This is a genomic window from Arthrobacter sp. zg.Y820 (assembly GCF_030125555.1).
Taxonomy (GTDB): domain Bacteria; phylum Actinomycetota; class Actinomycetes; order Actinomycetales; family Micrococcaceae; genus Arthrobacter_B.
The window spans coordinates 55,926-113,019 of record NZ_JASKLX010000014.1 but is presented as its reverse complement, the minus strand read 5'-3'; the positions used below and the strand labels follow the sequence as shown (position 1 = coordinate 113,019).

General features: G+C 65.8%; 50 protein-coding genes (1 of these 50 running past the window's edge). 29 read left to right on the top strand and 21 right to left on the bottom strand.

All coding sequences use genetic code 11. From position 1 onward, the window contains the following. Positions 1-379: 379 nt before the first annotated feature. From QNN99_RS16005 to QNN99_RS15995, 3 genes are read right to left on the bottom strand one after another with little or no spacing between them, the layout of a single operon-like run. Positions 380-1,372 carry a phosphatidate cytidylyltransferase gene (locus QNN99_RS16005; protein WP_229967932.1) on the bottom strand — a complete coding sequence of 331 codons (993 nt, stop codon included), beginning with the start codon at positions 1,370-1,372 and terminating at the stop codon, positions 380-382. After that, positions 1,369-2,109, bottom strand: a complete 741-nt coding sequence (locus tag QNN99_RS16000) for a lysophospholipid acyltransferase family protein (protein WP_229967930.1) — start codon at positions 2,107-2,109, stop codon at positions 1,369-1,371. The genes QNN99_RS16005 and QNN99_RS16000 overlap by 4 nt, the downstream gene beginning before the upstream one ends. Further along, the gene (locus tag QNN99_RS15995) at positions 2,106-2,801 is read right to left on the bottom strand and encodes a CDP-alcohol phosphatidyltransferase family protein (protein ID WP_229967928.1); all 696 of its coding nucleotides are present in this window, start codon (positions 2,799-2,801) and stop codon (positions 2,106-2,108) included. Before QNN99_RS15995 ends, QNN99_RS16000 begins: the two co-directional genes overlap by 4 nt. Positions 2,802-2,900: 99 nt before the next feature. Here QNN99_RS15995 and QNN99_RS15990 point away from each other — a divergent pair, with 99 nt between their 5' ends. Further along, positions 2,901-3,497 carry a hypothetical protein gene (locus QNN99_RS15990; RefSeq protein WP_229967926.1) on the top strand — a complete coding sequence of 199 codons (597 nt, stop codon included), beginning with the start codon at positions 2,901-2,903 and terminating at the stop codon, positions 3,495-3,497. Positions 3,498-3,546: 49 nt separating this feature from the next. Here QNN99_RS15990 and QNN99_RS15985 read toward each other — a convergent pair whose 3' ends face one another. After that, positions 3,547-3,975 carry a hypothetical protein gene (locus tag QNN99_RS15985; RefSeq protein ID WP_229967924.1) on the bottom strand — a complete coding sequence of 143 codons (429 nt, stop codon included), beginning with the start codon at positions 3,973-3,975 and terminating at the stop codon, positions 3,547-3,549. 421 nt (positions 3,976-4,396) lie between these two features. Between QNN99_RS15985 and QNN99_RS15980 the strand changes: the two genes are divergently transcribed. Then, on the top strand, positions 4,397-4,672 hold the full coding sequence (locus QNN99_RS15980; RefSeq protein WP_229967922.1) for a hypothetical protein: 276 nt from the start codon (positions 4,397-4,399) through the stop codon (positions 4,670-4,672). An 85-nt stretch (positions 4,673-4,757) separates the two neighbouring features. Here QNN99_RS15980 and QNN99_RS15975 read toward each other — a convergent pair whose 3' ends face one another. Both QNN99_RS15975 and QNN99_RS15970 read right to left on the bottom strand, forming a co-directional pair. After that, positions 4,758-5,192, bottom strand: coding sequence for a DsrE family protein (locus QNN99_RS15975; RefSeq protein ID WP_229967920.1), 435 nt, complete (start codon positions 5,190-5,192; stop codon positions 4,758-4,760). A 75-nt stretch (positions 5,193-5,267) separates the two neighbouring features. After that, positions 5,268-6,146, bottom strand: coding sequence for a patatin-like phospholipase family protein (locus QNN99_RS15970; RefSeq protein ID WP_229967918.1), 879 nt, complete (start codon positions 6,144-6,146; stop codon positions 5,268-5,270). Between the two features lie 61 nt (positions 6,147-6,207). Here QNN99_RS15970 and QNN99_RS15965 point away from each other — a divergent pair, with 61 nt between their 5' ends. Together QNN99_RS15965 and QNN99_RS15960 are read left to right on the top strand one after the other, a co-directional pair. Continuing rightward, on the top strand, positions 6,208-6,663 hold the full coding sequence (locus tag QNN99_RS15965) for a 23S rRNA (pseudouridine(1915)-N(3))-methyltransferase RlmH (protein WP_229967916.1): 456 nt from the start codon (positions 6,208-6,210) through the stop codon (positions 6,661-6,663). A gap of 135 nt (positions 6,664-6,798) precedes the next feature. Beyond that, on the top strand, positions 6,799-7,560 hold the full coding sequence (locus QNN99_RS15960; protein WP_229967914.1) for a YcnI family protein: 762 nt from the start codon (positions 6,799-6,801) through the stop codon (positions 7,558-7,560). A gap of 11 nt (positions 7,561-7,571) precedes the next feature. Here the strand turns inward: QNN99_RS15960 and QNN99_RS15955 are convergent, their stop codons facing one another. After that, the gene (locus QNN99_RS15955; protein ID WP_229968007.1) at positions 7,572-7,937 is read right to left on the bottom strand and encodes a hypothetical protein; all 366 of its coding nucleotides are present in this window, start codon (positions 7,935-7,937) and stop codon (positions 7,572-7,574) included. Here QNN99_RS15955 and QNN99_RS15950 point away from each other — a divergent pair. The 8 genes from QNN99_RS15950 (at position 7,915) to QNN99_RS15915 (ending at position 20,660) form a co-directional block, all read left to right on the top strand. After that, positions 7,915-8,331 (top strand): DUF4232 domain-containing protein, encoded by a 417-nt coding sequence (locus QNN99_RS15950; RefSeq protein ID WP_229968005.1) that lies wholly within the window; start codon positions 7,915-7,917, stop codon positions 8,329-8,331. The genes QNN99_RS15955 and QNN99_RS15950 overlap by 23 nt on opposite strands. A 390-nt stretch (positions 8,332-8,721) precedes the next feature. Continuing rightward, the gene (locus tag QNN99_RS15945; protein WP_229967912.1) at positions 8,722-10,389 is read left to right on the top strand and encodes an HNH endonuclease signature motif containing protein; all 1,668 of its coding nucleotides are present in this window, start codon (positions 8,722-8,724) and stop codon (positions 10,387-10,389) included. Between the two features lie 107 nt (positions 10,390-10,496). Next, positions 10,497-15,560: an Lhr family ATP-dependent helicase gene (locus QNN99_RS15940; RefSeq protein WP_229967910.1), complete on the top strand. Its 5,064-nt coding sequence runs from the start codon at positions 10,497-10,499 to the stop codon at positions 15,558-15,560. A gap of 62 nt (positions 15,561-15,622) precedes the next feature. Further along, complete coding sequence (locus QNN99_RS15935; protein WP_229967908.1) at positions 15,623-16,534, top strand: DNA-formamidopyrimidine glycosylase family protein; 912 nt, start codon at positions 15,623-15,625, stop codon at positions 16,532-16,534. A gap of 174 nt (positions 16,535-16,708) precedes the next feature. After that, positions 16,709-17,239, top strand: coding sequence for a MarR family winged helix-turn-helix transcriptional regulator (locus QNN99_RS15930; protein WP_229967907.1), 531 nt, complete (start codon positions 16,709-16,711; stop codon positions 17,237-17,239). A gap of 125 nt (positions 17,240-17,364) precedes the next feature. Then, positions 17,365-18,270 carry an RluA family pseudouridine synthase gene (locus QNN99_RS15925; protein WP_229967905.1) on the top strand — a complete coding sequence of 302 codons (906 nt, stop codon included), beginning with the start codon at positions 17,365-17,367 and terminating at the stop codon, positions 18,268-18,270. A 159-nt stretch (positions 18,271-18,429) separates the two neighbouring features. Next, positions 18,430-19,680 (top strand): TspO-related membrane protein, encoded by a 1,251-nt coding sequence (locus QNN99_RS15920; protein ID WP_229967903.1) that lies wholly within the window; start codon positions 18,430-18,432, stop codon positions 19,678-19,680. Positions 19,681-19,745: 65 nt separating this feature from the next. After that, positions 19,746-20,660: an NADP-dependent oxidoreductase gene (locus QNN99_RS15915; RefSeq protein ID WP_229967901.1), complete on the top strand. Its 915-nt coding sequence runs from the start codon at positions 19,746-19,748 to the stop codon at positions 20,658-20,660. A gap of 46 nt (positions 20,661-20,706) precedes the next feature. Here the strand turns inward: QNN99_RS15915 and QNN99_RS15910 are convergent, their stop codons facing one another. Together QNN99_RS15910 and QNN99_RS15905 are read right to left on the bottom strand one after the other, a co-directional pair. Beyond that, the gene (locus tag QNN99_RS15910; protein WP_229967899.1) at positions 20,707-21,012 is read right to left on the bottom strand and encodes a hypothetical protein; all 306 of its coding nucleotides are present in this window, start codon (positions 21,010-21,012) and stop codon (positions 20,707-20,709) included. Positions 21,013-21,060: 48 nt separating this feature from the next. Then, positions 21,061-21,534 carry a hypothetical protein gene (locus QNN99_RS15905; protein WP_229967897.1) on the bottom strand — a complete coding sequence of 158 codons (474 nt, stop codon included), beginning with the start codon at positions 21,532-21,534 and terminating at the stop codon, positions 21,061-21,063. Between the two features lie 333 nt (positions 21,535-21,867). Here QNN99_RS15905 and QNN99_RS15900 point away from each other — a divergent pair, with 333 nt between their 5' ends. Genes QNN99_RS15900 through QNN99_RS15885 form a run of 4 tightly spaced genes read left to right on the top strand, consistent with a single transcriptional unit; the run spans position 21,868 to position 27,369 of the window. Next, entirely contained in the window at positions 21,868-23,346 is a 1,479-nt protein-coding gene (locus QNN99_RS15900; RefSeq protein ID WP_229968003.1) for a pyridoxal phosphate-dependent decarboxylase family protein, read from the top strand. After that, positions 23,343-24,857: a lysine N(6)-hydroxylase/L-ornithine N(5)-oxygenase family protein gene (locus tag QNN99_RS15895; protein ID WP_229967895.1), complete on the top strand. Its 1,515-nt coding sequence runs from the start codon at positions 23,343-23,345 to the stop codon at positions 24,855-24,857. Before QNN99_RS15900 ends, QNN99_RS15895 begins: the two co-directional genes overlap by 4 nt. Further along, positions 24,854-25,435: a GNAT family N-acetyltransferase gene (locus QNN99_RS15890; protein ID WP_229967893.1), complete on the top strand. Its 582-nt coding sequence runs from the start codon at positions 24,854-24,856 to the stop codon at positions 25,433-25,435. The genes QNN99_RS15895 and QNN99_RS15890 overlap by 4 nt, the downstream gene beginning before the upstream one ends. Before the next feature lie 2 nt (positions 25,436-25,437). After that, the gene (locus QNN99_RS15885) at positions 25,438-27,369 is read left to right on the top strand and encodes an IucA/IucC family protein (protein WP_229968001.1); all 1,932 of its coding nucleotides are present in this window, start codon (positions 25,438-25,440) and stop codon (positions 27,367-27,369) included. Positions 27,370-27,438: 69 nt separating this feature from the next. On the opposite strand, the gene QNN99_RS15880 is transcribed toward QNN99_RS15885, so the two are convergent. Together QNN99_RS15880 and QNN99_RS15875 are read right to left on the bottom strand one after the other, a co-directional pair. Continuing rightward, positions 27,439-28,650 carry an acyl-CoA dehydrogenase family protein gene (locus QNN99_RS15880; RefSeq protein WP_229967891.1) on the bottom strand — a complete coding sequence of 404 codons (1,212 nt, stop codon included), beginning with the start codon at positions 28,648-28,650 and terminating at the stop codon, positions 27,439-27,441. A 172-nt stretch (positions 28,651-28,822) separates the two neighbouring features. After that, complete coding sequence (locus QNN99_RS15875; RefSeq protein WP_229967889.1) at positions 28,823-29,596, bottom strand: 3-hydroxyacyl-CoA dehydrogenase; 774 nt, start codon at positions 29,594-29,596, stop codon at positions 28,823-28,825. Positions 29,597-29,786: 190 nt separating this feature from the next. Between QNN99_RS15875 and QNN99_RS15870 the strand changes: the two genes are divergently transcribed. Continuing rightward, the gene (locus tag QNN99_RS15870; RefSeq protein WP_229967887.1) at positions 29,787-30,914 is read left to right on the top strand and encodes a glycoside hydrolase family 76 protein; all 1,128 of its coding nucleotides are present in this window, start codon (positions 29,787-29,789) and stop codon (positions 30,912-30,914) included. Between the two features lie 63 nt (positions 30,915-30,977). Here QNN99_RS15870 and QNN99_RS15865 read toward each other — a convergent pair whose 3' ends face one another. Beyond that, entirely contained in the window at positions 30,978-31,859 is an 882-nt protein-coding gene (locus QNN99_RS15865; protein WP_269439248.1) for a class II glutamine amidotransferase, read from the bottom strand. 114 nt (positions 31,860-31,973) lie between these two features. Next, on the bottom strand, positions 31,974-32,702 hold the full coding sequence (locus tag QNN99_RS15860; protein ID WP_229967885.1) for a YdeI/OmpD-associated family protein: 729 nt from the start codon (positions 32,700-32,702) through the stop codon (positions 31,974-31,976). Positions 32,703-32,817: 115 nt separating this feature from the next. On the opposite strand from QNN99_RS15860, the gene QNN99_RS15855 reads away from it, so the two are divergent. Then, on the top strand, positions 32,818-33,357 hold the full coding sequence (locus tag QNN99_RS15855; RefSeq protein ID WP_229967877.1) for an NUDIX hydrolase family protein: 540 nt from the start codon (positions 32,818-32,820) through the stop codon (positions 33,355-33,357). 60 nt (positions 33,358-33,417) lie between these two features. Continuing rightward, complete coding sequence (locus tag QNN99_RS15850) at positions 33,418-34,290, top strand: DUF6707 family protein (protein ID WP_229967875.1); 873 nt, start codon at positions 33,418-33,420, stop codon at positions 34,288-34,290. Here the strand turns inward: QNN99_RS15850 and QNN99_RS15845 are convergent. Continuing rightward, complete coding sequence (locus QNN99_RS15845; RefSeq protein ID WP_229967873.1) at positions 34,287-35,402, bottom strand: FUSC family protein; 1,116 nt, start codon at positions 35,400-35,402, stop codon at positions 34,287-34,289. The two genes, QNN99_RS15850 and QNN99_RS15845, sit on opposite strands and share 4 nt — an antisense overlap. Positions 35,403-35,589: 187 nt before the next feature. On the opposite strand from QNN99_RS15845, the gene tgt reads away from it, so the two are divergent. Further along, positions 35,590-36,864, top strand: coding sequence for a tRNA guanosine(34) transglycosylase Tgt (gene tgt / locus QNN99_RS15840; protein WP_229967871.1), 1,275 nt, complete (start codon positions 35,590-35,592; stop codon positions 36,862-36,864). Here tgt and QNN99_RS15835 read toward each other — a convergent pair. Next, a complete protein-coding gene (locus QNN99_RS15835) occupies positions 36,861-37,598 on the bottom strand; it encodes a queuosine precursor transporter (RefSeq protein WP_229967869.1) in 738 nt (245 codons plus the stop codon). The two genes, tgt and QNN99_RS15835, sit on opposite strands and share 4 nt — an antisense overlap. A gap of 213 nt (positions 37,599-37,811) precedes the next feature. On the opposite strand from QNN99_RS15835, the gene QNN99_RS15830 reads away from it, so the two are divergent. The 3 genes from QNN99_RS15830 (at position 37,812) to thiD (ending at position 39,889) form a co-directional block, all read left to right on the top strand. Continuing rightward, on the top strand, positions 37,812-38,492 hold the full coding sequence (locus QNN99_RS15830) for a TetR/AcrR family transcriptional regulator (protein WP_229967867.1): 681 nt from the start codon (positions 37,812-37,814) through the stop codon (positions 38,490-38,492). Continuing rightward, entirely contained in the window at positions 38,485-38,949 is a 465-nt protein-coding gene (locus tag QNN99_RS15825; protein ID WP_229967865.1) for a hypothetical protein, read from the top strand. The genes QNN99_RS15830 and QNN99_RS15825 overlap by 8 nt, the downstream gene beginning before the upstream one ends. A gap of 94 nt (positions 38,950-39,043) precedes the next feature. After that, positions 39,044-39,889: a bifunctional hydroxymethylpyrimidine kinase/phosphomethylpyrimidine kinase gene (thiD, locus tag QNN99_RS15820; protein WP_229967863.1), complete on the top strand. Its 846-nt coding sequence runs from the start codon at positions 39,044-39,046 to the stop codon at positions 39,887-39,889. A gap of 129 nt (positions 39,890-40,018) precedes the next feature. Here thiD and QNN99_RS15815 read toward each other — a convergent pair whose 3' ends face one another. Next, the gene (locus QNN99_RS15815; RefSeq protein ID WP_229967861.1) at positions 40,019-41,533 is read right to left on the bottom strand and encodes a polysaccharide pyruvyl transferase family protein; all 1,515 of its coding nucleotides are present in this window, start codon (positions 41,531-41,533) and stop codon (positions 40,019-40,021) included. Then, a complete protein-coding gene (locus QNN99_RS15810) occupies positions 41,530-42,513 on the bottom strand; it encodes a glycosyltransferase family 2 protein (RefSeq protein WP_284016121.1) in 984 nt (327 codons plus the stop codon). The genes QNN99_RS15815 and QNN99_RS15810 overlap by 4 nt, the downstream gene beginning before the upstream one ends. A gap of 309 nt (positions 42,514-42,822) precedes the next feature. Between QNN99_RS15810 and QNN99_RS15805 the strand changes: the two genes are divergently transcribed. Next, positions 42,823-46,716, top strand: coding sequence for a S8 family serine peptidase (locus QNN99_RS15805; RefSeq protein ID WP_229967856.1), 3,894 nt, complete (start codon positions 42,823-42,825; stop codon positions 46,714-46,716). Positions 46,717-47,043: 327 nt separating this feature from the next. Beyond that, entirely contained in the window at positions 47,044-48,039 is a 996-nt protein-coding gene (locus QNN99_RS15800) for a hypothetical protein (RefSeq protein ID WP_229967854.1), read from the top strand. 54 nt (positions 48,040-48,093) lie between these two features. On the opposite strand, the gene QNN99_RS15795 is transcribed toward QNN99_RS15800, so the two are convergent. Both QNN99_RS15795 and QNN99_RS15790 read right to left on the bottom strand, forming a co-directional pair. Next, on the bottom strand, positions 48,094-48,990 hold the full coding sequence (locus tag QNN99_RS15795; protein WP_229967852.1) for an Fpg/Nei family DNA glycosylase: 897 nt from the start codon (positions 48,988-48,990) through the stop codon (positions 48,094-48,096). Positions 48,991-49,021: 31 nt separating this feature from the next. Further along, positions 49,022-50,521 carry a helix-turn-helix domain-containing protein gene (locus QNN99_RS15790; protein WP_442860544.1) on the bottom strand — a complete coding sequence of 500 codons (1,500 nt, stop codon included), beginning with the start codon at positions 50,519-50,521 and terminating at the stop codon, positions 49,022-49,024. A gap of 148 nt (positions 50,522-50,669) precedes the next feature. Between QNN99_RS15790 and aceA the strand changes: the two genes are divergently transcribed. The 4 genes from aceA to QNN99_RS15770 all read left to right on the top strand — a co-directional run bounded on the left by aceA (position 50,670) and on the right by QNN99_RS15770 (position 56,115). Continuing rightward, the gene (aceA, locus tag QNN99_RS15785) at positions 50,670-51,983 is read left to right on the top strand and encodes an isocitrate lyase (protein WP_229967850.1); all 1,314 of its coding nucleotides are present in this window, start codon (positions 50,670-50,672) and stop codon (positions 51,981-51,983) included. 153 nt (positions 51,984-52,136) lie between these two features. Continuing rightward, complete coding sequence (aceB, locus tag QNN99_RS15780) at positions 52,137-53,768, top strand: malate synthase A (protein ID WP_229967848.1); 1,632 nt, start codon at positions 52,137-52,139, stop codon at positions 53,766-53,768. A 145-nt stretch (positions 53,769-53,913) separates the two neighbouring features. Continuing rightward, a complete protein-coding gene (locus QNN99_RS15775) occupies positions 53,914-55,389 on the top strand; it encodes an amino acid permease (protein ID WP_229967846.1) in 1,476 nt (491 codons plus the stop codon). A 12-nt stretch (positions 55,390-55,401) separates the two neighbouring features. After that, positions 55,402-56,115, top strand: coding sequence for a DsbA family oxidoreductase (locus QNN99_RS15770; protein WP_229967844.1), 714 nt, complete (start codon positions 55,402-55,404; stop codon positions 56,113-56,115). A gap of 57 nt (positions 56,116-56,172) precedes the next feature. Here the strand turns inward: QNN99_RS15770 and QNN99_RS15765 are convergent, their stop codons facing one another. Both QNN99_RS15765 and QNN99_RS15760 read right to left on the bottom strand, forming a co-directional pair. Further along, positions 56,173-56,856, bottom strand: a complete 684-nt coding sequence (locus tag QNN99_RS15765; protein ID WP_229967842.1) for a LytR C-terminal domain-containing protein — start codon at positions 56,854-56,856, stop codon at positions 56,173-56,175. Then, on the bottom strand, positions 56,849-57,094 hold the 3' portion of the coding sequence (locus QNN99_RS15760; RefSeq protein WP_104055710.1) for a type II toxin-antitoxin system VapB family antitoxin. It continues 54 nt past the right edge of the window; 246 of the gene's 300 nt are visible here — the last part of the coding sequence; its start codon lies off the right edge, out of view — the gene reads right to left on this strand; the stop codon is at positions 56,849-56,851. The genes QNN99_RS15765 and QNN99_RS15760 overlap by 8 nt, the downstream gene beginning before the upstream one ends.

Genomic DNA, 57,094 nt, shown 5'->3' with positions numbered 1-57,094 from the left:
CGATTACTAGCAGGTGCCAAAAATAGCATCACAAGGAAGCGGTTTCAAGGCTCGTCGCATTTAAGGGTGTAGGCGTGGTTGAAGCCGCTTGGTTTCAGGAGTGAACGGAGCCCGCCTGGAAGACAGTCGGTTGAAGAGGTTCGCCGAGGTGGGGAAGTTTGCCGCCCAACCCCTCGGCTTAGCGGACCCCGAAGCATTCCGGGCAGTAGCCAAGATTCTCGATTAGGCCTCTTCGCCAGCGGCTGGCAGGGTCACTGGGTTTCGGCGCAGCGAGCGCCTGTTGCTCAGGGATGATGGACAAGGGCCTCGGGCTACTGCGCTTCGATCCGGCCCGACGAGGCCGGGTGCGGGCGCACCGAACGCCCCGGGCCGCCCACCGTCAGGTGTAGAAGAATCGCACGGCGTGAAAGAAGACCGGTGCCGCAAAGCAGAGCGAGTCCAGGCGGTCCATGATGCCGCCGTGACCGGGGATGGTGGAGCCGAAGTCCTTGATGCCGCGGTCGCGCTTAATGGCAGACATCACCAGCCCTCCGGCGAAACCCATCACACAGGAGATGAAGGCCAGGAGCGCGGCCATCAACGGGGTGAACGGCGTGACCCACCACAGGGCAGCCCCCAGGGCGGTGGCCGAAAGCACTCCCCCGATGAACCCTTCCCACGTCTTGTTGGGACTCACGCTCGGCGCGATCGGGTGCTTCCCGAGCGTCTTGCCCCACACATACTGCAGCACATCGGAGCCCTGCACCACGATCAGCAGGAACAGCAGCAGATGCGCGCCGGTTGCCCCACCGGTCCCAGGCGCCGAGCCTTCGGCCGCATCCCGGCCTGCCTCCATGGCTAACGGAAGTTGCAGGAGCGCCGGGGCGTAACTGATGGCGTAGACGCATACCATCAGCGCCCACTGAATGGCCGCGGTTCGCTGCAGGAACCCGGTGGTCTGCCCGGCGAGTGCGTTGCGCGCCGGCAGGAAGAGGAAGGCGTACACCGGGATGAACACGCTGAACATGCCGTACCAGTGCTCCCACAAGAACCAGTAGTGCGCCGCGGGGATGATGAACACCAGCCACACGAGCACTTTGTGATCTCCGCGCCCGGTCGGCGAGATGGTGATGAACTCGCGCAGTGCCAGAAGTGACAGCAGCAGAAACAGCAAAATTGTCACCGTCTCGCCGGCTGCCAGGACAGCACCTATCAGTGCGACCATCAACCACCAGGCGTTGATGCGCTGCTTCAGGTTCACAATGGTGCTCGTGGGGCCCAATCGGCGGCCCAGAAGCCACGCGATCACGGTGGCTAAGGCTAGAACAACGACGACGCCGCCGAGGAGTTTCAGGGACGACGCGTCCAACAAACCCAGTTCCCAGTCGCTCACAGGTTGTCCTGCCGGTCCTGGCAACGAGGGGCCGGGACGCCGTCGTCCTGTCCGGGGATATCTGCAGATTGCGGGTCTGGATGCTCAGTCAGGCCTTCCACGAGAACCTGCCGGGCGCGGGCCAGGAAGGTCTGCCTGTCCTCATCGGGATCCAGATGGAGGGGCTCGCAGAAGATGACAGTCGAGAGGTGAGGCACCGGGATCACCTCACCTTTGGGGAGGATCCGTCCGAGGTTGGCGAGCGTCACGGGGACTACGGGTACCTCAGGGTGGAGACGCGCCAGTTTGTACAGTCCGCCGTGAAACTGGGCGATCGTTTCGCCGTCGCCGCGGGTGCCTTCAGGGAAGATAATCAGCGAATCACCGGCGGCCAGCACCTCGGCCATGCCCTCCACCTGGCCCTTGGGGCTGACCCCCGAGTCCGACGTGCGCTGCCGGCGGCTGCTGGAGCCGTGGCGTTCGACCAAATAGGCGTTGAAGATCTTTTCGGCAAAAGCCTTACGCACCCCGGAGCCCCAGTAGTCCTTGGCAGCCACCGGGCGGGCGCGTTGCTGAAGCTCTGCCGGCAGTGCGGCCCAAATGGTGAGGAAGTCCAGATGGCTCGAATGGTTCGCGTAATAGATGGCCTGCTCGGGTAAATCCAGTTCAGATTCTCCGGCTGCAGTCACCACGCGCACACCGGCGAAGGCGCTGATAAGTTTCGCGAGGCTGCGCCGGGACGCCCTGCCGACGTTCATGATGGCAAGTCCTTGCTGCGGGCATGCAGCGCAGCGCTGACACGGCGCAATCGGCGAGTACAGGTGAGCAGGGAGCCCAACGCGATGAGCGCCAGCGTGCCGAACAGCGCCCACCCTTCCGACCAGGGAAGCCATGGTTCGGCGATGGCCACCAGGACGCCGATCATCAGCAACCACATGCGGTGCGGTTTGGCCAAGGGCCCGTCAAAGAAGTATCCCGTGCCGAGGGCTGCTCCGAGGCAGCGGATGTAGGCAGTGAGGACGGCGAGTATCGCCGCAAGGAATCCCAGCGTCATCCCGAAATCGACTCGGTCGGCGGTCACCAGCCCGGCGGTGGCGATGCCTGCTGCCCCCAGGAACAGAACATCGGAGATCCGATCAGGCAATTCATTGTAGATATCACCCACCGGTGAGCTCATACCCTTTTCTACGGCCAGCATTCCGTCGAGCATGTTCAACAACAAACGCAGCGGTATACAGGCAGCAGCCGCGGCCAGAAGGACAGCACGAATTATGGCGTCGTCGGTATGCGCCGACCAGATCAGCGCAGCGGCGCCCACTGCGGCGAACACCACTGAACCGACCGAGATCTGATTGGGGGTGAGTTTCGCCGCCGCAAGCATATCTGCAGATTTTGCCGCCCACCGGCTGCCGCGCTGCGGAATTTCCCGCCTGTCCGTTCCGTGGCTCATATGGAATGTCCGTTCATTTGGCCCTTTGGTGCAACTCATACGCTAGTGCGAGCCGAGCGGCGGAAATGGCAGTAACCCGCGATCAATTACAGTGTAAGCATGAGGCGCAAATCACCCTTCAGGAACGCCCTGCGGGACCACGGAATCGCCGGCGCCTGGGGCTTCGCAGAAGCGACGTTCTTCTTTGTGGTCCCCGATGTGTGGACATCCTGGGTGGGGCTGCGCCGACCGAAACGCGCGCTCGGCACCACGGTCTCAGCCCTCGGCGGCGCACTGGCCGGAGGGGCAGCGACGTACTGGTGGGGCCTCAAGGTAGCCGCAAATACCTCGCGTAAGGCGTTGGTGAAAGTTCCGGCGGTCACGGATGCCATGATCAGCGAGGTGGAGCAGGAGATCGCCGAGTCCGGGGCCGCTTCTTTGCTGCGGGGCCCCACCCGCGGAGTTCCGTACAAGCTCTACGCGCGGGCTGCCGGGCTGCAGCGGACCTCGCTCGTGGCGTTCCTCGCCTGGAGTGTGCCCGGCCGGATGATCCGGTTCATGGTGGTGACGGTGGCAGTATCCGGGATTGCCGCTATGGTTCGCCGCAGGTTCCCTGGCGTCTCTGAACGGCGCATCTCGACCGTGTTCTGGATCTGCTGGGGTGCGTTCTACGCGGTATTCATTCCACTGGCGTCCCGTCGCGGGTCACATCCTTAGCCGCTGAACCCCCGACCCCGGGTGGTGCAGTCATTCCTTGCACTGAACGTCAGTAACCGAAGTCCGGCGTCGCGGCTTCGACGCGGACCGGCCAGCAGCCTGTGGCTTGGTGATAATCGATGGCCCGCAGTAATGGCTTCATGTCATAAGCATCGATATTCAGGCTGAGCTTGACGCCGTGAATGGATTTAACCGTCAAGAACCGCTGCCCTTTCAGCGTCTGCAAATGATAGTGCTGGATTTCGCTGTAGGGGATTTTGCGTTCCTTGCCGAGCACGCTGCGAAAAACCACTTCATAGGCGTAGGTGACCACGTAAAAGTTGCGGTACATCGCCACGAAGGCCATTCCGCCGGCAATTATTGCCACCGAAGCAATCCCAGCCCCCAGGGGGCCCTCGGGCGAGGCGAAGCCCACCAGACCCATGAGGAGACCCACGCAGACAAAGAGCCACCCGACAAATGCCACCACCTTGGGCATCCGGACCCGTTCCGGGTGCTCCCTGGACCGGTTGGGGTGCTTCCGTGCCCACCGGGCAACCGCTGCAATGGCAAGCGTCGTGACTGTCGTCAGAATAATTCGCAGGAGGAGCGCTGGAGACATTGGTGTTGGTCTGCCTATCGTGGCTGCATGCTGGACTCGGGTAAATGCTGGACTCGGGAAGCTTGGGCTTTGTGTTGGCGCAATAGATGACATTATCTCCGGCAATTCCGGCGCAGGAACGGCAGGGTGGAGTTCCGCCCCCGCCCAGCCCCGCTGCGCCGCGATGCCGGCCCACACCGATCCGCGGAGCACCGGACCGGATTGCGCCTAGAATCCTGTTCCCAGTATCGGCTCCGGGGCTTATTCTGGGCCGCAGACCGGCAACCACGGATTGCCGGCGCAAGCGACGGAGGCCGCAATGTCTGTGCGCATACTCAGAGCCGATGGACCCGCTGAAGAGCTCGACGACAACGAAGAGCTGAGGTACTGCTATCAGGTGACCCAGGGCGGAACTCTGGTCGTTCTTGAAGCGGTGGATGAGAACCGCTGGCTGGTTCGGAAGGAAATATCGGCCTGGCGATGGAACGAGGTATCCGGACGGAGATACATCGGGGACACCGGAATTGTGGGCGGGGTCGAAGGCGGAAAAGCTGAGGGGCGGCCCAAGACCAAGCTCCCGCCGCAGCGGGTCTAATCCGGTTTCAATTCGGCAGCGCGCGGCTCGCAACCGGGTCGCAGCCGGGTCGCAACCGCCGGCTCGCAACCGGGTCGCAGCCAAGTCACAGCCGGACGTAGGCCCAGCCTTCCCACTGTCTGCGGGCCAGATGTGCGACGGCGGCATCCACTGTTTCCACGCCGCGGTGCAGTTCATCTTTGTGGACGTCGGCACGGCTCATGCTGTTTTCACAGGCGAGGACGTGAATGTCGCCCGACAGGGCAGCATCCAGAACACTCGGGTCTCCGATCCCCAGCCGCAGCAGCCGAACTCCGAATCCTTGAACCACCACTTCGAGGGGCCGTTCGGACCCCAGGGCACTGCGGGCACGAACTGCGCTGCGCAGCAGCCCGGCCAGCCAGGTTCCGCTGTCCGGACCGGAGCCGTGGATTACCAGGCCCGGCAGTCCCGGGTTCGGCGGCCCCTGGTTCAGCGCCCCCTGGTTGGGCAGGGGAGCCTCCGGCCGGGAGTTCTGACTGTGCGCATCTTTTGGTTCCATCCGTCCAGTTTCCCCCTGCCCGCCGGCAGGTGACAGGGCGGACGCGGCCGGCCGCCGCCGTCGTCGGCGAAGTCCCTAGGAACCCCAGAAACGCTTAACCGCGTCAGCCAGGCTCCTCCCCTGTTCCTGTCCGGCCAGAGCCGCGGGACGTCGTGTGGACCGGAGCAGCATGTTGGTTCCGAAGGCCGCCAGGCTGGCGTCGTCGGCCTCGATCAGGAACGTGTCTGTGCGGCCCTCCAGGCTTGCCAGCACCTGGGGCAGCGTGGGCCCGAACGGACTCTCCGGAGCCTCCGGAGCGCAGGAAAGAACCAGAACCTTGCCGCAGTCGGCGGCCAGGTCCGCGTTGGTGGCGGAGCGCATGCCGCCATCCATATAAGGGGCGCCGGCGATGGTGACCGGCGGCCATGCGCCCGGAACACTGCAGCTGGCCGCCACGGCCAGGGCCAGTTCGGCACGGGACGAGGCGTCGAAAATCGTGAACGCGCCGTCGTCGGCGTTGACTGCCGTCACCTTCAGCGCCTTGGAAGGCCAGTCCTGAGACGGAAGCAGCGACCGAATGGTGCGCACCCAGGCTTCCTCGGAAAGCCCCTTGCCTGCGGTACGTGCTTCCTTGCCCAGCCTCGCTCTCGCCTCCTGTTCCCCTCCGGGTCCGCGGGCGGCGTCGGCCATCATGTTCAGAAACTGCTCAGTGCTGAAATGGGAAAGCTCCCCCTGCTCCATATCGGTTTCCGCCGGATCATCCTTCCGCAGCTGGGCTTCCAGCATGTGCCGCACGACGCCGAACCGCAGCACAGTCCCGACGACGGATCCAGCGGAAGTGCCGATCACCAGATCGGCGTCGTTCAGGTCGATGCCGTGCTCGAGCAGGGCAGTGAGGACCCCCATCTCCCAGGCGATGCCCGCCACTCCCCCGCCGCCAAGAACCACTGCACGCGTCTCATTCGTCTTTGTCATGCCGGCAGTCTAAACCTGAGCCGGTTTTCCGGGTTCCGGGGCGGGGGTATTCAATGGAGGCATGGCATTGCGCGTATTGATGGTTGGCCGGAAGCACGAAGACTGGGTCGTTGACGGTATCCGCCGCTATGAGAAGAGGCTGAAAAAACCCTTCGACCTGACCTGGGTCTCGATTCCTCATTCTGCCCGCGAGGGAGACGCCGCCCGCAAGGAGGAATCCGAACGTTTGCTGGCGAAGCTCGGCAGCGACTACGTCATTCTGCTTGATGAACGGGGCAAGGCAATTACCTCTCCGGCCTTGGCGAAAACGCTGCAGAAACCCCTGGACAACTCCCGCAATGTCACGCTGATCATTGGCGGCGCCTACGGCGTGGATGAGAGCGTGCATGCCCGCGCCGATTTCATCTGGTCGCTGTCCCCTTTGGTTTTCCCGCATCAGCTGGTGCGTCTGATTCTTGCCGAACAGATCTACCGGGCGCAGGAAATCGCCGGCGGACGCCCCTACCACCACGAGTAGCAGCCGGCACGGGAGAAGCGCCCTTCCCCGGTACAGTGGAAGCGCTGTCTTTACCCTTTTGACCCCCCAAACCCTTGGCTGCGGGCCTGGCCCCCGCACTGTTTCCGCGCTTTTGCGCCCGAAAGGTCCAACACCATGCGTCAGCGCTTCGTCCGTTCCCTGACTGCTGCCGGGGCCACCGCCGCCCTTATGGCTGCCGGCATTGGTACGGCATCCGCCCACGTCCACGTTCATCCGGATTCCACGGAGGCCGGCGAGTCTGCGCTGCTCACCTTTGAGACCTCCCACGGCTGCAAGGGTTCGCCGACGACGGCGATCACCGTCACCCTCCCGGATCAGATCACCGATGCAACCCCCACCGCCCATCCCGGGTGGAAGATCAGCAAGGTCACCGAGGACTTCGCCGAACCGCGGGTGCTGGACAACGGCACGAGCATCGCTTCACGGACGAGCCAAGTGGTCTTCACCGCGGTTGAACCCCTGCCCGACGGAGTCCGGGACACCTTCCAGCTGACCGTCAAGCTTCCGGATGCTGCGGGAGAAACACTGGCCTTCCCCGTGCTCCAGTCCTGCGCGGAGGGTGAAACGGATTGGGCCCAGCTTCCGGCAGAGGGCCAGTCCGACGCCGACCTCGAGTCGCCGGCTCCGATGCTCACCGTCTCCGGGGAATCCGGCGGATCCGGGGCGCATGGCGAATCCGGGGATTCTGGCGCTGAAGGCTCCTCGGGCGGTTCCCAGGGCGGCGAGGACAGCACCTCTGACGTCGACGACCGGGACGATGCCGTGGATGAGGACGATGTGGAAACTGCGGCAATCGCCGGCTTCGCAGGTCTGGGTGCCGGAGTTCTCGGACTGATCCTGGGGGCGGTGGCGCTGTTCCGCACGCGGAAAGCGTAACGTTTGCGGCGTCATTTGGCGTGCCGCTGGCGGGGCGAAATTGCTTCTGCCCACCGTTGCCGCGAGGGTGAGGCTATGAACATGCAGCCGTGGAAGTCCTCGTCAGTATCAGCGTTGGCCCTTGGTGCCATCTTGGCCCTCACCGGCTGTGGCTCCGGCGGGGAGGAGAGCGCGGCGTCTGTGTCGCCGTCGTCGTCCGCGCCCGCCAGCACCTCGCCGAGCGCCCCCGCCAGCGCCTCCACCGCCCCGAGCGCCCCGGAAAGCTCCGCCCCCGGCACTGCGGCGCCGACGGCGTCGTCGGCTGCTGCGGTTCCGGAATCCCCTGCCGGTCCCGGCTCGTGTGCCGCCGCTGATCTGGCGGGGTCAATCGAAGACACTATTGGGGGTGGAGCTGCCGGCAGTGTTTACCGCACGCTGGTGCTGACCAACATGTCTGAGGCAGCGTGCACTGCCGCGCCCGGTTATCCGGGTGTTTCCTACCTCGATGCAGCGGGTGAGCAAATCGGAGCAGCAGCTGTCCGGGCAGACGGATCTGCCGGCGGAGCTGTTGTCGGAGGTGCGCAGGTCCTGGAGCCGGGCCAGTCAGCTGTTGCGGAACTGCGCGAGACCCGCGCGGAAAACTACGGCGCAGATTGTGTGGCGCATCCGGCAACACAGCTGCTCGTATATCCGCCGGAGGATCTTGAATCGGTGAGCATCCAGCACGAGGTTGTCGCCTGCGAAAACCCCAATGTTGAGCTGCTGAGCGTCGGTCCTCTGCAGAAGCGGTAAGTTCAGGCGCGGGCTTGCGCTGGCAGAGGTTGGGCCGGGCGCCGGCTGGCGTTGGTTCTGCGCCGAAGGCGTCAGGCCCGCTGGGTTTTTTGATCGGATTGGCGTCAGGCCCACTGGGTTCGGGCGCGGGCTGGTTGGGCAGTGGCCGGAATGGCTCCTCTGCCCGCTGATGACTCCGTCCATTCCTCCACAGCTGCCTTCGCGAAGATACTTCTCCACAAATGAAAAGGTCTTCCAGACTGAACCCATCGATTCCGAAATAATTGGTTCATGGAGACAGTTGCCGGGATGAAAGCATCCGCCGAACCGAGATCAGCCGGTGCGGTTCCCCTTAACACTGCCTTCGGAGACGTTACGCAGGCAGCCGGCGTTGCCGAGACAGACCGAGCCTTGGGAGCAGTCGATGCCGCCTCCGCCGGCACATCTGCAGCCAGTAACTTCACCAGTGTCGGTGGCTTCCTTGCTTCCGTAGCGAAAGCCAGCGAGCACCTCGATGATCTTCGCCGCCATGCCCTACGGGCGACCGCGCTGATAAGCACCGGACAAGCAGCCGCCCTGGCTGCAGATGTTGAAGCGATGTCGCGCACGGTGGACTATCTGCAGATTGTTTGCGCCCAAGCCTTGGAGACACACCGGGTTACCGAAGCCTTCGGTGCCAACAGCCCGGTTATGCCCGCACCCGCCCCTGGCCAGCCCGCATGGAACAACACCTGGGCACAGCCGGCGGACTTCTGCGCGGAATCCGGTACGGAGCAGGCGGCCGGAAAAGTCCGCAGGGAGTTCCGCAGTACTGCCGACTACATGCGGTGCCGCCTCCGCATCAACCGCGCCGAAGCCCAAAGGCGCCTGAGGCTGGCTGCCAGTCTCTTGCCGTCGGTCAGCGCCAGCGGGCAACCTGTTCCAGCCGCTCTGCCGGCGCTCGCGGAAGCCACGGCCTGCGGCGTTATCTCCTCAGCCGGCGCCATGGTTGTCGCGAATGCCGTTGATGAGATCCGGCATCGCACGGAGGCCTCTGTCGCCTCAGCCATTGAGGCGGACCTCTCTGCCCTGGCTGCCCGCCAAGACGGAGACTTCCTTGTCCGGGCGGCCCGCCGATGGGTGCTGCTGGTTGACCAGGACGGCGCCGAACCCACGGACGAGGAATTGCGCCGCTTCCAAGGGGTATTTTCCGGACGGAAGAAGAACGGACTCAACCATCTGAATATCTACTGCACCGATGACCAGCACGAAACGCTGCTGACCGTGATGAATGCCGCTGCAGGGCCGCGGGCAGCGGATGGCTCTGCACCGGACCCAGCAATCGCCGGGTCTGCCGAACGCGGGGATGGAACACCACCTGACCCGGCCACTGCTTCCCGCTTGAACCGTAGTACCCGGCCGCAGCGCCTGCTCGGAGGGCTCGTGGACGCAGCGAAAGCTGCCCTCTCGACCGGCGGCGTCCCCGCCTCCGGAGGAACCCGGCCGCAGGTGCTGGTCACGATCGATTCGGCATCTCTGTTGCAGAAATTCGATTTCGGATCGGTACTCAAACCCATGGACGGCCCGGAGCCCGCCAGTCATTCAGTGCGGCCGGGAAACTTTGCGTTCTCCGGACCTGTTCCGGCAGCTGCCGTCCGAAAACTCGCTTGTGATGCTGACCTGTTGCCCGTCGTCCTGTCCGGTGAAGGCAGAATTCTGGACATTGGCCGGGCACAGCGGCTCTTCCCGCCGCACCTGCGAAAAGCCCTCCACGCCAGAGACGGGGGCTGTGCTTTTCCGGGCTGCACAATTCCCGGACCATGGACAGAAGCACACCATATTCGTTACTGGAATGTCGGCGGACCGACATCAGCAGACAACGGGGTACTGCTGTGCTCACATCACCACCACGAGGTGCATAAGGAGAACTGGCGCATCGAGGTGAAGTCGGGCGTGCCATGGTTCGTCCCGCCGTCGTACGTGGACCCGGATCGGATTCCCCTGCGGAACACCTTTTTCCGTGCTGACCCAGGCTCCGGCTCGGGCTCCATGCAACGGCGGATGGACACGGCCCGGATATCTCGAGGGCCGGCCCTCTAACTGCGGGATCAGGTAACTGCGGGGATCAGCCCTCCGGGATTCGGCCTCCAGCCAAACCTCGCGCCCATGGGTCAAAAGTGTCAGGGCCGTGCGGAACAATGGTTCTCATGACATCGGGAGCTTCGGTGCTGCAGAAGTTCACCCCCGCCACCAGGGAGTGGTTCGAGGGTGCTTTTGATGCGCCCACACCTGCGCAAACCGGAGCGTGGGAGGCCATCTCCGAGGGGTCGAATGCGCTGGTCGTTGCACCGACAGGTTCGGGAAAGACGCTGGCGGCATTTCTCTGGGCCCTGGACAGTTTCATTGCATCAGCCGCCGGAACCGCCGCCGCGGCTGATGCGACAGCAGTTACCGCTACAACAACGGCTCCAGCTCCAGACGGAAAGTCCGCGAAAGTACCCGGACGCAAAAGAACTGCTGAGCCCAAGCGCAAGACCAAGGTTCTGTACATCTCGCCGTTGAAGGCGCTTGGCGTCGACGTGGAACGGAACCTGCGCTCTCCCCTGATCGGCATCACCCAAACCGCCAAACGTCTGGGCCTGCCCACACCGGGCATCACCGTGGGAGTCCGTTCCGGAGACACCCCCCAGAACGAACGCAGGACCCTGCTGACCCGCCCGCCGGACATCCTCATCACCACTCCGGAATCCCTGTTCCTTATGCTGACATCACGGGCACGGGAAACGCTGGCGGAAGTGGAGACCGTCATCGTCGACGAGGTGCATGCCGTCGCCGGAACCAAGCGGGGCGCACATCTGGCGGTAACTCTCGCCCGGCTGGACGCAATGCTGGACAAACCGGTCCAGCGCATCGGACTGTCCGCGACGGTGGAACCCCACGAAACCGTCGCCCGCTTCCTGGGCGGAAATGCACCGGTCCACATCGTCGCACCGTCCTCCACGAAATCGTGGAACCTGACCGTGACTGTTCCGGTGGAAGACATGTCGGACCTGGGCGGGGCGCCTGCAGCCGAAGACACCGTTGAGGGAGGATACGCGCCGCAGGCCAGCATCTGGCCCCATGTCGAGGAAAAGATCGTGGACCTCGTCGAGGCCAACCGCTCCACCATCGTGTTCGCCAATTCCCGGCGGCTGGCCGAGCGGTTGACCGCAAGACTGAACGAAATTCACGCGTTCCGGAAGGAGGCGGCGGCACTGTCGGAAGCGGCGGCCGCTGCCACCGGGACCGACGGCATGACCGGGACCAACCGGAATGACGGCACCCGGAGCGCGGCACCATCCGCGACTCGTCCCCCCGCACAGCTGATGGCGCAGGCCGGAGTGTCCATCCGCTACCGCGACCCGGAACCCCAGACAGAGACGGATGAGAATAACCTCCTGCTGGCCCGCGCCCATCACGGCTCGGTTTCGAAAGACCAGCGCGCCCTGATCGAAGACGACCTCAAATCCGGACGACTGCGCTGCGTGGTGGCGACCAGCTCACTGGAACTGGGCATCGACATGGGTGCCGTGGACCTGGTGATCCAGGTCGAATCCCCACCTTCGGTGGCCAGCGGGCTGCAGCGTGTCGGCCGCGCAGGACACCAGGTGGGAGAAACATCCCAAGGCGTCATGTTTCCGAAGCACCGCGGAGACCTGCTCAATTCCGCTGTTGTTGCCGAACGCATGCTTGCCGGACAGATCGAGCCTCTGTCGATCCCCTCCAATCCCCTGGACATCCTCGCCCAGCAGACCGTGGCGGCAGCTGCTCTCGGGTCGATCGATGTGGAGGAATGGTTCGACGTCGTCCGCCGGTCCGCACCCTTCGCCGGGCTGCCGCGCTCGGCCTTCGATGCCACCCTGGATCTGCTGGCCGGACGGTATCCCTCCGACGAGTTCGCGGAACTGCGACCGCGCATTGTCTGGGACCGCACCGAAGGCACCATCACCGGACGCCCCGGAGCGCAGCGGCTGGCGGTGACCTCCGGCGGAACCATCCCGGACCGCGGCCTGTTCGGCGTTTATCTGGTCGGTGACTCCGAGGGCAAAAACAGCCGGCGCGTCGGAGAGCTCGACGAGGAAATGGTCTACGAATCCCGGGTCGGCGACATTTTCGCCCTGGGCGCCACGAGCTGGCGGATCGAGGACATCACCCATGATCGGGTGCTGGTCTCCCCCGCCTTCGGGCAGCCCGGAAAGCTGCCCTTCTGGCGCGGAGATTCCCTGGGCCGGCCGGTCGAGTTGGGCCGGGCCCTCGGCGCCTTCGTCCGGGAGATGTCCGGCAGCGACGATGCGAAAGCCCGGGAGCGCCTCGCCGCCGTCGGGCTCGATGAGTGGGCGGCCGGAAACCTCATCACCTACCTGCGTGATCAGCAGCAGGCCACCGACGTGGTGCCGAATGACCGGACGCTGGTGGTGGAGCGTTTCCACGACGAACTCGGAGACTGGCGGGTTGTCCTGCACAGCCCGTACGGAATGCCGGTCCATGCCCCTTGGGCTCTGGCTGTGGGGGCAAGACTGCATCAGCGGTACGGGCTGGACGGCTCGGCGATGGCGTCCGACGACGGCATCGTGCTGCGGGTGCCGCTCATGGAGGACGAACCTCCGGGGGCGGAACTGTTCCTCTTCGAGGCGGACGAACTCGAATCGATAGTCACGGCAGAGGTCGGCGGATCGGCCCTGTTCGCTTCACGGTTCCGTGAATGCGCCGCACGGGCACTGCTGCTGCCGCGGCAGAATCCCGGGAAGCGCAGTCCGCTGTGGCAGCAGCGGCAGCGGTCGGCACAGCTGCTGGACGTCGCGAAGAAGTACCCGACCTTTCCCATCGTGCTCGAAACGGTGCGTGAATGCCTGCAGGACGTCTATGACCTGCCCGCTTTGAAGGACATCGCCGCCGGAATCGAGCGGCGCGAAATCCGCTTGGTGGAAACCACCACCCCCTCGCCGTCGCCCTTTGCCCGGTCGCTGCTCTTCGGCTACATCGGCGCGTTCCTGTACGAGGGAGACTCGCCGCTGGCGGAACGCCGCGCTGCGGCCCTGTCGCTGGATCCGACGCTGCTCAACGAACTGCTCGGCCGGGCAGAACTGCGCGAGCTCCTCGATGCGCGCATCATCGCGCAGGTTGAGCGTGAGCTGCAGCGCCTGGCAGCAGACCGCCGTGTCCGGGGAATTGAAGGAGTCGCTGATCTGCTCCGGCTGCTGGGACCGCTCACGGTATCCGAAACGGCAGCCCGGCTGCAGCCACCGGCAGCCGACAGCAGTCCCGCACAGCATGATCCCGCCGCACAGAACGACGACGGCGCCACGTCAGCGGCGCTCACGACAGGGCCGGGACACGGGGCGTCAGCAAAGCAGGCCGTCCCGCAGGACCACAACACGCCAGCTGAGCACACGGAACCCGCCCACTCTGCCAATCCGGAGTATGCGTCCGAGCTCCTTGAGGAGCTGGTCCGTTCGAACCGTGCCCTCAAGGTGGGCGTCGCCGGACTGTCCCGCTATGCGGCGATCGAGGATGCGGCCCGACTGCGCGATGCCCTGGGCGTTCCGCTGCCCATGGGTGTTCCGCTGGCCTTCATTGAGCCCGTCGCCGATCCCCTGGGCGACCTCGTCGGCCGGTACGCCCGCACGCACGGGCCGTTCACCGCCGCGGAAGCCGCCGCGAGGCTGGGGCTGGGCGTCGCCGTCGTCACCGGAACGCTTCAGCGGCTCGCCGGCGAAGGCCGGGTGGTGGAAGGCGAGTTCCGGCCGGCGGAAACCTCCATTCTGGACGCCGCAGCGGGAGTCGACAGCACGCCGGGTGCGGTGCTCACCGTGCCCGGCATCCCCGCCGGAACCGAATGGTGCGACGCCGACGTGCTGCGCCGCCTGCGCCGCCGGTCGCTGGCCGCGCTGCGGTCGGAAGTGGAGCCGGTGGATCCGGCGACGTACGCCAGATTCCTGCCGGTGTGGCAAAACATCGGCTCTTCCCTGCGCGGGCTCGACGGCGTTGCCACCGTGATCGACCAGCTCTCCGGAGTGCCCATCCCGGCATCGGCATGGGAACCGCTCATTCTGGGCTCCCGGGTCCGGAACTACACTCCGTCAATGCTGGACGAACTCACTGCCACCGGAGAAGTCCTCTGGTCCGGAACCGGCGCACTGCCCGGCAACGACGGCTGGATTGCTCTGCACCTTGCCGAAAACGCACCCCTGACCCTGAATCCCGCAGATGATTTTGACCCCTCTGACCTGCAGCTGCAGCTGCTGAACCTCCTGTCCGGAGGCGGAGCCTATTTCTTCCGCCAATTGGTGGATGCCCTGGCGGCTCAGGGTTCGCAGTCCTCCGATGCCAATGTCATCGGTGCCCTGTGGGATTTGGTCTGGTCCGGGCGGATCACCAATGACACCTTCACTCCGGTCCGCTCCCTGCTCTCCGGCGGCAAGACGGCGCACAAACAGCGGGCCGCCACTCCGCGGGCCCGCACCGCGCGGCTGGGCAGGATCGGCCGCGCTCCCGGCGCGTCCCTCACCGGAGGGTCGATGCGCCTGGCCGCCGGCAGCCAGCCCGCTGCCCTGCGGAACGCACCGCAGCTGGTCGCCGGGCGCTGGAGCATGCTGCCTCCGGTCGAATCTGACACCACCATCCACGCGCATGCAACAGCCGAGCTGCTGATGGACCGCTATGGCATCCTCACCCGCGGTTCTGTCGCCAGCGAGGGAACACCCGGCGGCTTCGGCCTGCTGTACAAGGTGCTGGCACGACTTGAGGAGATGGGCCGCTGCCGGCGCGGATACTTCATCGAACAACTTGGAGCCGCGCAGTTTGCCGTTCCAGCCACTGTCGACCGGCTGCGGTCCTTTTCCGAGGACGCACAGCTGAGGAAGCCGGAACCGACGGCTGTGGCGCTGGCTGCCACGGATCCGGCGAATCCGTACGGCGCAGCGCTGCCCTGGCCCGCGCTCGACGGCGGACACCGGCCCGGCCGGAAAGCCGGTGCCCTGGTAGTGCTGGTGGACGGAGATTTGACCATCTATGCCGAACGCGGAGGGAAAACCCTGCTCTCCTTCACCGAGGATCCTGCTGCCCTTGAGCTCTCCGCCGAGGCTTTGGTGGGTATTATCCGCAGGGGTGCCGCGGAAAAGATGGCTATAGAGAAAGTCAACGGGGTGGACATCCTGGACACGGACGCTGCCCGTGCCCTCACGCACGCCGGTTTTTACACGACGCCGAAGGGGCTGCGCTACCGTGTCTGATTCACCGTCGGATTCACCGCGACCACTAACCGGCGCGGCCGGGCCCGGCCAGGGAGGAGACAGTGCCTGAAGGAGATACCGTCTGGCGGGCTGCCCGTGAGCTCAATACCGTCCTGGCAGGGCAGACCCTCACCCGGTGCGACATCCGCGTTCCCAAATTCGCGACCACCGATTTCTCCGGCCACACAGTTGCCGATGTCGTTTCCCGCGGCAAACACCTGCTGATCCGCTTGGACGGTTCAGGTGTGCCCGGTTCAGCTGTGGACGCTGCAGCGGCGCGGGTACCTGCAGGGCGGGCAGCTACGGGGCGGGCAACTGCGGGTTCTGCAGCTATGAATGCTGCGGACACCGGTTGGATCCTGCATTCCCACCTCAAGATGGAAGGGTTGTGGCACGTCTACAACCGCGGCGAGCGGTGGCGGCGGCCGGCGTTCAAGGCCCGCTGCATTTTGGAGACGTCGACTAAGCAGATTGTCGGCTTTGACCTCGGTTTCCTGCGGGTCCTTCCCCGCAGCGAAGAGGACGACGCCGTCGGGTACCTCGGGCCGGATCTGCTCGGTCCGGACTGGGATGCGTCCGAAGCCCTGCGGCGAATCCAATCGGTTCCCGAACGGCCCATCGGCCTGGCGCTGCTGGACCAGCGCAATCTGGCCGGGATCGGCAACGTCTACCGGTGTGAAATCTGTTTTCTGGCCGGAGTCCATCCGCTGACACCTGTGGGGGAGGTCCCCAATCTGCAGCGCATCATTGATCTGTCCAAGCGGCTGCTCGAAGCCAACAAGGCCCGCAGCCGCAGAATCACAACCGGCAACATGGGACGAGATCCGCTGTGGGTCTACAACCGCGAGACCCGCGGCTGCCTGCGGTGCGGAACGAAGGTTGCCCACGAACTGGTCGGAGACAATGCCTTGGAGTTGCGGGATCTGTATTACTGTCCGCATTGCCAACCCGTCTCCGGTACTCGGCCCGCCTAACTGTAACTCGCCGGTCCCCCACCGGTCCGTGGCCGACGGCCCGCCTACCCCCCCCCGCCTAGCCCCCGCCGGTCACCGGCCGGTCCGCGGCCGATCCGCGGCCGATCCGCGGCCGGTCCGCGGCCGATTCCCCGCAAACCGTACTCTGAGCCGGCACACCGTACTATGAGCCGTATGGACCCTTCCTCCCCTTCCGGAGTGACAGGCTTCTGGTATCCGACCCGGCCGGAACAGGAGCCCGCCCGGGCCGTGCTCAATACGCTGCGGGACTACCGCTCTGCGGAACAGGAAATGCGCCGGCGGACACGCGAAGAGCTGGGCATCAATGAGAAAGACATGCAGGCGCTCCGGCATTTGATGCGTGCCCACCAGCAGGGAGTCGCTCTTGGGCCAACGGACTTGAGCCGTCTGCTCTCCATCTCCACCGCGTCCACCACTGCTCTGATCGACCGCCTTGTCAGCAGCGGGCACATTGAGAGGCGGCTGCACCCCACCGATCGACGGGCGCTGGAACTCGTCCCGACTGAGAAGTCGGACACGGAAATGCGGGAGTTTCTTGGTCCGATGCACGAGCGCATGATGGCGGTAGCCGCCTCCCTGTCGCCGGAGGAAGCGGAGATCATTGCCGGGTTCCTCCAGCGGATAACCGACGCCCTGGACGAAAAAACCGTCATCTGCGCTGCACCCCACACCCCGCTTTCCTGAACCCTCCTGACTGACCCGCACCGGCCCGCTAACTGGCCGGTGCCCCGGATGGACGGTGAGCTGGCCTCCTGCGCCCGGTGCCGTCGTCGGCCGCCCCCTTCCGCACTCGGTAGTCTTGAAGGGTGATGTCATCTCCCCTTCCCGTGCGCAACGGCGTGAACGCGACCCGTCTGCGGCTGCCGGTTGAAGGCCCGTGGGAAACTGCGATGGACTACGTGCTCTCCCGCTTCGGCCACGTGGATCCGGACGGAATAGTGGACCGGTTCACCCGGGGCGAGGTCGTGGGCCTGGGCGGCATTCCCCTGACCCACCGCACCCCCCTGAACGAGCACACGTTCATCTGGTACTACCGGGAGTTGCCGCCCGAAAAACGGCTGCCGGTGGACATCAACATCCTGCACCAGGACGAGGACCTGTTGGTTGTCGACAAACCGCACTTCCTGCCGACTACGCCCGGCGGGATGTACGTGGCTGAATCGGCATTGGTCAGGCTTCGGGTGCAGCTGGACATTCCCGACCTCATTCCCATGCACCGGCTGGACCGGATGACTGCAGGCGTACTGCTCTTTTCGACAAATCCGAAAACCCGCGGAAAATACCAGACGCTGTTCGAAAAACGCCGCATCTCCAAGGAGTATGAGGCAGTAGCACCGGTGCGCACCGATCTGGAGCTGCCGCGGATCGTGCGCAGCCGCATGATCAAGTCACGCACTTATTTGCTGGCGCAGGAGGTGGAGGGCGAGCCGAATGCGGAAACGCGTGTCGAGCTCCTGGAAGCGCACGACGGCGTGGGCAGGTACCGATTGCAGCCCCACACCGGCAAAACGCACCAACTTCGCGTGCACATGGCCTCGCTGGGAATCGGCATCCTGAACGATTCCTTTTACCCGGAGCTGCTGCCCCAGGCGCAGGATGACTACTCTCGGCCCCTGCAGCTGCTCGCCCGCTCGGTGGAGTTTGTGGATCCGTTGACGAAGCGGCCGGTGCAGTACCAGAGCGGTCTTTCCTTGGCCTTCGCGCCGGGGGCCTAAGCGGCCCCGATCATCTCCAAAACGACCGGCCGCGGGGACCGCACCTGCAGCCTTTCGGCAGGTAAGGAATTTCTTCCCTGTTTAGGGTTGCCAATGGGTAGGCTGGATGCAAACGTCCAGGGCAGTGCCCGCGGACGCTCTCCCCAGGGAAGGACCCTGATGAATCCGCCGTCGAAGCCGTCCGCACCGCAGCCCGGCCCGGAGACGCAGCGCGGTCCGGTGGAGCAGCGTCGTCCGGATGCGCAGCACGGCCCGGAGGACCTGAACGCTCCGGATGCTCAGCACCGTCAGGATGCACAGTCCTTTCCCGATCCGCAGGGGGTTCCGGATCCGGCCCCTCCGCTGCGAGGCACCAGCGGAAAGACAGCTCCGAAACGGCTGGTGAAGCCAGCGGAGCCGGCACACCTGCCCAAACTGACGCCGCTGCCCAAACCGAAACGCGGACCCGCAGGAAGGCCGGCTGAACTGCAGCGCGGGGGAACGGCGCCGGATAGGTCCGAAGGCGTGTCTGATCCTGCGGCCACCGGCACGGTGAACCCGCCGCGGTCACCAAGGTCAGGCCGGGCTGCCATCCCGGTCCGGCTCATCCGCCGCGTCGCCGTGTCGGCAGCAACCGCAGGGGCGGTATGGTCCACGGCGTTCACAGTGAGTGCGGACAATGAATCGGCCGCCGCCCGCCTGCAGGGAGCCCTGGACCCGACGGGATCGCTGCTCGCTCCCGCAGCGATGGTGTGGTGGCTCTGGTTGCCGATAGTCGCAGGATGGCTTGCATACGCCGTCTACCAATGGCTTCCACGACAGCGCACCAATTCGCGGCACGATTGGTTTGGCTGGCTTGTCCTGGCAGCCGAATTAGTGGCGTTCGGCTGGCTGCTGGCCGTTTCGGCCGGAACGGCAGCAGGTGTGCTGGCGGTCGCGGTCGCCCAGGTAGCACTGGGGCTGCTGTGCATTCACCGGAGCAACAGCATTCCGCCGGCAACCCGGACGGAGGGGTGGTTGGCCGATGTCCCCCTCGGACTGTTTTTCGCCGCGGGCATCTTCTCGCTGACCACATCCGCTGCCCACATCCTGACCACCACGAACGCGGATCTGGCCGGCTGGGGCGGTGTCGCCTGGGCCCTGATCGGACTGGTGACGGTGACCATGGGCGTCATAGTGGTCTGCATGACGGATCGCGGTCACCTGGCCGTGGCGGTGGCCGCAGCCTGGGGGCTGTCCTGCGTGGCTTTGGAACGGCTGGCAGGCACGCCGGGATCGATGGTTATTGGTGCTGCGGCCGCAGGCTCCGCCTTCCTTGTATTGCTCTCGGCCGGATCCCGCCGCCATCAGGTGGACCATGAAAGACGGTGGAACGAACGTCACCCCCAGCAGGAACAGGAAGCCGAGCCGCCAGCGGAGGAAGAAGCGTAGGCCGTGGCCCGGAAGGAATACTCCGGCATCCGTGTTCGTTGCCGCCGGGTATGAAGATCATCGGCGTGGAAAAGTTTGGCGGCCCGGAGGCCCTGACCGTATTGGACGTTCCCGAGCCCCATGCCGGGCCGGGCGAAGTGCGCATCCGGGTCAAAGCAGCGGCAGTGAGTCCGACGGACACCGTCTTGCGCAGCGGAGGGCAGGGCAAGGGACACCTTGAATTCCCGGCGATTCCCGGCATGGACGCGGCAGGAATCATCGACGAATCGAACGACGCCGGCGGGTGGGAGATCGGCGACAAGGTCATGTCCATCGCCCTGCCACTGGGAGCGCACCGGGGAGCCTATGCGGAGTATTTGGTGGCGCCTGCCGATTCGCTGGCACGTATTCCGGCGGGTAGGGATTTCGCGGAGGCATCCACACTGCCCATGAACGGGCTGACGGCGGTGCAGACCCTCGAGAAACTGGGTCTGCAGCCGGGACAGTCACTCGCGGTGACTGGTGCGGCCGGAACCCTGGGGAACTACCTCGTGCAGCTGGCCAAGCAGGCGGGCTTGGTGGTTGTGGCCGACGCCGCCGAAAAGGACCGCACGCTGGTCTCCGATCTGGGACCGGACTACGTGGTGGAGCGCGGTGACGGCGTCGCGGAGCAGGTCCGTGAGCTGTTCCCGGACGGAGTCGACGCCGTCGCCGATGCCGCAGTGATGAATGAAAAGGCCGTCTCCGCGGTGAAGGACGGCGGCGGATTCGCCACTTATCGGTGGTGGCAGCAGGACCCGGGCCGCGGCATTACGGTGCATGCCATTGCCGTCCGGGACGAATACCATTCGGGCCAAAAGCTGGAGGCGCTCCGCCGCCTCGCTGAGGACGGCACACTGACCCTCCGGGTGGCTGATCGGCTGTCGGCGGACAAGGCTGCCGAGGCGCACCGCCGACTCGAAGCCGGCGGTGTCCGCGGCCGGTTGGTCCTGCTCTTCTAGCCCAGTCGGGCCTTCCAGCCCGGTCGGGTCTTGCAGCCGAGTCGGGTCAGAGCGAAACCCATCGGCCCCGCTGCCGCCGCAGGACACGCAACCGCTCTGCCTCGGCGACACCGTCCACGGCGTGACGCATATTGGCTGCAGCGCGCTTCGCCTGGGAGTTCTCCAACGACCATTCATTGTCGGGAACCATGAACCGCAGGGTGATGCGCGGTATGCCGCTGACGATATCGAGCTGGTTGGCTTCGACATGGTGGCTGGCGGCCACCGCGGCAACTGCCGTCTCCATCACCGCTTCAGGCCGGATGCCGGGCTTCAGCCCCGTGATGTTCAGCTGGGCTCGAAAAGAAGGCATAACCACAGGTTAGACGGTCCCTGCTATCTTCCCGGCCGGAGCAGCTCCTCAGAGTTCGCGGTTCTCCGGATCGAAGTCAGCGAGGGGATCCCCGCCAAGGTGCGCCGGGTCGTCGCTGCCGTCCTCTTCATCCGCAGAGGTGGGATCGTCGAAGTCGACGTCGAGGGCCGCTTCTCCAATGGTGGGGACCTCCGGAGGAACCTGGGAGTCCCCCTCCTCGAAGCGCTCTTCCGCGGTTTCGTCCCTCAGGGTCTGGTCCGACAGCGTGCCCGGTTCGTTCGCCAGCGGCTCTTCGTTCACCAAAGGGTCCTCCTGCCAACGGTCCGGATTGTCTTCCGCCGCCCCCGGATAGCTCAGGTCTTCGGGGTCAATGAACTCATCAGCGTTGCTCAGGTCATCAGCGTCCGCCAGATCGTCCAGCGGAACGTCGGCGACCTCGTCCGGAGTTACGACGTCGGCAAAATCGTCGGCCAGTGCGGGGTCGTTGCCCAGCTCGGGATCGGGAATGCTCTGCTCGTCCATCAACTCTGCCTTTCCGTCTGCGTGCGCCCGCCGTTCCCCCACGAATCGCAGCTGGGAGGTTCGGCAGACCTTTTTAGTAAGCCTACTGACATCCCGGTTCCAGCACCACCCGGACCGCTCCGGGGCAAAAAAGCCTCCTTGTTCCGCGCGTAATTTTAGCCATAAACCGCGGTATTTCGGGTCGAAATCCAATTACGTCACATTAGTTTGACGTAAAGGTCACCCTAAGTAAGGGTTGCCTGAGTTATCTACTCTAAAACCGAGGGAGTCGCAGTGACCTTGCTGCACCACACTGAAGAGCGCGCAGACCTGGCAGCGCAGGTCGAACTGGAAATGGCCGCCGCCAGCCACCTGTTCAACGCGCGGACCACCGGACGCTACACCGCCGACGTCGTTCAGGGCGTGAAGCTGGTGGCGGCGACGGTCGCTGGGACCACCAAACCGTTCACGGGAACCACTCCGGCACAATTGGCACCAACCGTGGACGGCATAGACCTGGAGTCACCGCTGTCGAACACCGCAGCAGCACTGCAGGAACTTGCCGGAGCCTATTTGCAGGACGCTGTGTACTTCCACGACACCAAGTACGCGGCGCATCTGAACTGCCCGGTGGTTATTCCGGCACTCGTGGGCGAGGCGATCCTGTCCGCCGTGAATTCCTCGCTGGACACATGGGACCAAAGTGCAGGCGCCACGCTGATCGAGCGGCGCCTGATCCGCTGGACAACTGAGCGGCTGGGACTCGGCCCCGCCGCAGACGGCGTCTTTACGAGCGGCGGCACCGCCTCAAACCTGCAGGGCCTGCTGATCGCCCGAAATTCCGCCGTATCCAAACTGCGGCTGGATCCGCGCCACGAGGGCCAGCGGCTTCCGGCACTGCTGGACGGCCTCCGTATTTTCACTTCAGAGGCCAGCCACTTCAGCATCTCCAAGTCCGCATCGCTTCTGGGACTGGGGTACGACGCCGTCGTGCCCGTTCCGTGCGACTCTTCCCGCCGGATGGATCCCGAGGCCCTGCGTGCGGCCCTGGAGACCAGCATCGGGCGCGGCGAAACTCCGATGGCCATAGTTGCCACCGCCGGCACCACCGACTTCGGCAGCATCGACCCGCTGTCCGCCACCGCGGCCCTGGCCCGCGAGCACGACACCTGGCTGCATGTGGACGCCGCCTACGGTGGCGGGCTCATCACCTCCCTGCGGCACCGGCACCTGCTGGAGGGCATCGATGCCGCCGATTCAGTCACCGTCGACTTCCACAAGACGTTCTTCCAGCCCGTTTCCTCCAGTGCGCTGTTGGTGCGCGACACCGCGATGCTCGGGCATGTCACGTTCCATGCGGATTACCTCAATCCGGAAAGCGCCGCCCGGGAACTGGTTCCGAACCAGGTCGACAAGAGCCTCCAGACCACTCGGCGGTTCGATGCGCTGAAACTCTGGCTCACCCTGCGGCTCATGGGTGCCGACGGCATCGGGCTCCTTCTCGACGCGGCCGTGGACCTGGCCGCCGACGTTTCCGGCATCCTGTCCGCCGATCCCGACTTCGACCTCGCGGCACCGGCACAGCTCAGCACCCTGGTGTTCCGCTACCTTCCCGCCGGCGTGGATGCCGACACCGCCGACGCCATGAACCAGCGCATCCGCAAGGACATTTTTGCCTCCGGCGAAGCAGTGGTTGCCGGAACCACGCTGGGCGGCCGCCACTACTTGAAATTCACCCTGCTTAACGCCGAAACCACGCTCGAGGATGTCAGCGAAATCCTTGCGCTGATCCGCACCGCCGGAGACAACTACCTGGCAGGAGCCGCCGCATGAACCCCCCTGCCCCCTTCGACTCTTCCCTCCCGGCACCGTCAGCTTCTCCGGCACCGTCAACTTTCCCGGCACCCTCAACTTCTCCGGCAGCCTCCGCGCCGCCGCAGGGGCACGTGTACGACGCCGTCGGCATCGGCGTCGGGCCTTTCAATCTGGGACTCGCCGCACTCACGGAGCCGATAGCCGATTTGGACCTGGTGTTCGTCGACCAGCGGCCCGGCTTCGACTGGCATCCGGGAATGATGCTGGACTCCGCACACCTGCAGGTCCCCTTCATGGCGGATCTGGTCACGCTGGCCGATCCGACGTCGCCCTATTCGTTCCTGAACTTCCTGAAGGAAACCGGACGGCTGTACCGCTTCTACATTCGGGAGAACTTCTATCCGCTCCGGGCCGAGTTCAACGCCTACTGCCAGTGGGTGGCCGATGCGCTGCCCAACGTGCACTTCGGCGAGCGCGTGGCCCGGGTGCGGTACGACGACGGTGTGTACGCGGTGCACACCGACGGTCCCGGCGGACCCCGGATCCGGCTCGGCCGCCGCCTGGTCCTGGGCACCGGAACATCCCCGCACATCCCGCCCGCAGCCCGCGGCATCACCGACGCCGGAGGCCTGGTGCTGCACAACGCCGACTATCTGGCACGGAAGGCCGAGCTGCAATCCCGCTCGAGCATCACGGTGGTCGGCAGCGGCCAGAGTGCCGCGGAGATTTACCTGGATCTGCTTCAGGATCTGCCGGCTCACGGCTACGAGCTGAACTGGGTGACCCGGTCGGGGCGCTTCTTCCCGCTGGAGTACACCAAGCTGACCCTGGAAATGACGTCCCCGGAGTATGTGGACTACTTCCACGCCCTTCCGGAAACCACCCGGGACACTCTGGTGGCCACCCAGAAGAACCTTTACAAGGGCATCGATTCCGAGCTGATCAACGAAATCTACGACACCCTGTATGCACTGAGCCTGAACGGAGAACCCCGGACGCGGCTGCTGACCCACATGGAGCTGCGCGCGGCCCGCTATCATCCGGAAACCGGCCGGCACACCCTGGAACTGCACCACGATGAACAGGACCGGGGGCACCTGCTGGAGACCGACGCCGTCGTCCTCGGCACCGGCTACTCCTACCGGGAACCGGAGTTCCTGGCCGGAATCGGCGAGCGCCTCAAGCGCGACGCCGCCGGCCGGTTCGATGTGGACCGCAACTACGGGATCGGCACCGCTGCGGGCGAGATCTTCGTCCAGAATGCCGAGCTGCATACCCACGGCTTCGTCACCCCCGACCTGGGGATGGCCGCCTACCGGAACTCGATCATCATTCGGGAGATGCTCGGTCGCGAGCACTACCCCGTGGAGCGCAGCATCGCCTTCCAGGAGTTTGGCGTGCCTGCCGGAGCGAGCTCCCCCGCAAGTTCCACTGCAGGCCCCCCAGCAGCGTCCCTTGCAGCCTCCCCTGCGGCCTCCCCCGCAGCCTCCCCCGTGCGGCAGCCCGACGGCGACCGGGTGTCGGCATGAACTTCACGATCGTTCCGGTGGATGCCGCCCGTGACGCACCCCTGCTGCACGACTGGATGGCCCGCGACTACGCCCGCTTCTGGGGCATGACCACTGCCTCGCGTGCGGAGGTGGAAGCCGAATACACCCGGATAGCCGAAGACCCGCATCACCATGCCTGGCTGGGACTGGAGGACGGCACACCGGCGTTCCTGATGGAATCGTACGCCCCGGCACACTCGCCGCTGGCCGGACTCTATGAAGTGCGGCCCGGAGACACCGGCATGCACCTCCTCGTGGGCCCGGCAAAACAGCCGCGGTCCGGATTCACCACGGCGGTGTTCCGCACCGTCCTGGATTTCCTCTTCGCCCAGGAGCGCACGCAACGCATTGTCGTGGAGCCGGACGTCCGCAACACCAAAATCGCCGCGCTGAATGCCCGGATGGGCTTCGTACCGGCCAAGACCATCTCCCTTCCGGACAAGGACGCCCTGCTCAGCTTCTGCACCCGCGGGGATTATGCCCGCAGCCGTCAGTCTGCCGACGCCGCCGTCCCCGCCGCACACCCCACCGACGCTGTTTCAGGAGTTGCCCCGTGACCATGATCTTTTCCAACACCACATCTGACGCCATCGACTTCCCCGCGGAAGCCCCCGCCGGTTCGACGACCGCACACCTGACACCCGAGCGGTGGGCCACGGCAAACCGGCACCTGATCCGCAAGGCGCTGGCGGAGTTCTCGCACGAGCGCATCCTCGCCCCGGAACCGGTCAGCCCGGCGGCAGACACCGCGGCCGCACCGGCGACGACACGGGCGTCGGCAGTCATGGCCGCAGGACCGGCACGGGCCACGGAGGCCGCCTACCGTCTGGTGTCCGACGACGGCGGTGCCGAGTACCGCTTTGCCGCCCGGCTGCTTGAACTTGACCACTGGTCGATTCCCGCCGCGAGCATCCAACGGTTTGCCGGAGGAACTGAAACGTCGCTGGACGCACTGGTTTTCATCACCGAGTTCTCCGCCACGCTGGGCATCAACGACCAGATGCTGCCCGTCTACCTCGAGGAAATCAGCAGCACGCTGGCCTCCCACGCCTTCAAGAATTACCCGGGTGCGCCGTCGTCGGACGCACTGGCCCGCGGAGCCACCAAGGGCTTGGATCCCGCCGCCGATTTCCAGGCGGTTGAGCGTTCCATGATCGAGGGACATCCCTGCTTTGTTGCCAACAACGGCCGGCTCGGCTTCGGATCGGACGATTACCTCGCCTACGCACCGGAAGCAGGAGCTCCCGTGCATCTGGAGTGGATCGCCGTCCGCCGCGACCGCTCCGTCTTCACCTCCCTCCCCGGCCTGGATTACCGGACCCATCTGGAGAACGAGCTGGGTGCCGCCGCCGTCGCCGGCTTTGACGCCCGGCTGGGGAGCCTCGGAGCCGATGCCGCCGATTACCTGTACATGCCCGTCCATCCGTGGCAGTGGACCAATAAGCTCACCGTGACCTTCGCGGCGGAAATTGCGCAGGGGCATCTGGTGCATCTGGGAACCGGCGACGACATGTATCAGGCGCAGCAGTCGATCCGGACGTTCTTCAACCGGGACCGGACGGACCGGTGCTACGTGAAAACGGCACTGTCCGTGGTGAACATGGGCTTTATGCGCGGCCTCTCCCCCGAATACATGCTGGCAACCCCGGCCATCAACGACTGGCTGGACGGCCTGGTCCGAAACGACAAAACCCTGCAGGCGGCCGGTTTCAGCATCCTGCGCGAGAATGCCGCAGTCGGCTACACGAACCGCTATTTCGAGGCCGGCTCCCCCAAGGGCTCGGCCTACCGCAAGATGCTCTCCGCCCTGTGGAGGGAGAGTCCTCTCGAACGGCTGGACAGCGGTGAGCAGCTGGCCACCATGGCCTCCCTGCTGCACACCGATGCCGGCGGCCGGCCGCTGGCCTCAGCGCTGATCGAGCAGTCCGGACTCGGCGCCCAGGCGTGGTTGGAGCAGTATCTCCGGGCCTACCTGGTGCCTCTGTTGCACTGCTTTTATGCCTATGAACTCGCCTTTATGCCGCACGGCGAGAACCTGATCATGGTGCTCCGGAACGGAGCAGTCCAGCGGATGATCATGAAGGACATCGCTGAGGAAATCGTGGTGATGGGCGACCGCACTCCCCTGCCGGAGGACTGCACCCGCGTGCGGATAGACATCCCGCAGGACGACAAGGTCCTCTCGATTTTCACCGATGTGTTCGACTGCATCTTCCGTTTCCTGGCGGCCCTGCTGGAGGAAGACGGGCAGCTGGAGACCGGCAAGTTCTGGGAAACCGTGGCATCGCTGGTCCTGGAGTACCAGGACGCGCATCCGGAACTGGCAGCCGAGTTCGCCACCCACGACCTCTTCGCCGAAGATTTTGTCCTCTCCTGCCTGAACCGGCTGCAGCTGCGCAACAACCAGCAAATGCTGGACCTGAGCGATCCCTCGGGCGGGCTGCAGTTTTCCGGCCGGCTGGACAACCCGCTGGCACGCTTCCGCCGCTGACCCGCCGGTGACCCCGGTGCCCGGATTTCCCAGGTGCACCGGGGTCTGCGGGGTCAGCGGTTCTGCGGGTCAGCGCAGCGCCGAGATCCCGGTGATGTCGCGGCCCACAATGAGGGAATTGATCTCGTACGAGCCCTCGTACGTATAAATGGCTTCGGCATCGGCGAAGACCTTGGCCATGCGGTAGTCCGTCACGATTCCGTTGCCGCCCAGGATGCTGCGGCCCAGCGCCACGGTTTCGCGCATCTTGCGGCTGGCATAGGACTTGGCCAGCGCCGCCTGCGCCATGCCGTCGGATTCGCTCCTGGCGGCGGTCCGGTTGCCCGCCGAAGGGTAGCCGCCGCGTTCCAGTTCGGCGACGCGGGCGAGCATGCCGGTGCTCGCCACAGTGTTGCCGAGCATCCGCACCAGCTGCTCGGTGACGAGCTGGAACGACGCCAGCGGCCGCCCGAATTGGTGCCGCTCCACGGCATAGGCCCGGGCAATATCGACGGCGGCCAGCTGGGTGCCCACCGCCTGCCAGCCCACCATGATGCGGGACCCGCGCAGCAGGTGCTTGATGTCCTCGAAGCTGTCGATGCCGGCCAGCCGGTCGGCTTCGCGGACACGGACGCCGGTCAGCGTGATGTCGGCATTCTGCACGGTGCGAAGGGCCGTCTTGTTTTCGATTCTGCTGCGGTGCACACCGGGCAGCGAGGCATCCAGCAGGAACCCGCGGATCTTTCCGGTCTCCGGTTCGCGGGCCCACAGCAGCATGTAGTCGCAGAAGGTGCCGTTGCCAATCCAGCGTTTGCTGCCGTTGAGAATCCAGGAATTCCCGTCCCGGACGGCGGTGGTCTCCATGCCTCCGGCGACGTCGGAACCGTGGGCCGGCTCGGTCAGGGCGAAGGCTCCGGTGATCCGCAGCGCCAGCGCGTCGGCCAGCAGGCGGTCCTTCTGGTCCTGGGAGCCGAAGGCATGCAGGGCCTCCACAAAGAGGTCGTGGTGGACCATGAAGAACGTTGCAATGGAGGTGTCCGTCCGGGTCATTTCAGCGATCACCAGCCCGGCAAACAGTGGGCTGTAGCCCTGCTGCACGGGAGTCGAGAGCTCCAGCGCCGCGAGTTTGGGCAGGAGCTCGGTCGGAAACCGGGCGTCCTGCCACCATTGGGCAGCATACGGGGCGACCTCCGCGGCGAGGAACGCCCGCAGTTCGGCGAGTTTCTCCTGTTCCCGGGCGCTCAGCAGGTCTTCGAAGGCATAAAAATCGGCGTTCGGAAGCGCTGAATCGGGCGGGGCCACGGAGGAGCCGGAAGGGGCGGAGGAGCCGGAAGGGGCGGAAGAGCCGGAAGGGGCGGAAGAGCCGGAAGGGGCGGAAGAGCCGGAAGGGGCGGAAGAGCCGGAAGGGGCGGAGGAGCCGGAAGGGGCGGAAGGACGTGGAAAAGTGGACGGAGCTGAAGAATCAAGAGCCAACTCAGCGCGGTCCCATCCGAATGGCGCCGTCCAGCCGGATTGTTTCGCCGTTGAGCATCTGGTTCTCGATGATGTGCGCGGCCAGGGCCGCGTATTCATCAGGCCGGCCCAGCCGGGAGGGATGCGGCACCTGGCTGCCCAGCGAGTCCTGGGCCTCCTGCGGCAGGCCCGCCATCATGGGGGTCTCGAAGATTCCGGGGGCGATCGTGACCACTCGGATCAGGTGTCTGGCCAGTTCCCGTGCCAGCGGCAGCGTCATGGCCGCCACGCCGCCCTTGGACGCGGCGTACGCCGGCTGCCCAATCTGTCCGTCGAAAGCAGCAACCGAGGCGGTGTTGATGATGACCCCGCGCTCCGGAGTGCCGCCCGTTTCCACCGGATCCGTCTCGGCCATGGCCTGCGCCGCAAGCCGGCACACATTGAACGTGCCGATCAGGTTCACCTGGATGACACGGGCAAAATCGTCCAGCGGCAGCACACCGTTGCGGCCCAGCACCTTGCCCGGAGTGGCGATGCCCGCACAGTTCACGGCCACGCGCAGCGGACCTGCATTCATGGCAGCTTCCACTGCCGCCGCCATCTGGCCGGCGTCGGTGACGTCTCCGGGAACAAAACGGGCGTTATCGCCCAGCTCGGCGGCGTAAGCCAGCCCGCCGGAGGACGGAAGGTCGACCAGGATTACTGACGCTCCGGCGTCGTACAGCCTGCGGGCCGTGGCCCGCCCCAGCCCGGAGGCACCTCCGGTAACGAGTGCCGATGCGCCAGAAATGTCCATGCGTTCTCCTGTGAAAGTTACTGCCCGCCCCTGCGGCGGCACATTGAGCCTACTGTGATCCGCCACACATCGCATCTTCAGCCGGGCGGCCCGGCGGCGCCGGTTGAACGCCGGCCCTCCGGCACCGCTTCCGCTCCGGGCTTGACCCCTCGGCTGTAACGGCGGCACCGACAGGTCTAGGGTGGTGCGCATGCTTCCCGAGGAACCACTGCACGAAATCCAGGCCCGCGCAGACGACGCCGCCGCTTCCGTCACGGCTGCCTACGCCCGGCCCCTGCTCCGCCTCCCGGGCACCACGCTGGCGTCCGTCGACAACCCCAGGCCCCGGCGCGTGCTGCCCGGGCCCTGGCACTACTGGTGGCAGGCGCACTACGTGGATGTGCTGGTCGATGCCGCCCTGCGCGGAGCTCCCGGCGCGGCTCGGCAGGCCCATGTGCTGGTGCGCACCATCCGGCTCCGGAACGGGCTGCGGGCCACCAATTGGTACTTCGACGACATGGCCTGGCTGGCGCTGGCCGTCCACCGACTGGATACGCTCGTGCCCGTCCGACCCGAGCGGAATCAGGACGACGACGGCGGTGCCTCAGCGGCGCACGGGCGCCAGCACCCGCGAATGCTGGCAGCACTCGGTGACGCCCTGCGGTCAGCCCACACCCTGGACTTTGGCGGCGGACTGTACTGGAACCGGCGACGCACCTTCAAGAACACTCCGGCAACGGCCCCGGCGGCGCTGCATTTCGCGCGAAGCGGTGAACGCGAGCGCGCCCAGTCGCTGATCGACTGGCTCAACACCGTTCTGCTCGATCCCGGCACCGGCCTGTACCTCGACGGCGTCAAGGCAGCGGACGGCAGCTCCGGGGAGACCGCTGTGGAACGGGCCGTCTACACCTACAACCAGGGCCCGGTCCTCGGTGCGCTGCTGGAGCTTGGCGGTCCGGCAAACCTCTCCCGCGCCGCAGAGCTGGTCGGAGCCATCAGCAATGAGCTGAGCCATGCGGGCACCGCCGTGCTGATTACGCACGGCACGGGAGACGCCGGCCTGTTCACCGGAATTCTCTGCCGTTACCTGGCTCTGGCAGCGCTCTCGCCAACCCTTCCCGAGGACCGGAGGGAGCAGGCCGCTGAACTGGTCACCGCAACGGCGCAGGCACTCTGGGCGGGACGGACCAAGCGGGGGCAGCGGACGGTTTTCTCCCCGCATCCGCTGGAACCGGCGGACCGGCATTATCCGGCCGGAACCGGCGTCGGCCTTTCCACCCAGCTTTCGGCCTGGATGATCCTGGAAGCGGCAGCCCGGGTCCGGCGCGGGCTCAGCTGACGCGCCGCGGGGCGCTCAGCCCAGCCCAGCTCAGCCAGCCCGCCCCGGGGACCCGGCCGGCTTTCAGGGGACGCTGCCGGCTTTCAGGGGACGCTGCGACGCTGCGGCCCGGTCGTTGAGATCGGCAAGTGTCAGCCGGTGGCGCGGAGACGGCGGCAGCGGATAACTGGTCTCGATCTGCAGCGAAGGCTTGATGTGGAGGAGTTCCCCGGAGTTCATTAATCGCCAGTTGGGGTTGTCGTCCATTTTTTCGGTGGCCAGCAGCACGGCAGGGCGCTGCTTGTCGCTCAGCTCCTGGCTCCGGACGCTGATCCGCTGGGTTGTCATGCCGCTGTGCGGGTCGTCAGCGGAAAGCTCCAGCACGTAAAGGGGGTGGGTGTCCGGGTAGCGCACCGCCCAAAGGTCCGCCGCGGTGGTCACAATGATGTTCAGCGCGAACAGCCGCAGGTTCTCGGCAACCCAGCTCAGGGCCGAGGCGATGGCGGCATCGACGTCGCCCCCGTTGCTGCGCGCCTCGGCCGTGATCAGCGCAAACACCCGTTCACTGTCCGTTTCGCCTTTCACCAGATCCATCACGCCCAGTTGCCGCAGCCGGACGTCGAGCCGGTCCAGGTCCTCGACCACTCCGTTGTGGGCCAGCAGGCGGTTGTCCTGTTCAAACGGATGGGTGTTTACCTTCAGCTCACCGCCGGTGCTGGCATAGCGTACGTGCGCGAGGAACGTGATGCTCTCCAGGTCCCGGGCTTCGGCGGCGAATTGCTTGTCCTCATAGGCCGCGATCGGAGCCTTTTCCACCACCGGCCGGCCCTCGCGGTCATAGGCTCCGATACCGAAGCCGTCAGCTTCCCGCCGGCTCTGCTGGGCCAGGCTGTCCGGCGCGGTCAGGAGCCAGAAGGTGGCTTTGACCGGATCTGCCCCGGCGTGCATAGCGAAGAGCCGACACATGGTGAACCTCCTGGATTCGCCGCTGCAAGACGGTCCCGCCGCGGGATTTCCCTCTGACCGTGCGTGATCGTTCCAGCCTCCCGCGGCGCTCAGGCAAAGGCAAGGGCCGGCCTGTCAGGGAGCCCTGCGCTGCGGATAAGGGGATTTGCCCTCCGCCAGCATCCGGACCAGTGACGCGATTTTGCGCTCCCGGGTGGCAGGGGTTTTGACTACGTTCATCCGAAAGAACAGGGCATACCGGTTTTGGGAAGTCAGGACCTCATACATGGCCTGCGCCGCGGGCACCTCGGCGATCGCGGCCAGCAGGTCCTCGGGAACCTCAGCGGCAGCCGATCCTGCGTAGGCCGTCTCCCACCGCCCGTTGGCTTTCGCCTGCTCGACGGCGGCACGGCCGGCCGGGCGCATCTTGCCTGCTTCTTCCAGCCGTTCCACGAATCCGACATTTCGCCGGCTCCAGATGCTGCGCGGCCGCCGCGGGGTGAACCGCTGGAAGTAGCTTTCCTCGTCGCGCCGATTGGCCTGCCCGTCTATCCAGCCGAAGCACAGGGCCTCCTGCAGGGCTCCGTCATAGGACAGCGCGGTGAGGCTTCCGCCCTTGCGACCCAGGACCAGCTGCACCCCCGGGGAGTCCGCATGGTGGGTCTCCAGCCAGCTGCGCCACGCTTCGGCGTGCGGCAGCAGCAGCTCGGGCAGCGGCGCCTTGGGCTGCTTGGGCTGCGGTGCCTTGGGCTGCTTGGGCGGCGTCGGTTGCTTGGCCTGCTTGGCCTGCGTCGGTTGCTTGGCCTGCTTGGCCTGCTTGGCCGCCGGGCCGGACGCCGTCGGCTCCTTCTGCGAGCTGCTCATGTGCACGAGGTTAAGCCCGAGGCACGCACTGCTGAAAGGGTCCGCCAGTTCAGCCGAGGGCCAAAGCGCCGCGCGTCGGCTCAGTGCCCCCGCCGGATTGCGATAGAACACTGCTATGAGTGTTCGTACCCCTGATCCTTATCCCGGCTGGCTTTCCGAAGAAGACCTGTATGAGGCGAGACAGCGTCTTCCCATGGTCTATGTGGAGGCCGTGCCGGTCCGCTGCGATCCTCTGGGCTACGTCACCGAGGTCGGCCTGCTGCTGCAGGCGACCGACGAGGGCAAGATGGTCAGGACCTTTGTTTCGGGTCGTGTCATGTACCGGGAAACCATCCGCGCGGCCCTGCTGCGGCACCTCGAAAAGGATCTGGGGCCGATGGCCTTCCCCCAGCTGCCGCCGGCCCTGACGCCGTTTGCCGTGGCCGAGTATTTCCCCTCGCCCTCGCAGTCCGGGCTGACCGATGAGCGCCAGCACGCCGTCGCGCTGGCCTACCTCATTCCCGTCACGGGTGAATGCGAACCCCGCCAGGATGCCCTGGAGCTGTCCTGGCTGACGCCCGAAGAGGCCCTGAGTCCGGAGATCTACGCCGAATTTGCCGGCGGCCGCGGGGACCTGCTGCGGCAGGCCCTGGCCTCGGCCAGCTGGGGACGCTGAGCGCGCGTTACCGCTTCTTTATATACTGGGGGCCGATTGCCCGACGCGAAGGAACCTGCCATGACCGAGAGCCAACCGGAATCTTACACATTCCGGGTCAATGCCGAGCTGCTTGCGCCCGGACAAATCCCGGTGCATGAAAGCACCTCGCTGGCTTCGGTCCGGGACAGCTCGGTGGAGAACGACGACTTCGGCGCACCCGCGCTCGTCCAGCTCGTCCTCGAGGACGGAATGAAACTCCGCCTTGCCTACGGATCCTCCGTGCGGGTCCGGGCTCCTGCCCCCTCGGGGTCCCCGGCCGATGCCGTGCGCATGGTGCCGGCGGATGAGGAGAACTATGCCGCCGTCGTCAGCGGCGCGGCTGCGGCGCATCCGGAGGACCACCACGTCCAGGAACTGGCCGCCCGGCTGGGCCGCGGCCTGAACGTGAAGTCCGGAAGCAACCTGCGGGATGTCCGGGATCTGGCGCACACGCTGTACGTGGACCTGGATGACTCCGAAAACGCGCTGCAGGTCTGCAACATCATCACCGGACTTCCGTTCGATGGAAACTTCGGCCGGTGGAACTGGATTCAGAACGCGCTGGCGCTGGCCGCCCACATCACGCACGAGGCCGGAGACGCCGAAACCTCCGCAGCCTATGCGCAGGCTGTCCGGGCCGGCGACGCCGCTGAGAGTGATCCGCTGAAGGCCAAGCTCGCAGCGGAGCTGCTGCAGCGCCAGTTGAATGAACCCAACCTGTACGACCGCGAAATCCACCGTTCGGCGGAGGCCGGTGACGGGCACAGCGAACGCGACTGGCGCGTGCTGCGGCTCGATGCCCTGCTGTACCTGCGGGCGCACGGCGGATCCCAGACGCTTTCGGAAAGCGAGCTGGAACGGCGAATCCGCAACGAACTGATCGCCGTGCGGGGCCTGAACCTGGATCTTTAGGAACGCCGGGCGCCGGGGTCCCGGACCCCGGCCGGCCCGGCACCGGCCGGCCCGGCACCGGCCGGCGCGGCAACGGACCGGGCTGCCGCCAGTCGGCGCCGGCCGAGACGCCGGTTGTGCACGTGGATGACCAGCACCATGGCCATGCCCACGGCTGCCCCGATGACTGTTTCCACGGCGCGGTCCTGAATCAGCAGCACCGCGTTGCTCGGGTGCGCCAGCTCGGTGCTGACCAGCGCCAGCGGAGTGATGACCACCTGCGCCAGGGCGTACTGGCGGGCAACGAGCAATTCCGCGCCGAACTGCAGCAGCGCGATGACCACCACCATCTGCCAGGGTTCAAGCCCCGGCAGCAGGATCAGCGCGGTCAACAGCAGACCGGCGAAGGTGCCCAGGATCCGGTGCAGCCCGCGGTACATGCGGTTGCGCACCGTCAGCCCCACCAGCGGCACGGTGGCCGCGACCATGGCCCAGTAGTTGTGGCCGATGCCCATGGCCGTGGCGATCGAGCCGGCAACGGCGGCGACAACGGCGTACTGCCCGGCGTCGGCGTAGATGGCCCGGCGCTGGAGCCAGGTGAAACGCGGCCGGTTCGGCTTCACCCAGGGCGTGCGGTACGCAGGCCGGAGCCAGCCGGAGAGCCCCAGCAGAAGCGAGAAGGCCACCGTTGCGCCAGCGGCCAGCAACGCCTGCCACAGCGGCGGCTGGCCCGGAACGGAGGAGATCGCAGCATAGGCAAAAATGTGGAACAGCGACCCCGCCGGACGAAGCCGCCAGAAGCCGGTGGCCAGGGTTCCCAGCCCGGCCACGGCAGTGGTCCCCAGGACGATCTCCCACGGGCCGGGATCCAGCCGGGAGGTCAGGGCGCCTGCAGTGATCACTGCCAGCATCAGGGCCGCGGCGCGCAGCTGGTGGCCGAAACGCTGGCGGTGCGGTTCGTTCCGCCCGTAGATTCCCGTGAAGGCGCCAAAGGTGGCGAAAATCGCCAGGTCAATCCGGCCGAGGCCCAGCAGCAGGAGCAGGGGCAGGCCCACGCCGAGCCCGCAGCGCACCGCCACTTGGTGGTCGTTGTTCGCGGGGGCGATCCGGAACATGTCGCGCAGGTGATTCACGGGCGGCTCAGCCTTTCACATGCCTTCGAGGCTGGGTGGGTGGGGGCGGCCGAAACCGCACCTTCCACCGTACTCCCGCGGCTAACCGCGTCCGGAAAAACGTGGCGCGCGTCCCAGCGTCCGGCGTCGTTCCGGCCGCTGCCGGGCAGCGCACCACCCGCGGCGGCCGGTAAGGCAAAATGGAGGGGTGTCCTCCTCAACATTTTCCTTCGCCCTCGGTAAGCGCCTGCGCGAAACCACTGCCCCTTCCGCTGAGCAGACGCAGGCCAACGGCGGTGAATTCCAGGGCCGCACCGGCACGATCACCACACCGCACGGGGAAATCGCCACACCGGCGTTCATCGCTGTAGGAACCAAGGCGACGGTCAAGGCCGTGCTGCCGGAGTCGATGGCGGATCTGGGCGCGCAGGCGCTGCTGGCCAACGCGTACCACCTGTACCTGCAGCCGGGCCCCGACGTCCTGGACGCCGCCGGCGGGCTGGGCAAGTTCATGAACTGGTCCGGACCCACCTTCACCGATTCCGGCGGCTTCCAGGTGATGAGCCTGGGCGCCGGCTTCAAGAAGGTCATCAACATGAACGCCGACGGCACCACCCACGCCACCGGTGCGGACGACGCCGTGGCGCCGGGCAAGGAGCGCCTCGCGCACATTGACGACGACGGCGTGTGGTTCAAGTCCCACCTCAACGGCGACAAGCACCGCTTCACCCCCGAGGTCTCCATGCAGGTCCAGCACCAGATCGGCGCTGACATCATGTTCGCCTTCGATGAGCTGACCACCCTGATGAACTCGCGCGCCTATCAGGAGATGTCCCTGGAGCGGACCCGCCTGTGGGCGCAGCGCTGCATCGACGAGCACCGCAGGCTCACCGAAGAACGGGTCGGCAAGCCGTACCAGGCACTGTTCGGGGTGCTGCAGGGCGCCCAGTACGAGGACCTGCGCCGGAAGGCCTCCCACGATTTGGGGGCCATGGACTTTGACGGGTTCGGCATCGGCGGCGCCCTGGAGAAGGAAAACCTCGGCACCATCGTGCGCTGGTGCACGGAGGAGCTGCCCGAGGACAAGCCCCGCCACCTGCTGGGCATCTCGGAACCGGACGACATCTTCACCGCGATCGAAAACGGGGCCGACACCTTCGACTGTGTCTCCCCCACCCGGGTGGCCCGGACCTCGGCGTTCTACACCCCGCACGGACGGTTCAACCTGTCCAACGCCCGCTTCAAGAAGGACTTCACACCGCTGGTGGAGGGCTGCGACTGCTATGCCTGCGCGCACTACACCAAGGCGTACATCCACCACCTGTTCCGGGCCAAGGAAATGGTGGCGTCCACTCTGGTGTCGATCCACAACGAGCGCTTTACGGTGAAACTGGTCGACGACGCCCGGCTGGCCATCGAGGACGGCTCCTTCTTCGATTTCAAGGCCGACACCCTCGGGAAGTACTACAGCACCAAGATCTAGCCGGCAGGCGCGGCCGCGTAAATCGCCGCATAGCTCGGTTCGCGCTTTTTGATGGCCTTGATGACGACTGCCGTGACCGGCACGAAGAGGAACTCGATGAGTGTCTTGTACACGAAGCCGAACAAGACGTAGTTGATGAAGCCGGCTGCGTCGGTTATTCCGATGACCGGCGCGGCCACGGCACAGAAAATCAGCGTGTCGGCGAACTCGCCCACGCCGGTGGAGGCCATCAGCCGGCCAATCAGTGCCCGTTCCCGGAACCGTTCCTTCATCTTGACCAGGACCCAGGAGTTGAGGGTCTGGCCGGCAAGGAAGCCGAGCAGGCTGGCCGCGACGATCTGCCAGACCGGACCCAGCGCCAGTTCCAGGGCCGCCTGTTTGGCTTGCCCGTACTCGTCGTCGAAGCCGGGCAGCGCAATGATGACGGCAAAACTGATCGCCGCTACGGCGGCCACCGCGAAACCCGTGAAGATGGCGCGCCGTGCTGCCTTGAAGCCGTACACCTCGCTGATGACGTCACCGAGGATGTAGGCCAGGGGAAAGAGGAAGAAGCCGCCGTCGGTCACGATGCTGAAGTCGCCGAAGATCGGCCCCAGCACCACGCCCTTGGTGGCCCCGATATTGGAAATGACGATCACCACGCACATGAGCGTCAAAATGATGTCGTAATGGGAGCTGCCGCGGGCCGCAAAGGACGGAGCGGATGCCGGAGCGATGCCGGTCGGGGTGTGCATGATGGGTCCGTTTCGTAGTGGTTCGCCGGAGCCTTCTCCGGCTGTATTAGCACTGTGCCCGCTGCACCGGGCTGCCCGTGGGGGCCGTCGTCAATTCTGCCACGTTCTGCTCGGCACTCTGCTCCGCACGTTTTTGAACGTGTTCAAAAACGTGGTGTACTGGCGGGCGGGCCGGCCACTGCGGGCTGACATCTGAAGAAACAGGGATCGATGATGGCCGCGACGGTCAAGAGCGAACAAACCCGGCGGTTACTGATCGATTCGGCGCTGCTGCTTTTTCGCACCCACGGTTACGCCAAGACCACCATGCGCAGCATCGCCGAGGCCGCCGACGTCTCGGTCGGCAACGCCTACTACTACTTCCGGTCCAAGGACGAGCTCGTGGCGGAACTGTACCGCTTCCTTCAGGATGAACACCGCAGCCGGGCGCTGCCGCTGCTGCGCGAAGGGCACAACCTGGGCGAGCATCTGCGGCTCATTCTGCTGGCCAATTTGGACATTATGGCTCCGTACCACGACTTTGGCGCCCATTTTCTGCGGACCGCCCTGCCGCCGTCGTCGGCCCTCGAGCCCCACGGCCGCCGGGGCTCCGCGGACGCCGGCATCGGCCGCGCGAAATCGATCGCCCTGTTCCGGCAGGCGGTCACGGCCTCGCGGCCGCAGCCGCCGCTGGCCATCCGGGATGACCTGCCCGAACTCCTGTGGCTGGTGCACATGGGCGTGACACTGTTCTGGATTTATGACCGCTCGCCCGGACAGCGGCGCTCCCGCCGACTCGCGCACAATGTCGCCCCGCTGGCCGCAAAGCTCGTCGTCCTCTCCCGCCTTCCCGTGGTCCGCAATATCGTGGAGGATGTAGTCCGCCTATTTCAGGGAGCCAGACGCGATGACTGACAGCGCCGACGACGTCGCACCACCTCCGCTGCTGGCCCCCACCGACGCCCCGCACCCCGAGCCGCGGGTGTTTCCGGGGCCGTTGGCTGCGGCGCTCGGCTATGTCGTTGCCTGCCTTGTGCTGGCATCCATCGCCACCGCCGCGGTGGGCTGGGGAACGGCGCGGGATTTTTGGGGCTATGTCTGGACCGTCGTCGTCGCCGCGTTTTACGCCGCCGGACTGGGGCTTTTCACTGCTCTTCCCGTGGCCGTTGTCCTGGCCTGGTCGCTGCGACGGGTCCTCAACCAGGGCCTTCACATCCTGGCGTTTTTCTTCGTGCCCACCGTGCTCGCCTGGCTGATCATCGGGCTGAGCGTGCATGCGGTTTTGGTGCCGCTGCTGATGGGTGCGGCCCTCGGCCTCTCGATGGCCGCAGGCCGGGCCGCGATCTGGCGTTTTTCCCGCGCCCGTCCGTGACCGGCCCCCGGCCCATCCGCACCCGCACTTTCCGGGAAACGCGGCAACAGAGCGCCGCTGGCACCGTTGAACGTTTTGGGTGGAAGATGGAGTCATGTCTGCTAACACACACTCCGCCGGGACCGCTGCTCCGGCCATCACCCTGACCATTGCCGGCTCCGAAGCCACCGGCGGTGCCGGCGCACAGGCTGACCTGAAAACGTTCCAGGAGCTTGGAACCTACGGGATCGCCGCCCTGACCTGCATCGTCTCGTTCGATCCGCAGGACAACTGGAACCACCGCTTTGTGCCCGTTGAGGCCCAGGTCATCAGCGACCAGCTCGAAGCCATCCAGTCCGCCTACGACCTGACGACCGTCAAGATCGGCATGCTGGGAACGCCGGCCACCATCGACACCGTCGCCAAGGCCCTCCAGAGCCAGGAGTGGACCAACCTCGTCCTGGACCCGGTCCTGATCTGCAAGGGCCAGGAGCCGGGCGCCGCTCTCGACACCGACCGGGCCCTCAAGGCACAGATCCTGCCGCTGGCAACCTTCGTCACCCCCAACCACTTCGAGTCGATGTCCCTGTCCGGCATGGACGCCATCGAAAGTGTGGAGGACTTGCAGGAAGCGGCGCGCCGGATCCACGAAGCCTCCGGCGCTGTCGTTCTCGCCAAGGGCGGAGTGCGGTTGGCCGGCGATGACGCCGTCGATGTTTTCTTCGACGGCGAGACCATGGAGGTGCTCCGCGCACCGAAGGTGGGCGACGTCGCCGTCAGCGGCGCCGGCTGCACCCTTGCCGCGGCGATCACCGCCGAGCTCGCCAAGGGCGCCACTCCGCTGGAAGCCGCCAAGACGGCCAAGGCCTTCGTCACCGAGGGCATCCGCAACCGGGTCTCCTCGCACACCCCGTTTGATGCCCTGTGGCAGGGCAACGCGGGCAGCGGACCTGCCCTCTAAGCGCTCTTCGCTCTAGGCGCTCTTCGCGGCGAACCCGGCAGGCTTGTGCCCGGCGGGTTCGCCTCGCGGAGGTTTAGCGGTGGAGGTTCTGGCGCAGGAGTTTAGCGGTGGAGGTTTAGCGGTGGAGGTTTAGCGGTGAAGCAGTTTCGCGCAGCCCCGGTGCAGGGAGAGCGCACTCCTGACCGTCTTCGAGGACAGGAGCCGCTGATGTTCGGTCTGCAGAGCCTCGAGCTCCCGGCCCTGCCGCTCCAGGTAGGACCGGAGCCGGTCCTCCTCCACGCCGGCCTGCCCTGCCAAACGCGACCCCGCGTAAAATCCGGTTGCGGCTTTTTCGGCTGAGGCCAGCCACGGACCACCGGCACGGAACCGCTGCGCGGGCGGCAGGTCGGCTGCGGAACGGGATGCCGGCGGCAGATCGGAGCCGGCGGACGACTGCGCCGCGAAAACCGCGGCGGCCGCGTCCCACCACAACCGAGCCGAGGCTTCGCGGGACGGCCGGGCCGCTGCCAGGTGGCCGGAGATTTCAGCGCGGCGCTGCCAGGTTTCCGTGAGCGCCGGACCCAGCAGCCCGTCTTCCAGTGCGGGAAGCGGCAGGACGAAGTCCGCCAAGCCCCAGTTGCCCATTGCCCCCGCCAGCCGGACTCCGCTGTAGGTGTCCACTGCCAGGCCGAGAACCGGAACCCCGGCCGAAAGCGCGAACACCGCAGGATGGTAGCGCGAAGTCAGGACGAGCGCGGCGCCTGCGGTGACCGCTGCCGCCTGCCGGGCCGTGAGGACCGGCAGCTGCCGCGACGGCGTGCTCATGGCTTCGGCGATGCGGGCATGCGATTCCCTGTCCCAGCCATGCTCCGCGCCGATACCCATGTGCGGAATAAACACCGCCGGCAATCCGGTCTGCCCGTGCAGGGCATCAAGCTGCGAAGCAATTCGCTCGGAAAAGTCGACTGAGGCACCCGAAAACGGCGAAACCGTGACGGCCACGTACCCGTGCTCCGGCAGGTTCTCCGCCAGATTGTCCGGCAGGTTGTCCGGCAGGTTGTCCCGCAGATTCTCCGCCGACAGGAACGACGCGTCGTCCAGGCCCGCCACCGGAGTGGCGCCCAGGCTGCGGGCCAGCTGCGTGGAGGCCGGTTCCCGCATGGAGCTCAGGTCCGCCGCCTCGAGCATCTCGGCCAGGACGACGGCGTCCGCAGCCGTCAGCTGCGGACCGAGGGTCTGGCCGGAAATAACCACCGGCTTTCCCAGGGCACGCGCGACCGCAACGACGGCCGCCCGCTCGTAGAGCAGCCAGCCGTACCGCGAGTTCAGGTTGCCGCCGCCGGCAATCAGGACGCCGTCGCACTTGGACAGTTCGCCGATCAGGGCGAGGGCCGGGTCTCCAGCCGGCAACTCGGATGCGCCCGACAAGTGCCCGCGTATCCGCTGCAGGCGGGCCTCCCGCTCAGCGGGGGGCCAGGGGAAGGGCAGCGTCGCGGCGGCCGGGAATCCGAACAGCTGCTCGGTCTGTGCCGGGTTGCGGGAGAGGAGAAGCACCTGCAGGCCGCGGCTGTGCAGCTCGTCCGCTGCGGCATGGCCCATGGCTTCGTCACCGGCATGGTAGACGTCTTGGCCGAGATCGGCAAGGACGGCAATGCGTGCGCTCACTTGCGGGACTTTCCGCGCAGGGCGCCCCGGAACATCTCGGCCGCGGTGCCTCCCCGGCGCAGGATGCCGCTGAAACTGGTCCTGCGGGTGACCGTGTCCTCAAGCCGGCGGAGAGCCTCATTGAGGTGCGTCTGCATCGCGTCCAGCTGCCTGCGGTTTTCCAGCAGCAGCCGTTCCTGGTCGTCCATCATGCGGCCGACCTCCAGGAGCATTCCCATGCCGCCTGCGGCCAAGTCCTTCCGCAGGTACTGGTCCCGGACGCGGCGATCGAAACGCCGGTGGTCCTCTTCCTTGTCGAAGATGCTGTTGGCGTCGGCACCACTGGCAGCGGGCCGCTGGCTCCAGAACGCCAGCGGTTGTCCGTCGAGGAAACCGATCGTGTGGCGCGCCAGTATCCGGATGTTGAATTCCCAATCCCCGCAGACGTCAAGTTTTTCGTCGAAGTAGCCCAGTTCCTCATGAAGGGAACGGCGGTAGAGGAAGGAAATGGGGACGGCCCGGTTAATCTGCAGCATCTCCCCCAGCGATATCTGCTGCATATTGCCCCAGAAAGGCTCGGAACCCGTCTCCCGGATTTCATCACCGACAATTTCTTCGTAGCGTATATTCGTCCGGACGACAACCCCCGCGTCGGAGTAATTGTCGAGATGGCTGACCGTCCGCTGCAGAAATTCGGGATGCCAAAGATCATCGTCGTCATGGATGGCTATGTACTCAGAGTCACAGCTCCGGATGCCGGCATTGGAGGCTGCTTCCATGCCCCTGCTCCGCTCATGGTGCACCACTGTGATCTGTTCCCGGACCGTTTCCGGCAGGCGGCCAACCACACCCTTAATCGATTCCGGCAGACCCCCGTCGTTGACGATAACCACCCGGAACCGACGGTAAGTCTGGGCGAAGATGTCGTTCAACGCCCGTTCCAAGAACCGCGGCCGATCCTTGGTTCGAACAATGACTGCTACGGACGATGGTGCTTGCACTGACACTTGGCTCCCGGGGTTTGGCTCCACTTCACTTCACACGATACCGGCAGCCGAAGGCGGCGCCGATTTGCCCGGCGGCGGACGGCGACACGCCCGGCCCGTAAAAGGGCGACCTTTACTGTTGACATCCGTTTATGGAGGAACAAAAGTACAGGTAGCGCCCCGATTGAATTCTGACCGAAAAATCGCGGAACTACCCAGATCCACTATTACTCGATACCTCATTGCCTGGTCTCGGTCCGTGGGATTCGAAATCAAAAGATCTCGGATCCCAGATTCCGGCATCCTCTTTTAATAAGGAGAAGTATGAACAATCCAAACCATCGGAGATCAGGAAAGGCTGCACTGGCAACACTTGCCGGCCTGGCTCTGGTCTCCAGCATGTGGACCCCGGCTTCGGCCGTGGAGGGGAATCCGCAGGGGGATCCAACTGCGCAGGGACTGGCCCGGGCAACTCCGGACCTCAAGGTCTCGGCAGACTTGAAGAAGAAGCAGGGCCCAGTCTCAGTGTTCGTCCAGTTCACCGGCAAGGGCGCCTTTGAGCAGACGCAGCCGCAGGAAGTTCGTGACGGACTTGCTGCGCCGCAGAACAGAGCTCCCCAGGTCCAGGAGATCCGCTCCGCGATCGAGGCGCAGGCTGCGGAAGTTGCAGCACAGGCTTCATCCAGCATTATCTACACCACCACCAACACCGTTCCGGGCGTTGCCATCAACGGAGACGCTGAGGCCATCAGGGCGTTGGCCGCCCGGGGCGACGTTGCAAAAATCACCGGCATCGTCCCCAAGACCCACGAGAACAAGGGCGGGGATATCGATGTCCGGGCCTTGGACTCCTGGACTCAGCGGGACCAGACCGGAGAGGGCGTCACCATCGCCGTCCTCGACACCGGCGTGGACTACACCCACGCCGATTTCGGCGGTCCCGGAACCCTGGAGGCGTTTGCCCAGGCGCAGGCCTCCGATGAGATGCCGGCCGCGGATTCGGGTCTTTACGACCCGGAGAAGTTCGCGGGCGGCTGGGACCTTGTGGGCGACGCCTACAACGCGGATTCGACCGCCGGGGAGCTGTACAACCCGATCCCCAAGCCGGACGCGAATCCGCTGGACTGCCAGAGCCACGGATCGCATGTTGCCGGCACGGCCGCCGGGTACGGCACCAACGCCGACGGCACCACCTTCACGGGTGATTACTCGGCCCTGACCGCCGATGACGTCAACAAGATGGGCATCGGCCCGGGAACGGCCCCCGAAGCCAAGATCGTCAGTGTCCGCGTGTTCGGCTGTGATGGTTCCTCCGAGGTTGTCGGCCAGGCTCTGGACTACGTTCTGGACCCGAACGGCGACGGCGACTTCAGCGACCGCGCCCAGGTTGTGAACATGTCCCTGGGCTCCAGCTTCCCGGCCTACGACGATCCGGAAAACGACATTGTCAACGCGCTGACGGCGCAGGGCATCCTGTCAGTGGTTTCCTCCGGAAACTCCGGCGACATCTACGACATCGGCGGTTCGCCGGGCAGCGCCGAAACAGCGCTGACCGTGGCCAACAGCGTCGGTTCGCAGACCACCCTGGACGCTGCGAACGTCCTGGCTCCCACGGCAGGCGAGGCGTCCGGCCAGTACACGGCCAGCTTCAACTACGCCGCTGCACCGGCCGAGGCGCTGACCGGCACTGTTGTCATGGGACCGGACGGTGACAACTCCGACGGGTGCGCACCGCTCGATGCCGCCGCCGACAACGCCGGCAAGTGGGTTTGGCTCTCCTGGGATGACTCCGCCAGCCGTGAATGCGGTTCCCTGGTCCGCTGGGACAACGCGGCCAAGGCCGGCTACGCCGGCGTCGTCGTCGACTCCACTCTCAATGGCTTTGACGCCGGTGTTGGCGGCAACGCGCTGATCCCCGGAATCCAGCTCACCGCAAACTCTTCCAAAGAACTGCGCACCGCAGCCGAGGCAGGCACGCTCGAAATTCAGCTCGCCACCGATTTGGTGGGTGCGGTCACCGGAGAATCCGGCGCACTGGACACCCTGAATCCCAGCTCCTCGCGCGGCGTCCACGGCTCCAACGGCGTCATCAAGCCCGACGTCGCCGCTCCGGGCACGCAGATCAAGTCCGCCCAGGTGGGCACCGGCACCGGCGCTTCCATCAAGAGCGGAACCTCGATGGCGGCTCCGAACGTTGCCGGCATCGCCGCCCTGGTGATTGCTGAGACCGACCTGAACCCGTACGAGGTCAAGTCGATCATCATGAACACCGCCACCCACGACCTGCTGACGGCCGACGGCGTCGTGTACGGCCCGAACCGCGTTGGTTCGGGACGCGTCGATGCATTGGACGCCCTCGAGACCCAGGTCCTGGCCTACGATTCCGAGAACCCCCGACTCACGTCGGTGAACTTCGGCGTCCTGGAACTCGGCACCCAGCCGATCGAGCTCACCCGCTCGGTCACCGTGGAGAACAAGGGTGATTCCCAGCAGATCTTCACGGCCGAGTACCTGGCCGCCACGAAGGTTCCCGGCGTCACCATCACCACCGCAACCGGACCGATTTCCGTTCCGGCCAACGGCAAGGCGACCGTCCCGGTCACGCTCAGCATCGCGGATCCCGCGGCGCTGGCCAAGACGATCGACCCCGCCGCGGAGAAGACCCAAGGTCAGAACAACGTCCGCCAGTACATTGCAGAAGCCTCGGGCCGGCTGCAGCTGACCAGCGATGCCGCCACCCTCCGGGTGCCGGTCTACTCCGCTCCGAAGCCCACCTCCAACATGAAGGCGAGCTCCAAGATCACGTTCGCTGACGAGTCCGCGCTCTCCGCGCTGACCACCTTCAGCGGCCGTGCCCTGAACCAGGGCGAAGGCACCGAAGCCTATGTTTCAGCAGTGACGCCGCTGGTGCTCGGTGCCGAGAGCGAACGCGCAAGCGATCTGCCCCTCGATTCCCTGTACTCCCTGGATCTGCGGACCGTGGGAGCCTCCTCCAACGTTCCGGCACTCGCTGCAGCGAAGGGTGACTCGGCCGCCGCGGTATTCAACGTTGGCGTGAGCACCTGGGAAAACTGGGCCTCGCTGAACGCCAACAGCCAAATCTCCGTTGAAATCGACACCAACAATGACGGTGCAACGGACTTCTTGGCCGCGACGACGTCGGCATCCGGCGTGGACCAGTCGGTGTTCGTGATGTACCCGGTTGTCAACGGAACACTCGGAAACTCCTTGGGTGTTCTGCCGGTGAACGGCACAGACGGAAGCATTGATACCAACAACTTCGATACCAATGTGGTGACCCTGCCCATCCCCGCCGCTGCCCTCGGTCTGGACCTCACGAAGTCCGCGCCGATCCAGTACCTGGTTTCCACACACAACAACTTCAATGTTGATGAGACCGGCCAGACCGTTCCTGTCGATTCCACCGAGTGGATTGGCTTCAACGTCACCCAGCCGGCCATGTGGTTCCAGGGAGCTGCGGGCACCGAAAATGCCACGACCTTCATCGAGGCTGACGCAGCAACCCTGGCGGTCAACCGTCAGGCCACCACCACCGGAGGCAAGGCACTGTTCCTGCACCACCACAACGCCGAAGGCGTCAAGGACCAGGTGGCCAAGGTTGAACTCGGCCCGCTGCGCTTCCCGGACGTTCCGGGCACCATGTTCGAAGCAGACATCAACTGGATGGCTGACGAGGACCTGACCACGGGTTACGACGACGGCACCTACCGTCCCGCCGGTTCCATCAACCGTGATGCCATGGCGGCATTCCTGTACCGTCTGGCCGGCTCCCCGGCCTACGATGCACCGGATGTTTCCGCCTTCACTGACATCGCACCGGACAACCAGTTCTACAAGGAAATCTCATGGCTCGCGTCAACAGGGATCTCCAAGGGTTACCCGGACGGCACCTTCCGCCCGCTTGCCCCGGTGAAGCGCGATGCGATGGCTGCCTTCATGAACCGGTTCGCCGGCGAACAGTGCTCCGTCGAGGATGCCCTGGGCTACACGGCACCGGGTGCTGCGTCGTTCACCGACGTTCCGACGGCCGATCAGTTCCACCGGGAGATCTCCTGGATGAAGGACTCCGGTGTTTCCACCGGCTACCCGGATTCCAGCTTCCACCCGCTGGAAGATGTCTCCCGTGAAGCGATGGCTGCATTCATCCACCGCCTGGACACCTACAACAACGACAACGGCGGCTGCAATTCCTTCTAGTTCCTCCGGGAACACGCGCAGTAGCTAAAAACAACAGCAGTAGCTAGAAGCGAAGAACAGTGGGCACGGGAGGAATCCCGGGCCCACTGTTCTTTTTGCGCGTGCATCCGCGAGGTTTGCACATACTGTGGGGCACAACGATGGAAACGCACCTTGGGGGATGCAGTGAGCCAGATTGCACGAGAGAACGAAACAGACGCAACCCGGACCGGAGAGGAGCTTCGAGTCAGCGCCCGGTTTGGGCGCACAGCCATATCCAACCGGGACATGGCTCAGCGCGCGGCCGCCGACAGCAGACCGGGCGGGCCTGCATCAGCCGCTCTGCGGGTGGCGCCCCTTCTGTTTCTCACCGGAGCTGAGGGGGAACGCTCCATCGTCGTGGGCCACGTCCTGGTGGCGGTGTGCCCGGGCGGCGTCTCGCTGGAGGCCACCATCGTTGCAGCGTGGTCCGAAAACGGCGCGGTGCACGGATTTGCTCTGATCTCCCCCGAAGATGGCGACCAGCGGGAGGAAACGGAACACCTGACAGCCGCCCATCTGCGCACGCGGGTCGAACTCCCGGCAACAACCGATCCGACGCCGATGGCGGCCGGTCTGGCGAAGACGCTCGCCGAGTCTTCGCGCAACACCATGGGCGCCGTCCGCGAAGTTCGATACGCGTTGGAAGCGTACCTGGCTCAGTCCAGCAAGGACACGCATGCATCGGAGCAGTACACCGACGTCATTGCCGCACTGCTCCAGTTGAACATCATCTGCAACCGCGCCGCCGATCAGGCACGGGAGGCCGCCCGCGAGGGACTCTGGGTTCACACGACCGATTCGGAGGCCTACCACGCCTACCGAAAGCTGCAGGATCCTGCACTCATCAACGAACACGCTCCCGCCACGCATCTGACCCGTGCCTGGATGCGGGCCCATGATGCCGCAATGCGGCAGTGCCAGGAAATGTGCCGGCAAGCGGAAAAGGAGTCGGAGTCAATCCGCATGCTGCTCTCGGCCGCGTCCAGCATCTCGAGTTCACGAGAGGCGGACGCCCAGGCACGGTTCAACCTCCTGATTGCCCTGCTCTCGATCGGACTGGGTATTCCGGCGCTCTTCCTGACCCTGTACGGGGCCAACCTCCTGCTGCCGATGAACACCTGGCCGAAGGTGGGGGCTTTCGTGCCGGTCGGCATCGCACTGCTGGCGGCCGGCGCCGCAGCGATTTGGTACGCGCCCCGGGGCTCCAAACGGCGGGTGTGGCTGTTCTGCGGCAGCGCGGTGCTGCTGGTCCTGGTCTTTATGATCGTGGCGGCAATAATGGCCCCGGTCGCGCTCAGCTAGGCCGCGGCGGCACGCTCGCAGCCCGTGCCGTCCCATCCGCTGGTGAATGCCGGCCTACTTCAGGAGCCGGGACAGCCTCCGGTCCGCCAGCAGCTTTCCCCCGGTTTGGCAGGTGGGGCAGTACTGGAGCGAGGAATCGGCAAAGGAGACCTCCCGGACCGTGTCGCCGCAGACCGGGCAGGGTTCTCCGGTGCGGGCATGAACACGCATCGCCCGCCGCTTGGAGTCCTTCAGCTCCGCGGCCGGACGTCCGGACGCATTGGCAATGGCTGACTCGAGGACGGCCCGCAGCGCCTGGTAGAGCCGCTCAACTTCTTCGGAGGTGAGCCTGGCCGCGGTGGCGAACGGTGACAGATGGGCGGCATGCAAAATTTCGTCGCTGTACGCATTGCCGATCCCGGCGATCACCGACTGGTCCCGCAGCAGGCCCTTGATCTGCCCGCGATGTGCGGCCACCAGCTGCGCAAAGGCCGGATAGTCGACGTCGAACGCTTCAGGTCCCAGCCGCGCGATGCCCGGAACGTCCAAGGGATCCTTCACCAGATAGACCGCCAGTGACTTCTTTGTGCCGGCTTCGGTCAGGTCAAAGCCCGGCGCAACCCCGCCGTCGTCGTCGGGACCCCCGGAGGCAAAACGCACCCTCAGCGCCATGCGCCCCTTGCCCGGTTTCAGGCGACCGGGGGCCAGTGCATCGGACCAGCGCAGCCAACCGGCCCTGGCCAGGTGCATCACCAGGTGCACTCCGCCCGCGGTGAGGATTATGAACTTGCCCCGGCGCTCAACACCGGACACCGGTCCGGCTTGTAGAACGTCCAGCGGCACCTCAGCTGTTTTCAGCACGGCGAAGGAGAGCACCTCCACATCGGAGATGACAGCCGGCGGAGCACCGGGCGGCAGGAGCTTTTCCCGCAGGAAGTCGGCGAGTCCCTGCACTTCAGGCATCTCAGGCATGCACTCACCCTAACGGTTTGCCGGATTACGGTCAGTCCCCCGCGTGCGACCGCAGGAAGGAATACACCTCGGTCTCGTCCACGCCGGGAAACGCACCCGGAGGCAGGGCTGCCAGCAGGTGGGAGTGTGCCCGGGCGCTGGGCCAGGCAAACCCGGACCATTCCGAGGCCAGTTCCCCGGGCGGGGTGCGGCAGCAGTCCGGATCGGGACAGCGGGACTTCGACCGGGCGGTGGTGTCCCGCCCGCGGAACCACTTCACATGAGCGTAGGGAACACCGATGCTCAGCGAGAACAGCCCGCCGGAGCTGCGTTCGGTGCGGGCCGTGCACCAGTAGGTCCCGGCCGGAGTGTCCGTGTACTGGTTGAAGGCACTGAACTTGTCAGGCACCGAAAACACTTCCCGGGAGGTCCAGTACCGGCAGATCGGCTGGCCCTCGATGGCTCCGGTGTGATCGGCCGGAAACGTCACGCCGTCGTTCTCGTAGGCCTTGTAAACGATGCCTGACTCATGCACCTTCTGGAAATGCGTGGGAATGCCCAGATGTTCGGTGGCCAGGTTGGTGAACCGGTGCGCGGCGGTCTCATAGGAGACGGCAAAGGCGTCCCGGATGTCCTCGACGGCGATTTCCTTGGCCGCCTTGGCCCGCTGCAGGAATTCGACGGTGGCGTTCTGCGGCAGCAGCAGGGCAGCGGCGAAATAGTTGGTCGCCACCCGCTGGCTCAGGAACTCCCCGTAGCTGCGCGGCGTCTGGTGGTCCAGCACATAGTGGCCCAGGGCCTGCAGCAGCACGGACCGCGGATCGTGGTCCGAGCGCTGGGACTGGGTCAGGTAAATGCGCCGGTTCTTCAAATCCGTCACCGACCGGGTGGAGTGTGGCAGGTCAGCGACATGGTGCAGGGCGAAGCCCAGATGAGCGGCGATGTCGGCGATCACATGCTGGGAAAGCGGCCCGGAGGTGTGGCCCACCGAGTCCAGCACCTCCTGCGCGGCCTGTTCGTACTCGGGGAAATAGTTGTTGCGCTCGCGCATCATCTTCCGCAGTTCGCCGTTGGCCCGACGGGCCTCCTCGGGCGTGGCAACCTGCTCGTTGAGCCGGCGTTCCAGCTCGGACTGCAACCCCACCAGGGACTCGAGCACATCGGTGGGCAGGCGTGAGCTGATCCGGACTTTGGGCAGCCCGAGGGAGGAATACAGCGGTCCCCGCTGGGCCCGTTCGAGCTCGATCTCCAGAGCTGCGCGCCGACTGGGCGGCTCCGAGCCCAGCAACTGGTCAATGCTGACGTCCAGCGCCGCGGCAAGGGACTGCATCATGCCCAGTTTGGGTTCGCGCTTGCCGTTCTCGATCAGCGACAGCTGGGAGGCGACGGTGCCGACGGCAACACCGAGGTCATCCAGAGTCATTCCCTTGCTTTTGCGCAGGTGCCGGATGCGCCTGCCCATGCTGATCACGTCCACGGTCCGCTCCAGATCGGAGCCGGGAACGGGGGTGCGCGCTGCCGGAGCGGGCCGGTTCCATGTTGTGTCGGTCACATTTTTAGATTATGCGAAGAACTGCGTTTCTTGCCAGAGCAAACCTCTGGATAGGGGGTTGTTCTTGCCGCAGAGTGGGTAACACAGCAGGAATTCACCGGTCGAAACGGCCGGCGAGGCAGGAAAAAACTTCCAAGGAGACGTTCCAATGACCCAGGACCAGAACACCGCCCGCACCGCCGAGCAGCTCACTTCCGAATGGGCTTCGGATCCACGCTGGGCCGGCATCACGCGCGATTACACGGCCGACGACGTCGTTCGCCTCCGCGGGCGCGTTTCCGAAGAGCACACCCTGGCCCGCCGCGGCGCCGAAAAGCTGTGGGACCAGGTGCGCAACGCCGGCGACACCGGCTACACCAACGCCCTCGGCGCCCTCACCGGCAACCAGGCCGTGCAGCAGGTCAAGGCCGGACTGAAGGCCATCTACCTCTCCGGCTGGCAGGTCGCCGCCGACGCCAACAACTCCGGCCACACCTACCCGGACCAGTCCCTGTACCCGGCCAACTCGGTCCCCACCGTGGTCCGCCGCATCAACAACGCCCTGCTGCGCGCCGACCAGATCGAGTTCGCCGAAGGCATCTCCACCGTCGAGGACTACCTGGTGCCGATCGTCGCCGACGCGGAGGCAGGCTTCGGCGGCCCGCTGAACGCCTACGAGCTGATGAAGTCCATGATCCAGGCCGGCGCGGCCGGCGTTCACTGGGAGGACCAGCTGGCCTCGGAGAAGAAGTGCGGCCACCTGGGCGGGAAGGTGCTGATCCCCACCGCCCAGCACATCCGCACCCTGAACGCTGCACGCCTGGCAGCCGACGTCGCCGGCACGCCCACCGTGGTCATTGCCCGCACCGACGCCGAGGCCGCCACGCTGATCACCTCCGACGTCGACGAGCGCGATGCCGAGTTCATTGTCCGGGAAGACGGCAAGCCGGTACGCACCGCCGAAGGCTTCTACAAGGTCCACAACGGCATCGAACCCTGCATCGCCCGGGCCAAGGCCTACGCCCCCTACTCCGACCTGATCTGGATGGAGACCGGCACCCCGGACCTGGAGCTGGCGCGGAAATTCTCCGAGGCGGTGCGCTCGGAGTTCCCGGACCAGATGCTCGCCTACAACTGCTCGCCGTCGTTCAACTGGAAAAAGCATCTGGACGACGACACCATCGCCAAGTTCCAGCGTGAACTCGGCGCCATGGGCTTCAAGTTCCAGTTCATCACCCTGGCCGGCTTCCACGCCCTGAACTACTCGATGTTCGACCTGGCCCACGGCTACGCCCGCAACGGCATGAGCGCCTACGTGGAACTGCAGGAAAAGGAATTCGCCTCCGAATCCCGCGGCTACACCGCCACGAAGCACCAGCGCGAGGTCGGCACCGGCTACTTCGATGCCATCGCCACGGCACTGAACCCGAACGGCAGCACCCTGGCCCTGGCCGGGTCCACTGAGTCCGCTCAGTTCCACTAACCCGGACTCGCCACATTCCCCCCTCCCCCTCCCCTCACCCACCCGCGAGATGGCAGAAACTGCACGTACCAGCCCTGAAAAGAGCAGTTTCTGCCATCTCGGCGGTCCCTCCGCACCATCCCCCAGTCTTGAAAGATCCCGAAGGAGAACGCCATGAATGACCCGATCACCCTGAACGGAATATCCCTCACTGCCCCCGTTGTGCGGCGGCAGGAGGAAATCCTCACTCCGCAGGCATTGGATTTCGTCAAGGCGCTGCACCGGGCCACGACCAGCCGCCGGCAGGAACTGCTCCAGCAGCGCCAGACCCGGCGGCAGCAGATCTCCAACGGGGCAGACCCGACCTTCCTCGCCGAAACCCGGCACATCCGCGACGACGATTCCTGGCGGGTGGCGCCCACGGCCCCCGGCCTGGAAGACCGCCGGGTGGAAATCACCGGGCCGGTGGACCGGAAAATGACCATCAACGCGCTGAACTCCGGGGCCAGGGTCTGGCTGGCCGACATGGAGGACTCCTCCACGCCGTCGTGGGCCAACGTCATCAACGGCCAGCTGAACCTGCGCGACGCACTGGACCGCAGGATCGACTTCACCTCGCCCGAGGGCAAGGACTACAAGCTGCAGGGCGCCACGCTGTCCGACCTGCCGACCATCGTGGTGCGGCCCCGCGGCTGGCACCTGCCGGAAAAGCACATGCTGGTGGACAACACCCCGATTGCCGGCGGCATCGTGGACTTCGGCCTGTACTTCTTCCACAACGCCCAGCGCCTGATCTCGCAGGGCCGCGGCCCGTACTTCTACCTGCCGAAGATCGAGAACCACCTCGAGGCACGGCTGTGGAACGACATATTCGTCCTGGCGCAGGATCTGCTCGGCATTCCGCAGGGCACCATCCGGGCCACGGTGCTGATCGAGACCATCACCGCAGCCTTCGAAATGGAGGAAATCCTCTACGAACTGCGGGACCACGCCGCCGGCCTCAACGCTGGCCGCTGGGACTACATCTTCTCGGTGATCAAGAACTTCCGCACCCGCGGACCCCGGTTCGTGCTGCCGGACCGGAACCAGGTAACCATGACCGCCCCGTTCATGCGGTCCTACACCGAGCAGCTGGTGCGGGCCTGCCACCGCCGCGGCGCGCACGCCATCGGCGGGATGGCCGCGTTCATCCCCAACCGGAAGGACGCCGCCGCCAACGACGTCGCCATGGAGCGGGTCCGCGCCGACAAGACACGGGAAGCGCACGACGGCTTTGACGGTTCCTGGGTGGCCCATCCGGACCTGGTTCCGGTGGCCATGGAGGTGTTCGACGGCGTACTTGGCGAGCGCCCCAACCAGCTCGGGCGCAGCCGGGAGGACGTGGTTCCCAACGCGAAGGCCCTGCTGGACATCGCTTCCACCCCCGGCATCATCACGGAGGCCGGCATCCGCAGCAACATCGAGGTGGGCATCCGCTACATCGAATCGTGGCTGCGCGGCAACGGCGCGGCGGCGATCAACAACCTGATGGAGGATGCCGCCACCGCGGAGATCTCCCGTTCCCAGATCTGGCAGTGGATCCACGCCTCGGCGGTCACCGACGAGGGCGAGATCATCACCCACGACTGGGTGGAGCACCTGGTGGACGAGGAGTTCACCGCCCTGCAGCGCTTCGACGGCGACCGCTTCAACGACGCCCGTGAGCTGTTCGAGGAGGTGGCGTGCGGGGAGCACTTCCCCACCTTCCTGACCGTGCCGGCCTACGCCCGCTTCCTGCACGAGTCGCAGGAGCTCGCAACCGTCTAGCCAAACCCTCCCCGGAAGCGAGATTCAGGGCCCGGCGCCGGCAACGGCGTCGGGCCCTGCTGCAAATGGGCAACACGCCACCGGCGTAACATGGATAGGCCGCTTGTTTGGCTTGCCTCTCCAATTCCAAGGTGTGTTTACTCAGATGTCCTCCTTTACCCAGGCCTTGGCCCGTGGGCTGAATGTCCGGCATATCCGGTTCATGGCGCTCGGCTCCGCGATCGGCACCGGCCTCTTCTACGGCTCCGCCTCGGCGATTCAGTCTGCCGGCCCGGCCGTCCTGCTGGCGTACATGATCGGCGGAGCCGCTGTGTTCCTGGTCATGCGGGCGCTCGGCGAAATGGCCGTGCGGCACCCGGTGTCCGGATCCTTCGGGCAGTATGCCAGCCGCTACCTCGGCCCCTTCGCCGGATTCATCACCGGTTGGACGTTCGCCTTCGAAATGGCCATCGTTGCCATTGCCGACGTCACCGCCCTGGGCATTTACATGGGGTTCTGGTTCGCCGACGTGCCGCGCTGGATCTGGATCCTCGCCGCCGTCCTGCTGATCTCGGCCCTGAACCTGATGAAGGTGAAGGTCTTCGGGGAAACCGAGTTCTGGCTGTCCATCGTCAAGGTGGCGGCCATCATCGCCATGATCGTGGGCGGCGCCGCCATTGTGGTGTTCGGCTTCGGCCTGCCCGACACGGCGAACCCCGGACTGGAGACCATGCTGGGCTCCGGCGGCTTCTTCGCCAACGGCTTCTGGGGCCTGCTGGCGTCCTTCTCCATCGTGATGTTTGCCTTCGGCGGCATTGAAACCGTGGGCATCACCGCCGGCGAGGCGGACAACCCGAAAAAGGCCATTCCGGCGGCCGTCAACACCGTTCCGGTGCGCATCCTGCTCTTCTACGTCTGCGCCCTCGGCGTGCTGATGATGATCTTCCCGTGGCAGGACATCGACGGCGCAACCAGCCCGTTTGTGCAGATTTTCGATTCCCTCGGCATCCCCGCGGCGGCCCACATCCTCAACGCCGTGGTGATCACCGCCGCCCTGTCCGCGATCAACTCCGACATCTTCGGAGCCGGCCGCATGCTGTACGGGCTGGCGCAGCAGGGCCAGGCACCGGCGTCGTTCGCGAAAATCTCCCGCAACGGCGTGCCCTGGATGACCGTTGCCACCATGGCGGGGGTGCTGCTGGTCGGCGTCGTCCTGAACGCCCTGCTGCCCGAGAACCTGTTCAAGATCATCGCGTCGATCGCCACCTTCGCCACCGTGTGGGTGTGGCTGATGATCCTGCTGTCGCACATCGCCATGAAGCGCGAAATCAAGCGCCGCGGGCTGCCGGCCTCCGAGTTTGGGGTGCCGTTCTGGCCGTTCGCGTCCTATGCGGCGCTGGCCTTCATGGTGTTCATCGTGGTGCTGCTGGGCATCATGCCGGACACCCGGGTGGCCCTGGTGGTGGGCATGATCTGGATCGGCCTGCTCTTCGTGGCGTACCGGATCTGGGTGCGCGGCAACGGACGCGTCCGGGCCGAACTGGACGACGAGACGGGCGTGCCCTGGCCGACCGCCGGCGAGGACCCGTCCGCTGCGGCCCGTCCCGCGCAGGCCTCCGGGAATGCCCCGCAGCGCTTCTAGGTTGCACCCGGCATGAAGGTTGAAATCTGGTCTGACATCGCCTGCCCCTGGTGCTACATCGGAAAGCGCCGCTTCGAAGCCGCGCTGGCCGGTTTTGAGCACCGCGACGACGTGGAGGTCTCCTGGCGCAGCTACCAGCTTGATCCTTCCCTCCCCGAGCGCTACGACGGCACCGAGGTGCAGTACCTGAGCGAACGCAAGGGGATCGACCCGGCGCAGTTGGCCGGGATGCTGGAGCAGGTGACCGAGCAGGCGGCCGGCGTTGGGCTGAACTACGACTTCGGGAAGCTCGTGGTCGCCAACAGCTTCCGGGCGCACCGGCTGATTCATCTGGCCCGGGCCGAGGCGGGGAGCGCTGCGGCCGACGCCGCCAAGGAGGCCCTGCTGTCGGCCCACTTTGAGCAGGGGCTGGATACCGGCAGCGCCGACGTGCTGGCGGAAATTGGCAGCAGGGTGGGACTGGATCCCGAGCGGGTGCGGGCAGTGCTGGCCACCGATGAGTACACGGACGCCGTGCACCGGGACTTCGCCGAAGCGCGGTCCCTGGGCATCAGCGGCGTGCCGTTCTTCGTGATCGACCGCAAATACGGCATTTCCGGAGCCCAGCCCGCGGAACTGTTCGCCCAGGCACTGGACACCGCATGGGCGGAAGCGCAACCGCTCCGGATGGTCACCCCGGCGGCAGCGTCGGCGGACGGACCGGCCTGCGGCCCCGAGGGCTGCTAACCCCGCCGGCTGCTAACTCAGCAGCAGCCAGCCCAGCTGGCACAGCCGGCAGCAGTTTCAGCCGGCCGGCGGAGACGGCGTTTCCGACTGCCACGGGCAGCTCATCGGCCCGGTAGCGGCGGTTGACACCTTGTCAACCGGCACCAGTGCCGTGTATCCGGAGCCGAGCACAACATCCACGGAGTCATCCGCCCGGGCGTCCTGCACGTACTGGGTTCCCGGGATCTGCTGCTGGAGGGTGAAGGCTGCCGCTTCTCCGCTGGGGCCGGACGTGATGATGGCGGTCATGCCTTCGCGGTTCACCGTGCTGTTGCCGACGGTTCCGCGCTGGAATCCGCGTTCGGCGAGCGCATCGGAAACCTGCGTTGCCAGCCCCTGCGTCGGCGTCGTATTGAAGACGTTGACGGTCACCGTGTCCGGCGGCTGGTAGGTGAACGGGCCGGCGGGGCACTCGGTGGAGGCTGTCGGCGCCGAGCTGGGCGTCGACAGGACAATCCAGCCCCTCAGGACGGCCACGCCAAACAGCACCCCGAGCAGGAGGAGAAACACCAGGAATCCGATGACGATCCGGTGCCGCAGGCGCCGGCGGCGGGCGATCCGGGCCCGTGCCGCCTCGTCGGCCTCGGGATCGAAGACCGCTCCGAGATCGTCTTCAGTGACAATCCGGTGGCCGTGCCATTCGGTGGGATCACTTTTCGCGGTCCGGTTCCGGTGGCGTACCGCCGGAGGCTGGTCAGTCATCAATCACCAGGACGCGTGCATGAAGGATGGTTCGCTGGTGCAGGGCCGTCCGAACGGCCCGGTGCAGTCCGTCTTCCAGGTACATGGTGTCCCTCCATTGCACGACATGCGGGAAAAGATCTCCGAAGAAGGTGGAGTCCTCGGCCAGCAGTGCGCCAAGATCGAGGGTGCTTTTGGTGGTCACCAACTCGTCGAGCCGCACCTGCCGGGGAGGTACCGCTGCCCAATCCTTGGGTGT

What these genes read in the sequence shown, in the direction of transcription:
- QNN99_RS16000 (WP_229967930.1), bottom strand. Translation starts at nt 2,109, where the DNA reads ATGAACGTCGGCAGGGCGTCCCGGCGCAGCCTCGCGAAACTTATCAGC.
- QNN99_RS15995 (WP_229967928.1), bottom strand. Translation starts at nt 2,801, where the DNA reads ATGAGCCACGGAACGGACAGGCGGGAAATTCCGCAGCGCGGCAGCCGG.
- QNN99_RS15990 (WP_229967926.1), top strand. Translation starts at nt 2,901, where the DNA reads ATGAGGCGCAAATCACCCTTCAGGAACGCCCTGCGGGACCACGGAATC.
- QNN99_RS15985 (WP_229967924.1), bottom strand. Translation starts at nt 3,975, where the DNA reads ATGCCCAAGGTGGTGGCATTTGTCGGGTGGCTCTTTGTCTGCGTGGGT.
- QNN99_RS15980 (WP_229967922.1), top strand. Translation starts at nt 4,397, where the DNA reads ATGTCTGTGCGCATACTCAGAGCCGATGGACCCGCTGAAGAGCTCGAC.
- QNN99_RS15975 (WP_229967920.1), bottom strand. Translation starts at nt 5,192, where the DNA reads ATGGAACCAAAAGATGCGCACAGTCAGAACTCCCGGCCGGAGGCTCCC.
- QNN99_RS15970 (WP_229967918.1), bottom strand. Translation starts at nt 6,146, where the DNA reads ATGACAAAGACGAATGAGACGCGTGCAGTGGTTCTTGGCGGCGGGGGA.
- QNN99_RS15965 (WP_229967916.1), top strand. Translation starts at nt 6,208, where the DNA reads ATGGCATTGCGCGTATTGATGGTTGGCCGGAAGCACGAAGACTGGGTC.
- QNN99_RS15960 (WP_229967914.1), top strand. Translation starts at nt 6,799, where the DNA reads ATGCGTCAGCGCTTCGTCCGTTCCCTGACTGCTGCCGGGGCCACCGCC.
- QNN99_RS15940 (WP_229967910.1), top strand. Translation starts at nt 10,497, where the DNA reads ATGACATCGGGAGCTTCGGTGCTGCAGAAGTTCACCCCCGCCACCAGG.
- QNN99_RS15930 (WP_229967907.1), top strand. Translation starts at nt 16,709, where the DNA reads ATGGACCCTTCCTCCCCTTCCGGAGTGACAGGCTTCTGGTATCCGACC.
- QNN99_RS15925 (WP_229967905.1), top strand. Translation starts at nt 17,365, where the DNA reads ATGTCATCTCCCCTTCCCGTGCGCAACGGCGTGAACGCGACCCGTCTG.
- QNN99_RS15920 (WP_229967903.1), top strand. Translation starts at nt 18,430, where the DNA reads ATGAATCCGCCGTCGAAGCCGTCCGCACCGCAGCCCGGCCCGGAGACG.
- QNN99_RS15910 (WP_229967899.1), bottom strand. Translation starts at nt 21,012, where the DNA reads ATGCCTTCTTTTCGAGCCCAGCTGAACATCACGGGGCTGAAGCCCGGC.
- QNN99_RS15905 (WP_229967897.1), bottom strand. Translation starts at nt 21,534, where the DNA reads ATGGACGAGCAGAGCATTCCCGATCCCGAGCTGGGCAACGACCCCGCA.
- QNN99_RS15900 (WP_229968003.1), top strand. Translation starts at nt 21,868, where the DNA reads ATGGCCGCCGCCAGCCACCTGTTCAACGCGCGGACCACCGGACGCTAC.
- QNN99_RS15895 (WP_229967895.1), top strand. Translation starts at nt 23,343, where the DNA reads ATGAACCCCCCTGCCCCCTTCGACTCTTCCCTCCCGGCACCGTCAGCT.
- QNN99_RS15890 (WP_229967893.1), top strand. Translation starts at nt 24,854, where the DNA reads ATGAACTTCACGATCGTTCCGGTGGATGCCGCCCGTGACGCACCCCTG.
- QNN99_RS15885 (WP_229968001.1), top strand. Translation starts at nt 25,438, where the DNA reads ATGATCTTTTCCAACACCACATCTGACGCCATCGACTTCCCCGCGGAA.
- QNN99_RS15875 (WP_229967889.1), bottom strand. Translation starts at nt 29,596, where the DNA reads ATGGACATTTCTGGCGCATCGGCACTCGTTACCGGAGGTGCCTCCGGG.
- QNN99_RS15870 (WP_229967887.1), top strand. Translation starts at nt 29,787, where the DNA reads ATGCTTCCCGAGGAACCACTGCACGAAATCCAGGCCCGCGCAGACGAC.
- QNN99_RS15865 (WP_269439248.1), bottom strand. Translation starts at nt 31,859, where the DNA reads ATGTGTCGGCTCTTCGCTATGCACGCCGGGGCAGATCCGGTCAAAGCC.
- QNN99_RS15860 (WP_229967885.1), bottom strand. Translation starts at nt 32,702, where the DNA reads ATGAGCAGCTCGCAGAAGGAGCCGACGGCGTCCGGCCCGGCGGCCAAG.
- QNN99_RS15855 (WP_229967877.1), top strand. Translation starts at nt 32,818, where the DNA reads ATGAGTGTTCGTACCCCTGATCCTTATCCCGGCTGGCTTTCCGAAGAA.
- QNN99_RS15850 (WP_229967875.1), top strand. Translation starts at nt 33,418, where the DNA reads ATGACCGAGAGCCAACCGGAATCTTACACATTCCGGGTCAATGCCGAG.
- QNN99_RS15835 (WP_229967869.1), bottom strand. Translation starts at nt 37,598, where the DNA reads ATGCACACCCCGACCGGCATCGCTCCGGCATCCGCTCCGTCCTTTGCG.
- QNN99_RS15830 (WP_229967867.1), top strand. Translation starts at nt 37,812, where the DNA reads ATGGCCGCGACGGTCAAGAGCGAACAAACCCGGCGGTTACTGATCGAT.
- QNN99_RS15825 (WP_229967865.1), top strand. Translation starts at nt 38,485, where the DNA reads ATGACTGACAGCGCCGACGACGTCGCACCACCTCCGCTGCTGGCCCCC.
- thiD (WP_229967863.1), top strand. Translation starts at nt 39,044, where the DNA reads ATGTCTGCTAACACACACTCCGCCGGGACCGCTGCTCCGGCCATCACC.
- QNN99_RS15805 (WP_229967856.1), top strand. Translation starts at nt 42,823, where the DNA reads ATGAACAATCCAAACCATCGGAGATCAGGAAAGGCTGCACTGGCAACA.
- QNN99_RS15795 (WP_229967852.1), bottom strand. Translation starts at nt 48,990, where the DNA reads ATGCCTGAGATGCCTGAAGTGCAGGGACTCGCCGACTTCCTGCGGGAA.
- aceA (WP_229967850.1), top strand. Translation starts at nt 50,670, where the DNA reads ATGACCCAGGACCAGAACACCGCCCGCACCGCCGAGCAGCTCACTTCC.
- aceB (WP_229967848.1), top strand. Translation starts at nt 52,137, where the DNA reads ATGAATGACCCGATCACCCTGAACGGAATATCCCTCACTGCCCCCGTT.
- QNN99_RS15775 (WP_229967846.1), top strand. Translation starts at nt 53,914, where the DNA reads ATGTCCTCCTTTACCCAGGCCTTGGCCCGTGGGCTGAATGTCCGGCAT.
- QNN99_RS15770 (WP_229967844.1), top strand. Translation starts at nt 55,402, where the DNA reads ATGAAGGTTGAAATCTGGTCTGACATCGCCTGCCCCTGGTGCTACATC.
- QNN99_RS15765 (WP_229967842.1), bottom strand. Translation starts at nt 56,856, where the DNA reads ATGACTGACCAGCCTCCGGCGGTACGCCACCGGAACCGGACCGCGAAA.